General features: G+C 40.9%; 54 protein-coding genes and 1 other RNA gene (2 of these 55 only partly in view). 22 read left to right on the forward strand and 33 right to left on the reverse strand.

Going from position 1 to position 57,671, the window contains the following annotated elements; all coding sequences use genetic code 11:
• The 3 genes from NTX44_07135 to NTX44_07145 all read left to right on the forward strand — a co-directional run.
• Positions 1 to 405: the 3' portion of a glycosyltransferase family 9 protein gene (locus NTX44_07135; GenBank protein ID MCX6121380.1), read on the forward strand. 699 nt of this gene lie to the left of the window's left edge; only the last 405 of its 1,104 coding nucleotides appear in the window; the start codon falls outside the window, past its left edge; the stop codon is at positions 403 to 405.
• Positions 406 to 574: 169 nt separating this feature from the next.
• Positions 575 to 1,561, forward strand: a complete 987-nt coding sequence (locus tag NTX44_07140; GenBank protein ID MCX6121381.1) for a hypothetical protein — start codon at positions 575 to 577, stop codon at positions 1,559 to 1,561.
• 50 nt (positions 1,562 to 1,611) lie between these two features.
• Positions 1,612 to 2,838 carry an O-antigen ligase family protein gene (locus tag NTX44_07145; protein MCX6121382.1) on the forward strand — a complete coding sequence of 409 codons (1,227 nt, stop codon included), beginning with the start codon at positions 1,612 to 1,614 and terminating at the stop codon, positions 2,836 to 2,838.
• Here the strand turns inward: NTX44_07145 and NTX44_07150 are convergent.
• The 12 genes from NTX44_07150 to NTX44_07205 form a co-directional block, all read right to left on the reverse strand.
• Positions 2,828 to 3,691 carry a hypothetical protein gene (locus NTX44_07150; GenBank protein ID MCX6121383.1) on the reverse strand — a complete coding sequence of 288 codons (864 nt, stop codon included), beginning with the start codon at positions 3,689 to 3,691 and terminating at the stop codon, positions 2,828 to 2,830. The two genes, NTX44_07145 and NTX44_07150, sit on opposite strands and share 11 nt — an antisense overlap.
• Positions 3,692 to 3,704: 13 nt before the next feature.
• Positions 3,705 to 4,595, reverse strand: coding sequence for a PorV/PorQ family protein (locus tag NTX44_07155; GenBank protein ID MCX6121384.1), 891 nt, complete (start codon positions 4,593 to 4,595; stop codon positions 3,705 to 3,707).
• The gene (locus NTX44_07160; GenBank protein MCX6121385.1) at positions 4,595 to 5,566 is read right to left on the reverse strand and encodes a hypothetical protein; all 972 of its coding nucleotides are present in this window, start codon (positions 5,564 to 5,566) and stop codon (positions 4,595 to 4,597) included. Before NTX44_07160 ends, NTX44_07155 begins: the two co-directional genes overlap by 1 nt.
• Positions 5,563 to 7,146, reverse strand: coding sequence for a hypothetical protein (locus NTX44_07165; GenBank protein MCX6121386.1), 1,584 nt, complete (start codon positions 7,144 to 7,146; stop codon positions 5,563 to 5,565). The genes NTX44_07160 and NTX44_07165 overlap by 4 nt, the downstream gene beginning before the upstream one ends.
• Positions 7,143 to 7,964: a hypothetical protein gene (locus tag NTX44_07170; GenBank protein MCX6121387.1), complete on the reverse strand. Its 822-nt coding sequence runs from the start codon at positions 7,962 to 7,964 to the stop codon at positions 7,143 to 7,145. Before NTX44_07170 ends, NTX44_07165 begins: the two co-directional genes overlap by 4 nt.
• A 247-nt stretch (positions 7,965 to 8,211) precedes the next feature.
• Positions 8,212 to 9,273, reverse strand: a complete 1,062-nt coding sequence (locus tag NTX44_07175) for a site-2 protease family protein (GenBank protein MCX6121388.1) — start codon at positions 9,271 to 9,273, stop codon at positions 8,212 to 8,214.
• Between the two features lie 66 nt (positions 9,274 to 9,339).
• Complete coding sequence (locus NTX44_07180; protein ID MCX6121389.1) at positions 9,340 to 10,977, reverse strand: CehA/McbA family metallohydrolase; 1,638 nt, start codon at positions 10,975 to 10,977, stop codon at positions 9,340 to 9,342.
• The gene (locus NTX44_07185; protein MCX6121390.1) at positions 10,956 to 12,050 is read right to left on the reverse strand and encodes a glycosyltransferase; all 1,095 of its coding nucleotides are present in this window, start codon (positions 12,048 to 12,050) and stop codon (positions 10,956 to 10,958) included. Before NTX44_07185 ends, NTX44_07180 begins: the two co-directional genes overlap by 22 nt.
• Positions 12,047 to 12,667, reverse strand: a complete 621-nt coding sequence (locus NTX44_07190; GenBank protein MCX6121391.1) for a polysaccharide deacetylase family protein — start codon at positions 12,665 to 12,667, stop codon at positions 12,047 to 12,049. The genes NTX44_07185 and NTX44_07190 overlap by 4 nt, the downstream gene beginning before the upstream one ends.
• Positions 12,664 to 13,794 carry a glycosyltransferase gene (locus NTX44_07195; protein MCX6121392.1) on the reverse strand — a complete coding sequence of 377 codons (1,131 nt, stop codon included), beginning with the start codon at positions 13,792 to 13,794 and terminating at the stop codon, positions 12,664 to 12,666. Before NTX44_07195 ends, NTX44_07190 begins: the two co-directional genes overlap by 4 nt.
• Positions 13,791 to 14,795 carry a lysylphosphatidylglycerol synthase transmembrane domain-containing protein gene (locus NTX44_07200; protein ID MCX6121393.1) on the reverse strand — a complete coding sequence of 335 codons (1,005 nt, stop codon included), beginning with the start codon at positions 14,793 to 14,795 and terminating at the stop codon, positions 13,791 to 13,793. The genes NTX44_07195 and NTX44_07200 overlap by 4 nt, the downstream gene beginning before the upstream one ends.
• Positions 14,780 to 15,910 (reverse strand): glycosyltransferase, encoded by a 1,131-nt coding sequence (locus NTX44_07205; GenBank protein ID MCX6121394.1) that lies wholly within the window; start codon positions 15,908 to 15,910, stop codon positions 14,780 to 14,782. Before NTX44_07205 ends, NTX44_07200 begins: the two co-directional genes overlap by 16 nt.
• A gap of 325 nt (positions 15,911 to 16,235) precedes the next feature.
• Between NTX44_07205 and udk the strand changes: the two genes are divergently transcribed.
• From udk to NTX44_07275, 14 genes are all read left to right on the forward strand, one after another.
• Entirely contained in the window at positions 16,236 to 16,877 is a 642-nt protein-coding gene (udk, locus tag NTX44_07210; GenBank protein ID MCX6121395.1) for a uridine kinase, read from the forward strand.
• Positions 16,878 to 17,031: 154 nt separating this feature from the next.
• On the forward strand, positions 17,032 to 18,360 hold the full coding sequence (locus NTX44_07215; GenBank protein ID MCX6121396.1) for a pitrilysin family protein: 1,329 nt from the start codon (positions 17,032 to 17,034) through the stop codon (positions 18,358 to 18,360).
• Between the two features lie 222 nt (positions 18,361 to 18,582).
• Complete coding sequence (locus NTX44_07220; GenBank protein ID MCX6121397.1) at positions 18,583 to 19,815, forward strand: pyridoxal phosphate-dependent aminotransferase; 1,233 nt, start codon at positions 18,583 to 18,585, stop codon at positions 19,813 to 19,815.
• A 16-nt stretch (positions 19,816 to 19,831) separates the two neighbouring features.
• The gene (locus NTX44_07225; GenBank protein ID MCX6121398.1) at positions 19,832 to 21,508 is read left to right on the forward strand and encodes a 2Fe-2S iron-sulfur cluster-binding protein; all 1,677 of its coding nucleotides are present in this window, start codon (positions 19,832 to 19,834) and stop codon (positions 21,506 to 21,508) included.
• A gap of 16 nt (positions 21,509 to 21,524) precedes the next feature.
• The gene (nuoH, locus tag NTX44_07230; protein MCX6121399.1) at positions 21,525 to 22,571 is read left to right on the forward strand and encodes an NADH-quinone oxidoreductase subunit NuoH; all 1,047 of its coding nucleotides are present in this window, start codon (positions 21,525 to 21,527) and stop codon (positions 22,569 to 22,571) included.
• A gap of 15 nt (positions 22,572 to 22,586) precedes the next feature.
• Positions 22,587 to 23,087 carry an NADH-quinone oxidoreductase subunit I gene (locus NTX44_07235; GenBank protein ID MCX6121400.1) on the forward strand — a complete coding sequence of 167 codons (501 nt, stop codon included), beginning with the start codon at positions 22,587 to 22,589 and terminating at the stop codon, positions 23,085 to 23,087.
• Between the two features lie 213 nt (positions 23,088 to 23,300).
• Positions 23,301 to 24,842, forward strand: coding sequence for a YifB family Mg chelatase-like AAA ATPase (locus NTX44_07240; GenBank protein MCX6121401.1), 1,542 nt, complete (start codon positions 23,301 to 23,303; stop codon positions 24,840 to 24,842).
• 113 nt (positions 24,843 to 24,955) lie between these two features.
• Positions 24,956 to 28,000: a prolyl oligopeptidase family serine peptidase gene (locus tag NTX44_07245; protein MCX6121402.1), complete on the forward strand. Its 3,045-nt coding sequence runs from the start codon at positions 24,956 to 24,958 to the stop codon at positions 27,998 to 28,000.
• 106 nt (positions 28,001 to 28,106) lie between these two features.
• On the forward strand, positions 28,107 to 28,514 hold the full coding sequence (locus NTX44_07250; protein ID MCX6121403.1) for a hypothetical protein: 408 nt from the start codon (positions 28,107 to 28,109) through the stop codon (positions 28,512 to 28,514).
• A gap of 175 nt (positions 28,515 to 28,689) precedes the next feature.
• The gene (gene dusB, locus NTX44_07255; GenBank protein MCX6121404.1) at positions 28,690 to 29,700 is read left to right on the forward strand and encodes a tRNA dihydrouridine synthase DusB; all 1,011 of its coding nucleotides are present in this window, start codon (positions 28,690 to 28,692) and stop codon (positions 29,698 to 29,700) included.
• Positions 29,701 to 31,443, forward strand: a complete 1,743-nt coding sequence (polX, locus tag NTX44_07260; protein MCX6121405.1) for a DNA polymerase/3'-5' exonuclease PolX — start codon at positions 29,701 to 29,703, stop codon at positions 31,441 to 31,443.
• A gap of 11 nt (positions 31,444 to 31,454) precedes the next feature.
• On the forward strand, positions 31,455 to 32,387 hold the full coding sequence (locus tag NTX44_07265; GenBank protein ID MCX6121406.1) for a hypothetical protein: 933 nt from the start codon (positions 31,455 to 31,457) through the stop codon (positions 32,385 to 32,387).
• 6 nt (positions 32,388 to 32,393) lie between these two features.
• Positions 32,394 to 33,017, forward strand: coding sequence for an endonuclease III (gene nth, locus NTX44_07270; GenBank protein ID MCX6121407.1), 624 nt, complete (start codon positions 32,394 to 32,396; stop codon positions 33,015 to 33,017).
• A gap of 65 nt (positions 33,018 to 33,082) precedes the next feature.
• A complete protein-coding gene (locus NTX44_07275) occupies positions 33,083 to 33,637 on the forward strand; it encodes an HD domain-containing protein (protein ID MCX6121408.1) in 555 nt (184 codons plus the stop codon).
• A gap of 97 nt (positions 33,638 to 33,734) precedes the next feature.
• On the opposite strand, the gene NTX44_07280 is transcribed toward NTX44_07275, so the two are convergent.
• On the reverse strand, positions 33,735 to 35,120 hold the full coding sequence (locus NTX44_07280; GenBank protein ID MCX6121409.1) for a tyrosine phenol-lyase: 1,386 nt from the start codon (positions 35,118 to 35,120) through the stop codon (positions 33,735 to 33,737).
• A 116-nt stretch (positions 35,121 to 35,236) separates the two neighbouring features.
• On the opposite strand from NTX44_07280, the gene NTX44_07285 reads away from it, so the two are divergent.
• The 5 genes from NTX44_07285 to NTX44_07305 all read left to right on the forward strand — a co-directional run bounded on the left by NTX44_07285 (position 35,237) and on the right by NTX44_07305 (position 39,996).
• Positions 35,237 to 36,694: an FAD-binding protein gene (locus NTX44_07285; protein MCX6121410.1), complete on the forward strand. Its 1,458-nt coding sequence runs from the start codon at positions 35,237 to 35,239 to the stop codon at positions 36,692 to 36,694.
• A 13-nt stretch (positions 36,695 to 36,707) separates the two neighbouring features.
• Entirely contained in the window at positions 36,708 to 38,027 is a 1,320-nt protein-coding gene (locus NTX44_07290; GenBank protein ID MCX6121411.1) for a (Fe-S)-binding protein, read from the forward strand.
• Positions 38,017 to 38,502 (forward strand): hypothetical protein, encoded by a 486-nt coding sequence (locus NTX44_07295; protein MCX6121412.1) that lies wholly within the window; start codon positions 38,017 to 38,019, stop codon positions 38,500 to 38,502. Before NTX44_07290 ends, NTX44_07295 begins: the two co-directional genes overlap by 11 nt.
• A gap of 71 nt (positions 38,503 to 38,573) precedes the next feature.
• Positions 38,574 to 38,944, forward strand: a transfer-messenger RNA (tmRNA) gene (gene ssrA, locus NTX44_07300).
• 134 nt (positions 38,945 to 39,078) lie between these two features.
• Positions 39,079 to 39,996: a diacylglycerol kinase family lipid kinase gene (locus NTX44_07305; GenBank protein MCX6121413.1), complete on the forward strand. Its 918-nt coding sequence runs from the start codon at positions 39,079 to 39,081 to the stop codon at positions 39,994 to 39,996.
• Positions 39,997 to 40,067: 71 nt separating this feature from the next.
• Here NTX44_07305 and purL read toward each other — a convergent pair whose 3' ends face one another.
• From purL to NTX44_07405, 20 genes are all read right to left on the reverse strand, one after another.
• Entirely contained in the window at positions 40,068 to 42,341 is a 2,274-nt protein-coding gene (gene purL, locus NTX44_07310; protein MCX6121414.1) for a phosphoribosylformylglycinamidine synthase subunit PurL, read from the reverse strand.
• Between the two features lie 91 nt (positions 42,342 to 42,432).
• On the reverse strand, positions 42,433 to 44,802 hold the full coding sequence (locus NTX44_07315) for an endonuclease MutS2 (protein ID MCX6121415.1): 2,370 nt from the start codon (positions 44,800 to 44,802) through the stop codon (positions 42,433 to 42,435).
• The gene (locus NTX44_07320; protein MCX6121416.1) at positions 44,802 to 45,434 is read right to left on the reverse strand and encodes a CvpA family protein; all 633 of its coding nucleotides are present in this window, start codon (positions 45,432 to 45,434) and stop codon (positions 44,802 to 44,804) included. Before NTX44_07320 ends, NTX44_07315 begins: the two co-directional genes overlap by 1 nt.
• A gap of 4 nt (positions 45,435 to 45,438) precedes the next feature.
• Positions 45,439 to 45,888, reverse strand: a complete 450-nt coding sequence (locus tag NTX44_07325) for a GatB/YqeY domain-containing protein (GenBank protein MCX6121417.1) — start codon at positions 45,886 to 45,888, stop codon at positions 45,439 to 45,441.
• Positions 45,889 to 46,167: 279 nt separating this feature from the next.
• A complete protein-coding gene (locus NTX44_07330) occupies positions 46,168 to 46,401 on the reverse strand; it encodes a hypothetical protein (protein ID MCX6121418.1) in 234 nt (77 codons plus the stop codon).
• Positions 46,402 to 46,451: 50 nt separating this feature from the next.
• Positions 46,452 to 46,679 carry a VF530 family protein gene (locus NTX44_07335; protein ID MCX6121419.1) on the reverse strand — a complete coding sequence of 76 codons (228 nt, stop codon included), beginning with the start codon at positions 46,677 to 46,679 and terminating at the stop codon, positions 46,452 to 46,454.
• A 342-nt stretch (positions 46,680 to 47,021) separates the two neighbouring features.
• Complete coding sequence (locus NTX44_07340) at positions 47,022 to 47,330, reverse strand: RNA-binding protein (protein MCX6121420.1); 309 nt, start codon at positions 47,328 to 47,330, stop codon at positions 47,022 to 47,024.
• A gap of 213 nt (positions 47,331 to 47,543) precedes the next feature.
• A complete protein-coding gene (locus NTX44_07345) occupies positions 47,544 to 48,089 on the reverse strand; it encodes a hypothetical protein (protein ID MCX6121421.1) in 546 nt (181 codons plus the stop codon).
• Positions 48,090 to 48,566: 477 nt separating this feature from the next.
• Positions 48,567 to 48,908, reverse strand: coding sequence for a nucleotide pyrophosphohydrolase (locus NTX44_07350; protein MCX6121422.1), 342 nt, complete (start codon positions 48,906 to 48,908; stop codon positions 48,567 to 48,569).
• A 304-nt stretch (positions 48,909 to 49,212) separates the two neighbouring features.
• Entirely contained in the window at positions 49,213 to 49,935 is a 723-nt protein-coding gene (locus NTX44_07355) for an SOS response-associated peptidase (GenBank protein ID MCX6121423.1), read from the reverse strand.
• A gap of 224 nt (positions 49,936 to 50,159) precedes the next feature.
• Complete coding sequence (locus NTX44_07360; protein ID MCX6121424.1) at positions 50,160 to 50,891, reverse strand: nuclear transport factor 2 family protein; 732 nt, start codon at positions 50,889 to 50,891, stop codon at positions 50,160 to 50,162.
• A 112-nt stretch (positions 50,892 to 51,003) separates the two neighbouring features.
• Entirely contained in the window at positions 51,004 to 51,552 is a 549-nt protein-coding gene (locus NTX44_07365; GenBank protein MCX6121425.1) for a hypothetical protein, read from the reverse strand.
• A 488-nt stretch (positions 51,553 to 52,040) separates the two neighbouring features.
• Entirely contained in the window at positions 52,041 to 52,811 is a 771-nt protein-coding gene (locus NTX44_07370; protein ID MCX6121426.1) for a metal ABC transporter permease, read from the reverse strand.
• A complete protein-coding gene (locus tag NTX44_07375; protein MCX6121427.1) occupies positions 52,804 to 53,706 on the reverse strand; it encodes a zinc ABC transporter substrate-binding protein in 903 nt (300 codons plus the stop codon). Before NTX44_07375 ends, NTX44_07370 begins: the two co-directional genes overlap by 8 nt.
• Positions 53,707 to 53,741: 35 nt before the next feature.
• Complete coding sequence (locus NTX44_07380; GenBank protein ID MCX6121428.1) at positions 53,742 to 55,022, reverse strand: hypothetical protein; 1,281 nt, start codon at positions 55,020 to 55,022, stop codon at positions 53,742 to 53,744.
• A 130-nt stretch (positions 55,023 to 55,152) separates the two neighbouring features.
• Positions 55,153 to 55,482 (reverse strand): hypothetical protein, encoded by a 330-nt coding sequence (locus NTX44_07385; protein MCX6121429.1) that lies wholly within the window; start codon positions 55,480 to 55,482, stop codon positions 55,153 to 55,155.
• A 358-nt stretch (positions 55,483 to 55,840) separates the two neighbouring features.
• Complete coding sequence (locus NTX44_07390) at positions 55,841 to 56,140, reverse strand: MFS transporter (GenBank protein ID MCX6121430.1); 300 nt, start codon at positions 56,138 to 56,140, stop codon at positions 55,841 to 55,843.
• Positions 56,141 to 56,169: 29 nt separating this feature from the next.
• Positions 56,170 to 56,547, reverse strand: a complete 378-nt coding sequence (locus NTX44_07395) for a metallopeptidase family protein (GenBank protein ID MCX6121431.1) — start codon at positions 56,545 to 56,547, stop codon at positions 56,170 to 56,172.
• A gap of 22 nt (positions 56,548 to 56,569) precedes the next feature.
• On the reverse strand, positions 56,570 to 57,277 hold the full coding sequence (locus tag NTX44_07400; protein ID MCX6121432.1) for a Yip1 family protein: 708 nt from the start codon (positions 57,275 to 57,277) through the stop codon (positions 56,570 to 56,572).
• A 96-nt stretch (positions 57,278 to 57,373) separates the two neighbouring features.
• Positions 57,374 to 57,671: the 3' end of a tryptophanase gene (locus NTX44_07405; protein ID MCX6121433.1), read on the reverse strand. Its footprint extends 1,079 nt past the window's final position; the window shows 298 of its 1,377 coding nt (coding positions 1,080-1,377); its start codon lies beyond the right edge, outside the window; its stop codon occupies positions 57,374 to 57,376.

Consider the following 57,671-nt stretch of genomic DNA (forward strand, 5'->3'; position numbering starts at 1 on the left):
CGTGCGTTTCTTTCCTTTATAACAGAGAAATATCCAGACCTATTCCAAATCTTATTATATGAACCAGCCTATAAAGAAAAAGCGATGAAGATAGTGGAAGGCAATAAAAATGTGATTCTTTCACCTCTCACTCAAACATTTGATCAATTTGCGGCATTTATTAAAAGACTTTCTTTCCTAGTCTCTCCAGACACATCTGCTATTCATTTGGCCTCAGCATTTCATATTCCTTCGGTTGTGCTCTATGTCCAATCAGATAAAGCCTTGCGAATCTGGGAACCCTACGGAACAGATTATGAAGTTGTTGTTACCGATGTTGATGATCTATCAACAATTCCAATATCGTCTGTCGAATCAGCTTTAACGAAATTAATCGATCGATATCGCATAAAGACCATTGAATAAGCACAGAATATCCTCTTACAGAATGATTGAAAAGCTAGAATATTGGTGGAGGCATCGAATTGTTTATCCTGTTCTGCGATTGATATTTCATAATCCAAGAAAGGACTCGCCAATTGACATTCAGTCTATCAACAATGTACTCTTCTTGAGATACGATAGAATAGGGGATATGATTGTAACGACACCTATTTTTCGAAGCTTGAAACAAATGAACCCTGCCTTAAAAATCGGGGTGTTTGCCAGTGAGAAAAACGCTGAAATTATCCGCTTCAATCCTTATGTAGATCTGGTGTATGTACTTCATTCGAATTGGATGAAGCTCATTGTTGAAATACTGAAGGCAAGAAAAAATGAATATGAGCTCGTGGTGAATTTAATTTTCAACAGAACTACCAGCGGAGGTATATTAGCGAATATTATTTCGCCGTCGGGAATAAAAATAGGTCAGGGTGATGAAAAATACAGGTTCTATTTTAATAGAATTCTCAAAATCTCCCGAAATACAAACCATATGCTCGAAACTTTTGTATGGATCATAAAAGAAGTATTCGATATAACACTCGAACCTGACCAGTTGAAATACGATATCTTCATTGATAAAGAAACAAGAAACAGGATTAAGACTTACTTCACAAATAATAATCTTCGGTCAAGAGATAATTCAGCCGCCGATAAATCCTTTTATATTATTCTAAATCTTTCTGCGAATGATTCGGTAAGGAGAATTTCAGCTGAACAAGCTTATTCAATTGGAGAACATCTGGGTTCGAGGACAATATTTCGTACGGTTCTTCTCCATGCTCCACATGATTCTTACATGTTATCAGTCAAGCACAACCTCATGAAAAACTCGCACTGTTTATCATTCCCAGAGCAGGGTGATGCATTGTTGCTTGAACTTGCTGCAATTATTGAAGGTGCACTTGCAGTGATTACTCCTGATACATCCATCATTCATTTTGCATCAGCGACCAAGACTCCTGTTGTTGGATTTTACACTCAGATGCAGGATGTTCATGAGTGGCTGCCCCATCAAGTAAAAAATCGCGTTGTTATTTCTTCCGCAAATGAACCAACAAGCGCGATTCCTATTCCGAAAATGATTAATGCAATTGATGATTTTATTAAAGAACTTGACATAGAGTTCAATCGGTAATCAAATACATATGATACACTAAACGTTATTCTCAAGAAAGAACAGTTCATATGAAGTTAATTGACTATCGCGCAACAATCCCAACAGCAATGAGCCGTTTTGGACTTTATCTCTTTGCGTTTAGTATTCCGATTTCGTTTGTTCCGGCTGAGTTTGCTATAGGCATTGCTTTCGTAGGATGGATCTTGGAAGGTCTCTTCAATAAACAATGGCAGTATTATCCAACTAAATTATTCATTCCACTTTTATTCTACATTGGCTGGAATATAATCGCATCAAGCATTTCTCCAAGACCAGGGCATAGTCTATGGGCATTAGCGGATAATGAATGGCCTATGTTCATTATGCTCCTCATGTATTTTGTAGTCGATGATATTAAAGTATTGAAACGAATATTACAGCTTTGGCTTTTCTCGGCATCAATAGCAGCACTCTATGGTATTTGGCAGACGTTCTCAGGATATCAATTACATCGACCTGAGACACTTGCTCCAATGGGCAGCTATTTCCGCGCAGTGGGTTTTAATGGATTTTATCTCACGTTTGCAGGATTCCTTATGTCTGTTTTCCTGGTAAGCCTCTGTATGAGTTCTCAATCAGGAATGATTAAGAATCGGTGGAAGTATTTGCTTGTCGCCCTCTTAAGTTTTATGGCAGTGATAGGAACGTTTGCGAGGAGTATCTGGTTGTCGTTTGGTGTTGTTATTCCCGTCTTTGGCTTCGTGAAAGGCAAACGAATCGGCAGTATCGTGACGGGGGTCTTTCTCCTCATAGTTCTTTTCTGTGTCATCTTTATCCCAACTATTAGGGATCGCGCATATTCCAGTGTTGTCCCGTCAGAAAATCAGACGCGGTTGAATCTCTGGAAGACAAGCATCAATATATCGAAAGATTTTCCTTTGACTGGAATCGGAGAGGACAACTTTGATTATTACTTTGATCGGTATAAGGTTGCAGGATATTATGACGTGACGGGACATCCACATAATGACTATCTTACAATTCTTGTTTCCTCTGGAATTCCAGGGCTGATCGCTTTCTTGTCTCTGTGGTTTGTCCTTATACAAACTGGATTTAAAACTCAGAAATATTCTACAAATCCATTTCTTAAAGAACTTGCGCTTGGAAGCACATTAGCGGTTATCGGTTTTATGATCGGCGGGCTTTTCCAAAACTATTATGGAACATTTGCAAATTGCTGGGGATGGTGGCTCATGGCAGGGCTTGTGATGGCATCCTCTCGTCTCTCAACAAAAGAAGATAAAATTAAATCATAATATAATTTTTATATTCGCCGATTCTCCAGCCACATTGTGATTCGATAGCATCGAGAATATTTTCCTTTAGTGATTGCCGTACTTTCATCGGATTGTACTTGAATGACCAGTTCTGATTGCGAATTCGGTCGCTCATCACAGAAGGGTGTGCACCATCATAGAGTGTTAATTTGCCCCCTTGCATGTAATTGTATTGGTTTGCAACGCCGACATGCTGATCGACCCATTCGTCCGAGTGCCAGAGCCTGTTGAAAGTTTTCTGCTTCAACTGCTGAATTTCCGGCGGTTTCACCCAACCATAATGATAAATCGCAGCATTGATGAGCTTGACGTGAAGTTTTTTCCCATGGATCCGAAATCCTTGAGCATCACCCCATGACCGTACTCCGATATGTGGCCGTACGATTCGTATCTCGCGGCGATACCATCGGCGTGAGTCACCAATATAATGATAGCAGCCATAGAAGTGTTTGTAATTGAAAAGCAGTCCTTCCACTTCTCTTGTGTCTTTATAGAGCACCATTGCTTCTTGTATTACCGGATAATCTTGTTCGTGAAGTACTTCATCTGCTTGAAGATATATTGCCCAATCACCAGCCATACGGCCGAGTGCAAGGTTTGTTTGTTGGGAAAGAATTGTTCCGCCTTCGCGAATCGATTCATCCCAAACTGTTTCAAGAATTCTGATTTTAGGTGAATGGAGTGATTTAATTTTTTCTAGTGTACCGTCTTCAGATTGACCGACAGCGACGACGACTTCATCACAGAGGGGAAGGAGAGAGTTAATGGATTCTAAAAAAGGATAGTCATACTTCACACCGTTACGTACGAATGTGAATCCGGATACTTTCATCCCGCATGATCCTCTAGAGAACAAAACCAATAGAAATGAGATGAGAATCCCCTACTTGCAGGGAAAATGGAACATACGCATAATCAATCATGACAATGCTGTAACGAATTCCTAACCCTGCAGAAATGCCTCGTGTATCAATTCCAGTTTGGTAACCAAAACGCACTGTGAGTATATGCTCGTACGTGGCCTCTCCGCCAATACCGGTATGATTTATCGGAGTTCCAATTTCTGAGGAAAATGTAGTGGCGACACGAAACACCATTTCATCCAGATGCAATGAGTATGTCCCGCCAAAACGCACTTGTGACGGCAATTCTGTTCGATCGTTGCGAAATGCTGATAGCGAACCCACATTCGTTAAGGAACAACCAAGACTAAGACCCTCCACGTGCGGAAAATAAATAACACCGGCATCAAATCCATAACCGGTGGCTTCATCAACAAATATTTTTTCATAAATATATTTAGGAGCGATACCTATTCGAATATTCTGGGTTAATGCAACGCCATACGTCAACTGAAAGGAGGTGGATTGCGCATTGAATGTTCCGATCGCAGGTCCAGGAATTGTACGTAATTCGAGTCCATCGACACTTGTATTTGCGATAGAAAGGGACAAAGAACCAATGCTAAAAGGAGCGGCAATCGACAAGCATTCCATTTGAATATCTTGAATCCATTCCGTATGTGAGAACAACACCCCGTAGGCTTCGCTCGAAGCAATGTTTGCAGGATTGATAAGGCTGGATTGAAGTGCTGTTGGATCTGCAACAAAAGAGCCGCCTGTAGCAGCAACAAATGGAGTTGTTGGGAATTTTAAGCTCACAGCGCCTCGAGAACTTCCCTGCGAAAGCAGGAGTGCAGGGAAAAGAAGAAATGAAAAAATAATTTTGAGTTTCATTAGAATCTCAGTGCTAATGAGAGAATATGGATACCACTTGGACTGTACGGTTCAAATACATAGGCATAATCAAAAGAAGGAGTCCAATTTGCCACTTTGGTTTGTAAGGATATTCCTATTGCCGGTTTTGCAGGCAAGTCCGCATTCATTGCGAGCTGATCGATACCGCCTCGGATATAAACGCCGTCGTATACTTTAACCTCTGAACCAACACGAATATAGAGTGCAGAACCAATTGATTCAAATTCACCGGATACTATCAATGGATAGTCTGTGGGCATCCAGCTTACTCCGATGCGTTTTCTCAGTGGAAAATAATCTGAAGAAGAATTTCCGAGTTGTCCATACAGTTGAGAGGAATCCCATTTATACTTAGCATTAATATCCTGTACAACTGCTCCAAGCGTAACTTCTTGTGAGAGTACATAAATTACCCCTACATCAATACCGGCAGATGTACTTTTCATTCCTTCAAAAAGTGAATAGTAAAGAATTTTTGCTGTCACTCCAAAGGCAAATTTTGGAGCTGGTCTTAAACCAAAAGAAAGTGAAAAAGCATTCTCAGACGTACTATAGGTTTCAGTATGAATACCATCACGGTCGCGGCCGTCAATATTTCCAACTCCAGCATTCAAGATGGACAAAGAAAATCCTGCATCTGGTTTTAAATTCTTTGTATAGCTTAAATAGTTGAGTCTTCTATCGAGAGAAAGAACTCCATATGCTGCAATGGCAGTTGGTTCAGATTCAAATGGAACGATTGCTGGATTATAGTAGGATTGCAGATCGCCGTTAATCACTGCAGTCATTGCGTTGCCCATAGCCATTCCGCGTGCACCAAATCCCATGCGCATCGGTGCGCCGGCAAGTCCGCCTACGGAAGAGCTGCTCTGCAGCTGACTAAAAGCAAAGCTTGACATTGCACACAATAAGAGAACGATTGCACAAAGGGCACGAGAAAGAGTTTTCATCGCAGCACCATGATCTTTCCCCACAAAGGCGACTGATCACCAATTTCCACTCGATAAAAATAAATGCCATTTGCTACGATGGTATGATTGTCATCCTGGCCATTCCAAATTTCATCATATTCTTTTCCACTTGGACGCGACGCTTTCTGTATGAGAGTGCAAACAGGTAACATCGAATAATCAAAGATACGGATGGAAACGTCTTGCGTAAGTGAATTACCGGCGTTGACACTATAGTGCAGACGAACCGGTTCATTCGTAGGAGCAAAAGGATTGGGAAACGCATACGTAAAATTTTTATTTATGACTTGTTCTGCAGTGCGGAAAATATGCCACACCGAGCCGAATTGTTGGGATGGTGAATCGATAGTATAAGCAGTTCCTTCCGGCCCGCCGAACCATACGGTATCACCTTTTACACCCACGCCGTAGCATTCAGATGAAACAAAACGTTGAAGATTCGCGGGATCATAAATAGAGCCGCCCTTTATCCAGCTTTCTCCGAAGTCAGCAGATCGGAATAATCCGTTGTCTGTTGCGATATATACTACATTGCCGGAATCATTCACAGCTATATTGTGAGCCCATTCGCCGAGCAAGGTGGTTTTCCATGTCTCACCGGCATCTTCAGAATAACTCACGCCTTTGGTTTCATCAGGATCATTTGCATTGACGGTCGCCGCCCACATAATCCGACGATTATTCCATCGCTGTTCTTTTAATGCAACAACAAAGTTTCCGGAGATAGGATGAGTCTGATTTTGATGAGAATATTTGCGCCAACTCATTCCGCCATCAATAGATTTATTGATACCGCCAGCCGTTCCTGCCCAGATGATGGAATCATCGCTGCTATAAACGCTGAATAATTTATGGTTGTCGTTCTCAGCCAATGTATCTTGCTTATTGTTGAGAGTGAATATTTTTTGAACCGGTGAAAGCTCGAATGCAAAATTAAGTGGCATTGCTGCATCGATAGAATCAAGATTATCAGGCGGCAGAATAACACGTGTCCATGTAATACCAAGATCGGTCGATTTTCGAAGCCCACCGGCCCAACTTGCAATCCATATAGTATTTTTTGTAAGAGCAATATCAAAAGTAATATTCTGTTGTGGAACAGTAACCGCTAATGCGCGTATTCTGTTGCTGCCATACATTAAAGTATCTATCGTACCTTTGTCTATTGGCTGAGGAATAAAGGACCAGGTCGAACCTCGATCAGACGAACAGTGCAATCCACCGCCTGTTTGCACTGATTCTCCATTGAGCTTTGCTGTATATCCTATCGCGACACAGAGGAGGCTGTTATTGATTGCAAGTGCCGAGATACCTTTATCATCGAACGTGCTGGTGCCAGAAAAATGCGTCCAGTTTGTACCACCGTTCGTTGTCACACTCAATCCGCTTTCTGTTCCCAACCACACAGAATCTTGGCGCACTAAAATATCATTGATGGTATTCGTTCTTGGCAGTGAACTGCTCCATCCGCTGTTTAACGTATACATCTTCGGAAGTTGAGCAAAAGCGATTACCCAGCAGAAACAAATTCCAGAGAGTATAAGAAATGCTTTTTTCAATTTACAACCGCTTCATTCACTATGACAATTGTTTGTGTTAATACATTGCTTGAGTCATTTGATCGATCGACTGCACGAAAACGAAAATTATATGGCCCAAGGGGTGGAGGTGGAACAAGTGTAACAGTCTCAACATAAATACTATCGTTATAAGGAGATAAGGGAAGCACTTTGCCGCTTGGTGTAAAACGTAACATAGATTTAATATCTTCTTGACCATCAGGATCAATAAGCGTTACGCTGATGTTAAATGAAGTTGTTGCTGCAAGATTCACCGTACTAGGAGCATTAAGGTTAGAAATAACGGGTGCGTGATTCAAGCGAACAATAGATAGAGGCAGTAAAGCAGTATTGCTTACTTGACCTGTAGAATTTTCGCTCCAGAGTGATAAAACGAGTTTTCCCACGAGAACGCGTTTAATTTGGAATTGAGTATATCCTGAATAAATGTCATCATTTGCAATTCGATCTGGAAGAATTCCGTCATCATTTAAAACGCCTTCTCCTATAACAGATAGAGATTGATCCTCACGTATGGAATATTTGACCGCTGAAATTTCTTTCTTTCCTTGAGGGTGGGAGACCCGTAGTGAAGCTTCTCCATGAATTGTAAGCAGATCATCTGGCGTACGTTCGTTTCCAATATTCATCGTGTCAGTATTAATAATGGTAAGCGAAGACGAGGCGTCCATTACTACAGGCACGCTTTGAATAGGATCGATAACAGAATCAGACTTTTTTTCGCAGCCTGAAAATGAGGAGATACTGAGGATAATAACGAACAGAATTACATATTTTTTGAAAAGAAGCTGGCGCACTGATTGCTTTCGTACTATTTATTGTTTCTGACTAAAAAAAAATAGCAATCGTCTATCGGTCAGCCCTTTTTTGTGAAGTGATTTGTTCAACCACATATAAGCTATAAAAGAATTTTGAAATATTCAATAGCATTAAATAGAAATAAGATTTTATTCCTCTTCGTGATCAAAATACTGCATTCTGCTGCTCTGTGTCTCTTGTAAGAGGAGCATACCTATGAGAAGGAAAAGTAAATTCAAACATCTCTCAACCGAGTGTAAATGGATTCGGTGAGAAGGAAAGAAAGAAGATAGCTATACAGAACCACCCAACTGCCATTCGCCGACCATCTAATGGCGTCTCATCGGCAACAGGCGGATGAAATAATTTTACGACATAGAGAGCTATCATTGCCCAAAAGAACCATGCAGACCAGCTATATTGAGCGAAAGGAATAATTTGTCCTACATCATGTTTATACACAAATCCCAACAGTGTTCTGAGCAGCGCATCAGAAAGTGACGGAGCGCTGAGTGCGAGAAGAGCATAGAAAGATGTTTGAGCAATCCTTCGGTGATATTTGCCAAACATTGCATAAATTACATGTCCTCCATCAAACTGGCCCATAGGAATGAGATTCAGTGCCGTAACGAATAATCCGAACCAGCCAGTGCAAAGAAATGGATAATGGTAAATCTCGCTTAGCGGTGGAACAAATTGCACTGAAGGATGAGTGAGCAAATTCTGTAATCCTGAAAAAAGAAGTGTCTTTCCAAAAGCGAGCGGTATACCGTGAGCAGACGCTGATGCGTTCAGAGCAAAATCATAATCAGGATGAATTGCGAGTATAAACTCGGGAGATGGAAGGTGAAGAAATCCATACATGAGCACAAGAAGAGAAGCGAAAAATCCAGCAATTGGACCTGCAACTCCAATGTCAAACATAGCTTTTTTTGATGGAACAATTGATTTTGTACGGATTACTGCTCCGAAGGTGCCGAAATTTAAAAAAAGTTGAAGAAGAACTGGAACTGGTGGAAATGGGAGAAAATACGGCAATGTGGCATCCACATGGTGATAACGAGAGGCAAAATAGTGTCCGAATTCATGGCAAGCAAGAATGAACAGGATAGAAGCGGAATAAGGGATGCCAAGGTGAAAATTGCTAAGCTCAAAGGGATCTCTATTGAGCCACAAAACTCCCGCAATAGTAGTTGTGAAAAACGTCAATAAAAACAAACTTAAGTGCAATAGCCACCGAAGCACTAAAGTCAAATTCAAGCTTTTCGTTTTTACATTATTACTGGATAGATGTTGATTGAATTCCATAGTTCGCTTATTTTTATTTCTATTGTAAGATACAGAAAATTTCTATCACTTTATGATTTCAACTTATCACTCTCGCGTAAACCATATAGGATTCGTCAAGCAAAAATGTGGCTTGCCGTCACTTGAATCAAGAGAGGATGTCCAAATTTCTGCACGTATGTAACTATCACGTTCAGTCTCGAAAGAAAAATTTCGATCTAAGTCAAAGCGTTTAAGATCTTTTTCGGAAACGAGTTCTGCTTCAGTTTGGCCAATGCTACCATTGAATACCTTGAGCAATTCGATTGAACCATATTCAGTTGAAGATTGCACTTCAAGTAAAATTGTGTGCTTCGTTCCAACAAAGCTACAACCAATGGAACTCAACTGGTTGGTTGAAGAAATCACACTCAAATTAACAACCGGGCCATCGGTGATAATTGACATTCCAGCGCGAAGAGAATTTAATATATTGCCTTCGGAGAGCGAAGCAAGGAATACTCCTGTTCTCATTTTACCGAATACTTGATGCTCCATCTCATGAATCTTGAAGAATGGGATTCCAATTTGTCTAAATCTATTGAAATTGCCATGTGCGTCATTTCCTGCTAACACAAAAAGTCGCTTACCTTGTAGAAGTGCCTTGACCCATTGTCGATATCCTTCCTGAAAACCATCTGATAATTGTCCATTAGCAAATTGAATTCCCGATAATTTCGAATTTACAATGTCGCGTTCATGCCACTTGCCGCGATGCAATAACAATCGTTGGAGGAATGAAACCGGTTCGAAAGGATGAGCAGCATACGCAAGTGTAGATAATTCTTTTTCTTCAAGAACGTCACTGATAGTATATTCACTTCGCGTCTTGAGCCATTGTTCAGCTCCATCTCCTGTACCAGTAAAAAATTTCTTATTTCCTAATAGAAGCAAATGAACATTCTGATCGGCGGAATTGCGACATGTTACTTCTTCGCCTCTTATTATTGTAAAGTTTGAAAGTTTCGAATTTAACTTATCGACTTCTTGATGTAATTGCCGCCACTTGGGTAAATCGGGATCATTAATTAAATAATTATCAACTTTGTCATCCAAATCATATGAATGGTCAGTCACACAAAAGAATGATAATCCGAGCGATTTGCCTAATAGGGCTGATGCTCCCAATGGTGAACCAAACTCTACTTGATCATCGGTATAGTGCGAATGTGAATGGCATTCTCCCAAATATAGATGTTCAAATTTTGGAAGAGAGTTTCGTGAGATAAATACTTTCAATGGACGATGTGATGACGTTCTATGATTATCATTGTGGTAAAACTGCTTTTGATTGTTATCGGTAAGTCTAAATATAACATCACATTCGATGTTTCCAGTTAAACCCATAATTGGTACGTCAAAAATTTGCCACCATAACTTTTGACGTACTTCAATAGATGAATTCAAAAGCTCTTTTTCAAAAACAATAGATCCATTCGATCGAATAGTGAGATTGATTCCATCTAATTTAACAGGGAAGAGGTGAGCATCTTTGACTAAAATGAGAATTGGCAACGAAGAATTTGGCTCAAGACGATGCGGAGCATCAGCAATGAGTTCCGGTTCACGTTTACGAAGAAAACTAAAAAAATATCGGAAGCGATAATGTGTCTCTGCGTAAAGAAAAATCGGAAACAAATACCAGATGAAGGACGGAAACTGAGTCAAAACTCGCGTCCTTTCCATTTTACTTTTCCACCAAAGAAAACCAAAAAGGGTAGAAGTAAAACGTAAATCATGAAATACATTTCAAACCAATAAAACCATCGAAGATCTTCCTTCCGGTCAAGTCGGCAAAGAATTTTGTACAAGAATACATAATCAGCGATAAATTTAATCATTAACGCTGTAGCAGCTTGCACTACTCCGCCCCAAAAAAGCATGACAAAGGGAGAAAGATGCATTAAAAAACCAACAACCATTATTGCCAGGCCAGCCGGTTTCATATCAAGTCCGCCTTTGCCCCACCTGTGTTTTTGGCGGAGAATTGATTGGAAATTTGGACAAGATTTGCTTTCGACAAGATGCTTTAAATCAATAGGGTATATATAGTTCCATTTCTTAGAACCAACAATTGCTTGAACTACCGTATAATCTTCTGTCACGCTGAATTTTAATTTTCGATATCCGCCTACTTGATCGTACGCTGATCTTCGAAATGATAGATTATTTCCAATACTTCCAAGTGGATGACCTAAACCAGCAGTTGCGGCAGCCATACCAAGTATGAATGTCCAATCTAATGATTGCATTCCTTCAAACGGTGTTGTAGCTTTCTGAAGTGTGAATCCTCCTATAAGTCCGACTTCAGAATTATACCAATTTGCTGTCTGCTCCACCCATGTTCTTGGAACCGTGCAATCCGCATCAGTGATAAGTATTATTTCTCCTGAAGATGCGTCAATACCTTGCGCCAAGGCGTTTGCCTTACCACGAATAATTGTATCATCTTTAACTTGAATCGATTTGATATTCGGATACCGTTTAATGAAATCGTTGCATATTGCTTCAGTTCCATCGGTTGACCCATCATTGATAACAATAATTTCATACAATGGAGCAGGATAGTTCTGATTTGCTACCGACTCAAGACACTCCCGAAGATTAGCTTCTTCGTTTCTTGCTGCAATTATAACCGAAATAGATAAGTTTGATGAGATTTGTGATTGGTGCCGATTACGTTTCAGACCAATTAAAAATATTCCTACCTGGCAAAGATATAGGATCGTTACGATGATGAGAAAAGTTTGGAAGGTCATATTGGTAACGTCTTGAAATTAAATTCTTTACTAAGCAAAGTATCGAGAAGGACCGGAAGATATGTCTGGACTTTCGTTGAAGTTTCAATGTTGTCATGAAAGAGAAGAATAGAGCCATTCTTTGTATTTGGTATGACTCGATGTGAAATATCGGTAACGGAATTTAGTTTGTAGTCTTTACTGTCGACATCCCAGAGTGTGCAAGTCAATTCCAGTTTACGGAGCACGCTTAAAGTCGTCCAATCAAAATAGCCATAGGGTGGTCGAAAATAATGAGAATATATTCCAATAGTCTTTTCCAGTGTTTCCATAGTTCGTTGAATTTCATCTATGAGAAATGCCTTATTCTTGAAAAATAGATTAGCGTGCGTGAATGAATGATTGCCAATTTGATGTCCTTCAGCATGAATCTGTCGAACGAGATCAGGAAATTTTTGCGCATTCTGTCCAAGTAGAAAAAAAGTTGCCTGAATATTGCGTCCTTTTAATTCTTGAAGAATGAGAGGAGTTGTAATAGGGTGAGGTCCATCATCAAAAGTGAGATGTATGCTTTCATCCAGTGTTTTGAAAAGAATTGATGGAAAAAGTCTTCTAAATATCTGAAAATCCCATCTCATCGTCTAATTGTCCGCCCTTTCCATTGCATTGAACTTATTTGTCCAATTGCTGCTGCAATCACAATATACGGAACGTGCAAAACCTCTGCAATCAGAAAATGGAAAATTGGTACGTGTTGGAGAAACAATCTTGCGCCTGAGCGAAGCGTGAAGTAATCAACAATTACTTTGCCTCCAAATGCAATAATTACCGGTAGTAAGAGCTTTTGTTCTAAAGGTATTAACAGCACCATCAAAACGAGACTAAGGAAAAATAAATATAAAGAGACAAGCGTAATAAGAATTGATTTATCTTCGTAGTGACCGCGTTTGTTTGCCCAGCGGATACGCTGCTTGAGAAACGAGATCATTGTATTTGAGGACTGCGTAGTAATTACGGCATCAGATTCGGGAGCAAATGCAATTCTGCCAATTTTTCTCTGAACCATCCTATTCATCAATGATTCATCGTCATTAGAACTGCCATTGTCACCGAAACCGCCCACGGAATTAAATGCGTTTTTTCGATAGCCAAGATTCGCGCCATTGCAAATTATGGGTCTCCCTGAGCCTATTAATCCAGCCGCCGTTGTGATAAGTCCAAGAAATTCGAGTTGTTCAAGTTTAGAGAAAAAATTTGCAGAACCTTGTTCTGCGACCGGTCCGGCTACAAGCGTAATATTGTCCTCAAAATGATTAGCCATAATCTCAATCCATCGCGGCGGCACAATGCAATCAGCATCTGTGGTGAGGATGATTTCTCCTGTAGCTTGATTAATACCTTTAGCAATTGCAAATGGTTTTCGGCCAGTTCCTCGTTCTGTTCCAACCGGCAAAGAAAGAAGATGGACGTTTGAATATCGTTCCGAGAAAGATCTCACAATGGAAGCAGTGTTATCCTGAGAACCATCATCTACAATGATGATCTCATATTTATTTGTGAGATAAGTTTGTTGAACAAGCGATTGGAGACATTGACCAATAGATTTATCTTCGTCACGCGCTGCTATAATAACAGAAACCATCGGTTGGAAGCCTGTCGATGGGGCAATATGAAGAGAAAGCAAACCAAGACGAATATGCGTGATGAAATAAACATAATACATCGTAAAAATCGTGAGTAACCCAAGTGCTAAAGATTCAATCATTGGCTTGTTGTCTTTTTTTTCCAGAATTGCACAAGTTTAAATGGTGAAAGTTGTTGATGTCTTATAAAGTAAGTTCCTATAATACTCGGAATGAATACATTGATTAAAAAAAGCAACAACGAGGCATTGAGAGCTGCGGCTTGCGAAATGCTGTAGGTTGAAAAGAAAAAGATCGAACCTGCCTCTCGAATACCGAGATCGCCTATCGAAATCGGGAGCAGCGATTTCACGAACATCATTGCACTTGTCCCAATAAACGCATGCAGAAGGCTGATTTTTGAAAAACTATTGATAAGGCAGTACATTTGTAGTATGAGAACGCCATAAAAAATAAGTGTGTACAGTACGGCAGCGAACAACTGCTGGGGTTTGAGAAGATTAAATCCATCAAGAACTCGCGTGAGCCAAGATTTCTTAAAAAGGGTAGAGTTAAGACGATGACCCAGTGCCGCAAGCACTCCCAATCGCGTAATAAAAAAAACCGAAAGCAATACGATAGCTATCGTTACTATTGCAATTATCAAAGGATTGTCGAAAGCTAACGATGCAAGACTTACTAAACCGGCACAGCTTGTAACAATAAATATCTGTGCTTTATCTAGAAGTGTTAACCCAACCAGATGAGATCGTTTTGCATCGGTGATATGCAAAGCGCGACCAGCGAACTCACCTACTTCACCGGGCGTGAATGAACCGAGAGAAATTCCAAGCATGACGGAGCCAAAAGCCTCCGTATAAGTCGGCGCATCCTTGACAGTGCGAAGCATGGCGTGCCATTTGAAAGTGCGCACACCTATGTTGACGAATAAAAGTAAAGCAGCAAAAATAATAAAGCGGCCATCAGCAGACTGATACGCAATAATGACATTCTTCCATTGCACCAAGGAGATAACAAAGTACAGAACGCATGCACCGACAATAATACGAAATGCGATAGAGATTACGTTCTTCCAAACTTCTCCGTATTCGGCTGCTTCTGATTTGTTTAACTCTGTTTCCATGCAAACTTTCTGAAAAAGCCCAGTGGACCGATAAGGGAATTGTAAAGAATGTAGAGCATTTCCATCAGAATAAATGAGCGATCGAAATTATTCGCTTCAAATATCCGATGAGAATATCTGAATAAAACAATGTCGCTTAATACTTTTGAACAACATACTGCGGCCATCGCAGGCAGAGTTAAAACATTCATCAGGAACAAAAGAGGAGAGACCACGAGCAATAAATTTGATGAATGATAGCAGAAGAAAAAGAGCATCATCGGCACGGTGAAGAACTTAGCGGCCGAGAAATGCCGTTTACGCTGCTCAACAAACGACCAGAAGTTCATGGGCGGAACAGTTAGAACAAAACTTTCTCCTGTTGTTACATATTGAATCTTCCACGCTGTCTGCCTGCGTACAAGCTGCAAAAAAAGGTCATCATCACCACTGGTCGACATTTTAATTTTCTCAAATCCATTCACCGCATCATACACTTTTCGTCTGTAAGCAAGATTTCTCCCAGTGCAGAGCCAGCCGATATTCCAGCCAATTGAACCAGCCGCCCAAATTGCAGCACGGAATTCTTCGTAAGCAATGAATTTGAAGAATAACGTATTATAGAATCCAGCTTTGGAAGTCTGGCTGTTTGGAATTTGATATGGCGAATAGCCAGCCACAAGTCCCACATCTGGTTTAAATGATTTCACCAATTCTTCAATCCAGCGAGAAGTGGGAAAGCAATCTGCGTCTGTGAAGCAGAGAATCTCGCCTTTGCTTGCATCAATACCGGTTCTAAGTGCATTTTTTTTTGCTGGCATATCGCCTTGAAGGCTTGTGATGTCGATACGCGTGATGTTGGAAGAATTCTTCTGGAAGTCGGTAATCAACTCGGCTGTTTTATCGGTAGAACGATCATTGATAATAATAATTTCGTACTGTGTGTATGTTTGATGCGACAGGCACTGAAGAAGTTGACAAATATTTTTTTCTTCATTGCGAGCCGCTACGATGACGGAGACAAAAGGTTGTTCATTGCATGTCGTATCATCCAAGCGCTTTAAACCTGTTATCAAACCAAGATGAACGATCAGGTAGAACGCAGCCGCAAGTAATAGAAAAAAACCAATTATCATTGAAATCTCCATCACATGATCATAATCGGAAATAATGGGTTCTGATGCAACGTCCAATGCATGCTTAAAAAAAGTAACAACTCAGTAAATTCTTCCATAACGTAGATCAAATAAAAATCCTATAAGTATCTGTCATACCCGAATTCTTTAATCGGGTATCTTATCTATATTTCAAGCAAGATTCCCTCTTCAAACGTGAGGGAATGACGACCTATTTGAAAAATAAAGTAGTTACAAAAATCCGAATGGTTTCATCGCCGCAATTGAAAGTCGCGAATCTTCCATATATATTGTGATAAATGACTCCATAAGCATAAAGAATAAAATGAAACCACTCGTCATAGGATTAGCAGGCGGTACCGGCTCTGGAAAGACTTCGGTTGCAAATAAAATTTTAGATCGTCTCGATAGAAATCATATCGTGGTTCTCCAACATGATTCCTACTACAAAGATCTTGAAAAATTTGGAGGACTTACTCCGGATAAAATCAATTTTGATCATCCGGATTCGCTTGAAACGGATATTCTCATTCAGCACATCTGGCAGCTCTGCGAAGGGAAGACGATCTATCAGCCAATTTATAATTTTGCAACAAACCGCCGAATGGTTGAGACTCAGCAAATCGCACCAAAGGATATCATTATTGTAGATGGCATTTTGATTTTTGTTGAAAAGCGATTGCGCGAACTGATGGACATAAAAATATTTGTCGATACCGATGCTGATGAACGCTTGATTCGGAGAATTCGGCGTGATACTCTTGAGCGCGGACGTTCGGTGGAAACAGTGATGAACCAATATCTCGGCACGGTGAAACCGATGCATCTCGAATTTGTAGAACCAAGCAAGCATTGGGCAGATATTATCATTCCTCAGGGCGCAAACAATCTCGTTGCGATTGATATGGTGGTGACAAAAATAAAATCGATGATTGCTGCAAAAGCAACAATTGCCGAAAAATCATAACTGCATTCGATACGTTCTTGCTTCCCGAACGATGATTGACAAGCGCGCGTAGTGCCCTTCTTTCCATTTCTTGACTCTCCGTCAAAAATCCGATATCTTCATCATAGATATTATTTTCTATCAAATTTCTTCATTTGTTATTCATCGGGGTTCTGTGAATCAACACAAAAAGCTTAAAACCATAAGGCAGGCAGTCTTGCCCTCGTTCACTCACAAAACTGAAGCGACGTACCAAAAGACGGTTCTTGATAACGGCGTACGTATTGTGACGGAAGAAATTCCACACGTGCGTTCTTTATCGCTTGGATTTTGGATCGAGACAGGATCAAGGGATGAATTCCCGGCAAACAACGGGATATCTCATTTTATTGAACACATGGTATTCAAAGGTACGAAGAAACGAAGCGTGAAAGAAATCGCTCAAAGCATTGAATCAGTCGGTGGCTACTTAAACGCATTCACCAGTAAAGAGCACACATGTTATTATGCGCGCGTACTCGATGAACATCTCGAATTAGCAACAGATGTGTTAAGCGATATGGTATTTCAGCCGACTTTTCCACAAAAAGAATTCGAGAAGGAAAAGAATGTTATTCTCGAAGAGTTGAAACAAGCAGAAGACGATCCGGATGACATTATCCAGGATTATTTTGAAAAAGCCCTTTTCAAAACGCACCCCCTTGGAATGCCAGTCATCGGCAATGCGAAATCGATTACTTCCTTTACGCGCAAGGATCTTCTTCACTATAAAACCGAACAGTATACATCCGCCAATCTTGTTGTTGCTGCAGCCGGCAACCTTCAACATGCGGAGGTGGTGGAATTAACAAAACGCTACCTCCAAAATGCTGTGAACAGTACAAATAAACGATCAGAACGGAACCAATCCGTATTTGAGGAACCGAGTTCTGTTTTAAGCGAATACTACAAGCCGATTCAGCAAGCGCACATTTGTCTCGGGACAATCGGTTTTCATGTTCACGATGAAAGACGTTTCCCTATGCAAGTGTTGAACACACTGCTGGGAGACGGAATGAGCTCCCGATTATTCCAGAACATACGGGAAAAATACGGATTTGCGTATGCAGTGTACAGCTTCAATAATATGATGCAGGATACGGGTGCAGCCGGCGTGTACATCGGAACCGATAATTCTCATGTTCAACGATGCATCGACCTCGTGTGGAAAGAATTAAAATCATTGCGTACGAAAGGCATCACAAAAGAGGAACTTACGCGCACAAAAGCGCAATTGAAGGGAAGTATGATGCTGGGTATGGAAAATATTCCCAATAGAATGATACGGTTAGGAAGCTCGGAGTTGTATTTCGGAGAACTTATTTCATTAGACACAATTATTCATAAGATTGATGCAGTCACCCGGGAAGAGGTGCAGGAGATAGCGGAAGGACTATTTAAGGAAGATCGTTTCGCCACAGTCATCTTCCATCCGAATGGCAATCACGAGACCACAACAAAATAATAGTATCACAATTAGTAACTACTCAGCAAAGAAAATAAAAAATATTCGACCACCCCATCCCGCCACCGTAAAACGGTAGCGGGACACCCCTCCTTGTCAAGGAGGGGAAAATTTCTCCCCTTTTAAAGGGGAGATGTCCCGATGAATGACATTCATCGGGACAGAGGGGTTGTATAAAAACACAATAGCTGAATAATTACCACAATTATATGATTTTGTTTTATGAAAACATCTGACACACAATTTGCGAAAACTCCACTTTCAATTTCACGGAGAGGACGAGAGATACAAGGGTCACCTATTCGAAAACTTGCCGCTCTTGCAGAAGCGCGCAAGAAGCAGGGAATCCATGTCTACCATTTGAATATCGGTCAGCCGGATTTACCTACACCTTTGCCCGTCCTGGAAGCGGTGCATAATTTTTCGCGCCGGACAATTGAATATGCGCCATCCAACGGTTTGCCGGAATCGCTCACGGCATGGAAAAAATATTTTAATCATTCTGGAATTATCTTTGATGAAAGTGAGCTTATAGTCACAACCGGTGGATCCGAAGCAATAACCTTAGCGATGTGCGCCATCTGCGATATGGATGACGAGATCATCGTGTTCGAACCGACGTATGCAAATTATAATGGTTTTGCATGTATCGCGAATGTGAAACTCCGAGCTATTCCTACAATGATAGAAAATGGCTTTCATCTTCCGTCAGAAGAGGTGATTGAGGCCTTTGTTACGAACAGAACACGAGCGATCCTGTATTGCAGTCCATCCAATCCTACTGGAACAATTTACAGTCGAGAAGAAATTCAACGACTTGTCAATGTGGCGATAAAACATGGATTATTCATTCTTTCCGATGAAACATATCGCGAGTTTGCGTATGAGAAAAAAGCAATAAGCATTGCAGATTTTCCTCAGGTACACGATAGAGCAATTGTACTTGAAAGCTGTTCAAAAAAATTCAACGTATGCGGTGTTCGAATCGGAGTGCTTGCAAGCCACAATAAAGAGATTATTTCTACAACATTGAAGTTTTGTCAGGCGCGGCTTTCTGTCGCAACGATTGAACAATTAGCTATGGTCCCGCTTCTTGAAAATCCGGAGCCGTATACGCAGCCTCTCGTTGAAGAATTTAGAAAAAGACGCGATGTCGTATGCGAAGGATTAAAATTTATTCCTGGTATTACGTTTTACAAACCTGAGGGAGCATTCTACATCACTATCGGTTTGCCTGTCCAAGATTCCGAGTATTTTGCAAAATGGCTTATTGAAGAATATGAAGATGAGAAGGAAACCGTTCTCTTAGCTCCTGCGCAGGGATTTTATACAACACAGGGCAAGGGAATGAATGAAGTTCGTTTGGCGTTCATGTTGAATATCGATGATCTTAAGCGATCGCTTATAATACTGAAGAATGCGCTCGAAGTATATCGGCGTAAATTTCTGAAATAAAAAGATATAGAGTGTAATGATAAAGATTACGATTAATGGAAAAGAACTAGAAGTTGATCCGAAACTGACGATCATTCAGGCTGCATCTCAGAACGGAATTGAAATTCCGCATTTCTGTTGGCATCCAAAACTCTCGGTTTCCGGCAACTGTAGAATGTGTCTTGTCGAAATTGAGAAAATGCCGAAACTTGTTATTTCCTGTTCAACACAAGTTGCAGATGGCATGGTAGTCAAGACAAAGAGTGAGAAAGTTGTGAAAGCCCGCAACGCTGTCATGGAATTTTTACTCATCAATCATCCCTTAGATTGCCCGATTTGTGATGAAGCAGGCGAGTGTAAGTTGCAGGATTATACATATAAATACAGTGTTGGTTCAAGTAGATTTCAAGAAGATAAAACCCATAAACCTAAACGAGTAGAACTTGGCCCGAATGTAATGCTGGATGTTGAGCGCTGTATTATGTGTTCTCGATGCATTAGATTTTCTGAGGAAATTGCTCATCAAAAAGTACTAACATTCACTGAGCGCGGCACACACGTCATTCTTACCACATTCCCAGGTACTAAATTAGACAATCCCTATTCAATGAACGTGGTGGATATTTGCCCGGTCGGTGCACTCACAAACCGTGATTTCAGATTTAAAGCGCGTGTATGGGAAATGTCTTCAACAGAAAGTATTTGCATCGGTTGTGCTCGAGGTTGTAACACGCACGTGTGGATACGTAACAATGAAATTTTGCGCCTTACTCCACGGGATAATGAAGAAGTGAATTCTTCCTGGATGTGTGATGAAGGCAGGGTGAATTCATTCAAATTTGTATCGAGTGAGAATCGTATTAATGGACCAATGATCCGAAAAGACGGTAGAAAAGTGGAAGTCGGCTGGGATGAAGCAATTTCTAAAGTTGTTTCAGAACTGCGTACATATCGCAAACATGAAATCGCAGGCATCGGATCGGCATATTGTACAAATGAAGACAATTACATCTTTGTCCGCTTTTTTAAAGAGGTTATTGGAAGCAAAAATATTGGTTTTCTACGGCACGCAAAGCCCGGAAATGAGGACGACTTGCTGATTCGTGCCGATAAGTCGCCAAATAGTCTTGGCGCGTCTATTGTTGGAGTTACGGGAGAGACTGGTACGGATGGTATAGATCACATTATTAAAGGAATTACAAGTGGCGCTATCAAAGTGCTTTATGTACTTGAAGATAATATTGCAGCGGATCCTCGGATAGCTGAAGTTCTATCAAACCTTGAAGTGCTAATTGTTCATTCGTCCATAAAAAACGAAACGACGAAACAGGCCGATGTTATTCTGTCTGCTTCGACATTTGCAGAAAAACATGGAACATATACGAATTTCAATGGACGCGTGCAACGCGTGCAGCCCGCGGTGGCAATGATAGAACAAGAACGTGCTCCGGATGGAATGGCAATGAGCCGCTGGGATAAATTTGCAGCACGGAATGATAGCTGGGGAAAAGGAACCAAACGCGATGCACGTTCGTCTTGGAGAATAATTGCAGCAGTTGCCTCTGCCATGGGCGTGAAAATGAAGTATGCTGCGGCAGAAGAAGTATTCAAGGAAATAGCAGAACGCGTTCCGGCTTTCAAAGGATTGTCGTACTCAAAGATAGGAAGTCAAGGCGCATTCTTAAAAGAACATCTTAAAGTTAGTAAGTTATAGAAAGCATATTTGATCAATGGATCTCATCTCAATACTCATACTTCTCGCAAAGATTCTCATTATCATGTTTGGAATTTTGGTTCTAGGCGCCGCTATGGCTGTTTTAGCAGAGCGCCGCGTCAGTGCGTTTATTCAAGAGCGGTATGGTCCTAACCGTGTTGGTCCGGGCGGAATCATTCAACCGTTCGCTGATGTGGTAAAACTTGTAATGAAAGAAGATATTGTCCCTTTGCAGGCAAATCGCTTCATTCACGACCTTGCACCAATCATTTCGATCAGTGTCGCTCTCAGTACGTTTGCAATTATTCCTTTCGGCAATACCATCGAATTATTCGGACGGCAAATAAAACTCATCATTGCGGATGTTGATATCGGCATCCTGTATCTGCTTGCTCTTACATCCATCGGTGTGTATGGTGTCAGTCTTGCGGGTTGGTCATCGAACAATAAGTATTCTCTGTTGGGCGGATTACGTTCTTCAGCGCAGCTGATCAGCTACGAATTATCGATGGGATTGTCGCTCATCGGTGTACTCATGATTTCCGGCACGCTTCGCCTGGATCAAATTGTTCTCCACCAGACGGAGTACTTCTGGGGTGTTATTCCGAAATGGAATATTTTTCTTCAACCGCTTGGTTTCATAACGTTCCTCATTGCGTCATTCGCAGAGACGAATCGTCTTCCATTTGATTTACCTGAAGCAGAGCCGGAATTAGTCGGCGGCTATCACACGGAATATACCGGCATGAAGTTCGGCCTTTTTTTCCTTGCTGAATACGCAAACGTTATTACATCGAGCGCAGTAACAGTGACATTGTTTTTAGGCGGATGGCATCTGCCATTTATTGAACAGTTAGGATTATCACCGCTGGCGGTAAGTCTGCTGCAAATACTAACGTTTCTTACAAAAGTCATTCTGCTTATTTTGTTTTTTATTATTGTGCGGTGGACTATTCCGCGCTTTCGCTACGATCAACTGATGCATATCGGATGGAAAGTGATGCTGCCGATTGCGATAGCGAATTTCTTAATCACCGGTCTAGTAATGTTATTCCTTCTGTAAGAGCGAAATAGAAAAATGAGTTCATACGGTCAAATCATCCGAAAGAAAGACCTTAGTATATTGCAGAAAACGTACATTCCAGAAATCCTAAAGGGACTTCGGATGACGATCAGGCAAATGTTCAAACCGGCATTCACGTCTCAATTTCCGGAAGAACGATTTAAACCAGAATCATCGTTTCGCGGCAGACCGGTACTTGTTACGGAAAATGGAGTTGAGCGCTGCGTTGCTTGCGGGCTTTGCGCACGCGTATGCCCTTCACTGGCAATTGAAGTACAGGCGGCAGAAACAGAACTTGAGAAAGAGCGGTATCCGATCAAATTTGAAATCAACATGGTACGATGTATCTTTTGCGGCTTTTGCGAAGAAGTGTGTCCGGAAGAAGCCATTGTGATGAGTAAAGAATATCTGTTGGTATTTTCGAGTCAGGAAGAAGCTTTGTTTGGCAAAGAGAAACTACTTAAATCAACTGAGGAGTTGAAGGAACGTTTGGAGTTTCTGCGGAATAACAGATAAAAAGGGAACTTCTAAAATCCCAAATTTTAAAATCGAAATCCATAGCACAAAATATTCTTTGGAAATTGATCATTTGATTTTTGACATTTGTTTAAGATTTTCCCAAAGGGATGGCCTTTGGCAGATCCTTGAAGATTGAGTTTTGAGAGATGCTCACTTTATTCTTGAAACGTCTATACTATTAACTTTCTAGCACGGGAACTACCTATTATCATGTTTTCCCAAATCTTGAGCGCCGCGACATTTGGAGTTGATGCCTATCTTGTCAATGTAGAAACACATCTTGATCTTGGCTCTCCAAAATTCTTTATGGTCGGGTTGCCTGATAATGCGGTAAAAGAAAGTATCCATCGCGTCACCGCTGCGATCAAAAATTCCGATTTTAAATTTCCCAATCGGAAAATGACAGTGAACCTTGCTCCTGCCGATGTGAAAAAGGAAGGCTCGTCGTATGATTTACCAGTAGCGCTTGGCATTCTTACTGCATCGGGTCAACTCAAATCTGAAGTACTGGATAAGTTTGTTGTGGTAGGTGAATTAGCGCTCGATGGTACATTGCGCCCGGTGCATGGGGCCTTGGTCATAGCATTGGAAGCAAGGGCGAAAGGGAAGCGCGGTATATTGCTTCCTGAAGAAAACGCGAGAGAAGCTGCAATGGTAGAAGGCATAGAAGTCTATCCTATGAGGAGTCTGCGTGAGTCGATTGAATTCTTTGCGGGAGAACATCGTTTGCTCCAGCCTTTTCACATGGATATGCACGAAGTTTTTTCTGGAGAGCAGCATTATACCGTAGATTTTGCAGATGTAAAAGGACAAGAGAGTGTGAAACGCGCAATGGAAGTGGCAGCTGCCGGTGCGCATAACATTTTGCTCATCGGTCCGCCTGGTTCCGGAAAAACGATGCTTGCAAAACGTCTGCCGACCATTCTTCCGCCTATGACATTTGATGAAGCGTTAGAAACCACAAAGATTCATTCTGTGGCAGGAATGCTGCCGTTACATTCCGCTCTCGTTTCGGTTCGTCCTTTTAGGTCGCCACATCATACAATTTCAGATGCAGCCTTAGTAGGCGGCGGTACAATTCCGCGTCCGGGAGAAATCTCGCTCGCACACCATGGTGTCTTATTCTTAGATGAATTACCGGAATTTGCACGGAGTGTTCTTGAAGTGATGCGGCAGCCATTGGAAGACAGTCATGTGACAATCAGCCGTTCGAAAATGTCAGTAGACTTTCCGGCGAATTTTATGTTGGTATGCGCAATGAATCCATGCCCTTGCGGCAACTATGGAAATTCCACCGCTGAATGTACATGCAATCCTGTGCAAATACAGAAATATGTCGGCAAGATCTCCGGACCGCTTTTAGATCGTATTGATATTCATGTGGAAGTACCGGCTGTGAAGTACAACGAATTGGCATCAAAACGGACTGGAGAGAATTCAAGTATAATACGCAACCGCGTCATAGCGTCGCGTGCCATGCAAGCAGATAGATTCAACGGACGAAAAGGATTATTTAGTAATGCGGATATGGATTCAAAAGAAATCAAAGAATTTTGTCAGATAGATCAAGCGGGAGCGGATCTGTTGAAGATGGCAATGAGCCGTCTGGGATTTTCTGCTCGCGCATACGACCGCATTCTCAAAGTATCTCGTACAATTGCTGATCTTGATGGAAGCGTTGACATTCATCCTCACCATTTAAGCGAAGCAATTCAGTACCGAAGTCTCGATAGAAGTTTCTATGCAATCTAACTAATTTTGCAATTATTTTTTAATGGTGGAATGTTATATGCAGATTAAAGATAAATGCTTTTCATTGTACCAATAAACAAGAAAACAGAAGATAAAAAAACGGAGATGTTATTATGAGGAAATTCTTAGACTCGAAATTATTCCTATTTATCGCCTTGCTTTTTATCATGAACTTTTTTGTCAATGCGCAACAATCACTTAAAAATGAAACGCGCATTCCATGGGCAGATGCTACCGGCGGGTTCATCCGGGATTGGTTAATGATCGGTGGGTTTCCAGCTCAAGGCGGAATCGATACTGATTTTCTTCAAGAACACGGTGGGGAGCTTAATATTCAACCGGTAAATGGAATGACTCATAAGCTTCAGAATGGATCGACGATAGAATGGAAAAATTATCATTCGCCTTATAACTATATTAATTTTTTTGATGCATTGAAGGATATTAATTACAACAACATTACCGCGTATGTCTATGCAAAAGTGAATCGTCCCAAAGACGGCAAAGCAGTCCTTTCCTTTGGATGTACAGAATCTAATAAAATATGGATTAACGGAAAACTTGCATACTCTGGCAACTCCAGTGGATCAACTGCAGAAAATTACCAAATTGAAGTTGATATGCTGAAGGGGGAAAACTCAATTCTTATGAAAACGGTTCACGGAGATTGGACATGGGGTTTCACTTTTAGAATTATCGAACCGGAAAGTTTCTCAATCGTTCAAGATTTTAAATTAACTCCATCAATTGTAAAATCAGATGCACAGAATAAACTGATTATTAAAACCGATAGAACTCTCAATCCCGAAATCAAAAAAAAGGATTTGCAGATTAAAATTGTTTCCGGAGGTGGGAAAATAATAACTCAGAAAACAGTGAAGCGCGGAGAAGAATTAACTTTTAATACAAGTGATTGGCCCAACGGTGTTTTTGATGTTTGTTTTAAAAGCAACGACAGCCGCGATCAAATAATTACCGCCTATTTGTACTGGTACAAAGGAGATGCATTAAAAGAAGCGAAAGAACTTATTTCCACTATTCCTAAAAACCCAAAATCGCAGGATGAATTGGTTCATACAATGCTTGCAGATATGATTTGGGATCGGATTGGTACTGATTTAAATAAAGTTGATTCCTCTAAAATTCTATCAATTTATTCTCCATTGTTGGAATATGAAGATTTAAAACTGAACAAACCCGGTAAAATAAGTAGTATTCGTCCAAATGGATTTGTTCGTCTTGCATACCGGGATGAAATTGATAATGCACCTCAGTTTTGCCGAGCATACCTGCCGATGAATTATGATCCTCAAAAGAAGTGGCCTTTAGTAATTTATCTTCATGGATATAATCCGGCAAATCCTGTCTATGTAAAATGGTGGTCGGTTGACAGCCGGCATTCAAATGTTTCGGATAAATATCCGGTAATTTATATGGAACCACTTGGAAGAGGTAATACAAGTTATTTGGGTATCGGGGAATTGGATATATTGCGCTGTGTCGAAATGGCGAAACAGTCATTTAACGTTGATGAAGAGCGGATCTACCTCAAAGGAGAATCAATGGGCGGCGGAGGAACCTGGAATGTGGGAACGCGGCATCCGGATATTTTTGCTGCAATTGCACCGGTTTATGGTGGATGGGATTATCATGTTAATATGGATGAACAACAACTAGCTAAACTGACGGAGCGCGAACGTTTTTATCGTGAAAGAAACAGTTCCTTTGCCCAGGCAGATGCAATGCTCACTACCCCGATTTTTGTTTTTCACGGAGATGCCGATAAATCAGTAGATGTAAAAAATTCAAGATATGTTTTAAGTATGATGCAAAGATGGGGCTATGATATCCGATATCGCGAATTTCCGGGATACGGACACGAAGGAATCGATTTAATAAATGATCAACTTATACCATGGTTTTTGGAACACAAAATAAATGCAAATCCAAGTAAAGTACGCGTAAGATCTGCATATTTAAAATCTGCATCTGCTCACTGGGTAAAAGTTACACAGCGTAACAATCCATTTTCTTTTATCGAAGCGGAAGCTGAAGTACTAAACAATCACACAATCCGTCTATCAACCGAGAACGTTTTGGCGGTGGAACTTTCTCCAAAAAGTCCATTGGTTGATATTGAAAGACCTGTGAAAGTAATTTGGAATATCAGCGATATTCGCGAAGTAAAATTGGAGAATGGAAAGATTAATTTGTGGTTTCAAAATTATAGACCAGGACAACTGAATAAAAACCCTAAAAGGGAAGGGCCTATTTCAGATGTAACCGTAACTCCTTTTGCAGTTGTGATCGGTACAATTTCGAATGATTCTCTTATGGTAAAATTGTGTAATCAGAAGGCGCAAGAATTTATTAACGGATGGAAAGATTGGCAGAAATTTGAACCGCGTGTTTTTAAGGATACGGAGTTAACCGATGAGGATATGAAAAAGTATTCGTTAATTCTTTATGGCGGTGCTGATGCAAATCTTGTTACAAAAATATTGAGTAGTAAAATTCCACTGAAAATATCCTCCAATGAAATTGAAATTGCGGGCAAGATATTTCTAACGAAAGATGCGTGCGTGCAAATGGTTTATCCGCATCCACTAAACGCCGAAAGGTATGTGACCATCATAGGCGCTACTTCAATGGCGGGTATGTATTTATTTCAGCAACGTAATGAAGATTATGATTTCTTTATTCAAGATGGCTGTATTCCCAACGGTCGTTTGGGAAGGCCAATGAATAAGCTTTACATTGCAAGAGGAATTTTTGATTATAACTGGCTGATAAACGATAAGATAATAGATGTTGGGGATCCTGAATTAAGGAAGAATAGTCCAGTTCGAAAAGTATTGCCCGATCTTACAACGGTGATTGAAAATTTGCCACAGATTGATTTACACATCTACAAAATGCTTACCGGGAAATATGAAATCCAGCCCGGTGTGAATGTAATTATCTTTGTCGATCATGATAAATTAATGGCAAAAGGGCCAGATGGACAACAGGTTCAACTTATCCCAGCATCTGAAACTGAATATTTTATCGATGTTTTTGATATGCAACTCGATTTTAAAAGAAATAAAAATGGTATAGTTGATTCTATTACAATTCATGAAAATGATAGAGATACTGAAGCAAAGAAAATTGAGTGATAAATAATTATTAACTGCGCGGCTTTTTATGGATTACAGAATACTTTTGGCTAAAGAAGTTTCTATGCAATCTAACTAATCATCAACTTATCATAAGGAATAAATTATGAAGAAATCACTTATTACAATGCTTGCTGTTTTCATTGTCAGCGGATTCGCGCTGGCACAACAAAATGGAAAACAAATCACAGTTGTTGGCGAAGTTGTTGAATCTCAATGTTACATCACTGGTTTGAATGGACCGGGCAAAGGACTTTCGCACAAAGAATGTGCCCTCAAGTGCGCCAAAGGAGGAATTCCGTTAAGCATTCTCGAAGATAAAACAGGAACACTCTATTTAACGGGGCAATCGAAAAAGGCGATGGCTGGGACGAGCGAATTATTGATCCCATTTGTTGCTGAGAAAGTCAAAGTTACCGGTCGGCTGTTTGAAAAAGGCGGAATGAAAATGCTGCTCATCAGTAAAGTGGATAAGATAGGTGAAGAGAATAAGAAGCAGGAAGAAAAGAAATAAATTATTTTATTCTCACCTTAATATAATAGTTCTCAAAAAGGCGGCTTGTGCCGCCTTTTCTATTTTGTAAGCAAGTGACCGTCACTTTCTACGTTTGAGCTCAGTGAAGTGACGGTCACTTTTCATTTCATTGTAACTGCTTCATGGTTTTTGTATATTTGACCAAGTGATATTTATGCGTATCGGCACAATTGACATAGAAAAACCATTGCTTCTGGCACCCATGGAAGACGTGACAGATCAGGCGTTTCGCATCGTCTGCAAACGTCTTGGCGCGGATATCGTATTTACGGAATTCGTCAACTCTGAAGGACTTGTCCGCAATTCATTAAAGACAAAAAAGAAAATGGATTTTCGTGAAGAAGAACGTCCGTTTGGAATTCAAATTTATGGCGGTGAAGAGCCTTCTATGGAAGGCGCAGCGAGCATTGCTGAAAGCCTTCATCCTAATATCATAGACATCAACTGTGGATGCTGGGTGCGTAATGTTGTTGGATGCGGCGCTGGTTCCGGACTCTTGCGCGATATTCCCAAAATGGAACGTATCATCTCAGCTGTTATAAAGACCGTCAAATTGCCGGTGACTGTAAAAACTCGTCTCGGTTGGGATGCCGAATCAATTAAGATCGTTGAGATTGCTCGGATGGTTGAACAGACCGGTGCAGCAGCACTCACGATTCATTGCCGAACACGATCTCAAGCACACAAGGGTGATGCGGATTTTTCCTGGATTCCGAAAGTGAAGTCGGCCGTTTCAATCCCAATTATTGCGAATGGTTCGCTCGATACACCACAGAAGATCGTTCAGGCATTTCAGGAGACAGGTTGCGATGGAGTGATGATTGGGCGCGGCGCTATTGAGAATCCATGGATATATCAGCAGACAAAACATTTCCTCACTACAAATACACTTCTTCCGGCTCCAACAGTTGAAGAGCGATTCCGTGTTCTGATCGAACATCTCAAACTTTCAACTGAATGTAAAGGTGAGCGGAAGGGTGTCATTGAATTCCGAAAACACTACAGTGGTTACCTTAAAGGATTATACGGTGCATCAAAGGTGCGGCAGGAGATGATGCAGTATTTCGATCTGGAACCAGCAGTGCAGCGATTATTCCAATATAAGGAATATCTTCTCGCATACGCCGCTGTACAAACGAATTCGGGTACTATGGAAGCAGCTTGAATGGATAAAAAGCGTGTTATTGAAATATTAGACGAGATTGGAACTCTTCTTGAATTAACAGGAGAAAATCCTTTCCGGTCACGCGCATATCATAACGGCGCACAAGTTGTCAGCGGATTAACAAATGATCTTAATGAACTTATCCAGCATGGATCACTCACTTCAATCAAAGGCATTGGTCAAGGACTTGCAGATACTATTACGGAACTCATGCAAACGGGGAAGACTAAAATGCATGAAGAACTCCGTGCGAAGATTCCGTCCGGAGTGCTGGAGATGCTTCGCATACAAGGTTTAGGCCCAAAGAAGATAAAAATTCTATACGAAAAATTAAATATCAAATCCATTGCTGAATTACGAGAGGCCTGCAATCAACAGCGGCTTCGTTCTGTAGAAGGATTCGGCGCAAAGACAGAAGAGAATATTCTTAAAAATATCGATCATTTTGAACGAAGCAGCGACAAACATTTATATCCTCAAGCGTTTGAATCCGCAGAACGGATAATCTCGCTGCTGAAAAAAATAAAGGGAGTGAAGCAATGCAACTATGCTGGCAGTCTCCGACGGCGGAAAGAAATAATTGGAGATATTGATATTCTCGTAAGTGCTCCGGATAAAGCACGCGGAGCAATTATGTCGGCATTTACGAAGCAGGAAGATGTTGACGCAATCGTTGCAACTGGTGACACAAAAGCCACCGTTATCCTGAAGAATGGAATACAATGCGATCTTCGGATTGTATCAGATAAAGAATATCCATTTGCGTTGAACTATTTCACTGGAAGCAAGGAACATAATGTGGAAATGCGGTCACTGGCACGCAAGCAAGGTTTGAGTCTTAATGAATACAGTTTTACACGAATTGAAGAGTCCAAAACAGGAAAAGCGGGCAAACAGATTCCTTCATGTATTACGGAAGCAGAAATCTACAAAACTTTGGGACTTCATTACATCCCGCCGGAACTTCGAGAAAATACTGGCGAGATAGAATTCGCAAAAAAACATGTCATTCCGAAACTCATTGATCTTAACGATCTTCGAGGAACATTTCATTGTCATACGACCGATAGTGATGGGTTGAATACGCTTGAGCAAATGGTTGAAGCGGCAAAGAAGTTTGGTTGGGAATATCTTGGAATCGCAGATCATAGTCAGGCAGCAGCGTATGCGGGTGGTCTTTCTCCAGAGAAAGTCCATAAGCAGATGAAACAAATTGATCGGATGAACGAGAAGTATCCAAACTTTCGGATATTCAAAGGGACGGAATGCGACATTCTTTCTGACGGTTCCATGGATTACAATGATAAATTGCTTTCAGAATTCGACTATGTCGTTGCATCCATCCATAACAAGTTCAAAATGACTGAAGAAGAAGCGACAAAACGAGTTATTAAAGCTCTCAAGAATAAATATGTGACAATGCTCGGGCATCCAACAGGCAGACTTTTACTCCAGCGTGAAGGATATCCTATAAACATGCCGGAAATTATTGCCGCCGCTGCTGATTATGGTAAGGCAATTGAAATCAATGCGCACCCAATGCGTCTTGATCTGGATTGGCGTTTTCTGAAGTACGCAAAAGAAAAAGGAGTTCCCATTTTCATCAATCCAGATGCCCACAATGTTGAGGGGCTTCAAGACGTCCGGTACGGCGTGGGAATTGCTCGTAAGGGTTGGCTTGAGCCAAAAGATGTGGTAAATTCATGGAGTCTTCATCAAGTATCCAATTATCTTAAAAGATAGGGAGAAGAACAATGAGCATATACGAAGTGCTTTCTCTTGATATTCCGATTCTTTCTTATTCGGTACTTCATCAACCCCGTAAGACTGTAACCGTAAAAGAATACGCGAAATCATTGCTGGGATTTCGCACAGAATTAAAGGAAGAATCGGAAAAAATTCAAACGACCTGGCAGAATTATTTATTCGAATTGACAGCAAAGACTGTCCAGACTACAAGAGGAAATTTATCACAATTTTTATCTACACCGATCCAATCGGATACTGGTGACATTCAACACATTATTGGCGATCAATTTGTTCAAACAACGGAACAACTTTTACCGAAAATAAATTATGGTTTGATGGAAGGATATGACGGCAGGTTTCTCATCGAAGCGCCGCAAGTAGAGATTCCAAAAGCGAGAGCACTTGGAGGAAGATCATTCTTCCAAAACATTGGATTTAAAATTGGCAGAAACAACTCTGCGGTCTTTGAATCCCTGTATTTCATACACGGAGGCTCTAATCTCGACATCCTTGAGCATCTGGTCCGCAAGAGTATAGGTGTTTATAATTCTTCACATGGGACAAAGGTCAACCAATCAGCCGTATTGGCCTGTTCTGTGTACAATCTTTTATTTCTGGATGGCAGCTTTGAGCGAAACATAGATCGTTTTGAGCTTCAAGTGAGATGTGCTAAAGGGAAGGAATCTTATGAATCATTCAATAAGGAATTAATTGAAGCAATGAAGATTTTTCGTCTGGAGGTACACGATTTAAACGTCTCTGTCTGGCAGAAAAAGCTTGGACTAGGAATAGGAGAGGAGTATATTCTTCGCATCAGAACGAAAGATCGTTCAACTCTGCGTACGGCTATTACTGTCCTTCAAAAACTTGTTAAAGGAAAAGGCCTTATAGCCAATTCACTCGGAGCAGGAATCTGGTTAGCGAAAGAAATTTTCTGAGGATTGATGAAAGCAAGAACAAATATACTAATTGCACGCCTTAAAAAAGAATTTCCACAAGCTCGAACAGCTCTGGAATATTCTAATCCGCTGCAGCTGCTCATTTCTACTATTTTGTCGGCACAATGCACAGATGTTCGTGTTAATATAATTACTCCGGCTCTCTTTGCTAAATATCGCTCAGTAAATGATTTTGCAAAAGCTGATAGAAGTGAATTAGAGACGGAAATTAAATCGACAGGCTTTTATCGGATGAAAGCAAAACATATTATTGATGCGAGTAATGCAATTATTGAACAATTTGGAGGTCAAGTTCCTAAGACGATGGATGAGATACTATCTCTTCCCGGAGTAGGAAGGAAGACAGCAAATTGTGTTCTTGGCGGCGCATATGGCATTCAAAGCGGAATTGTAGTCGATACACATGTTATTCGATTAGCAAATCGACTTGGTTTAACAAAAAATGATGCTCCAGAAAAAATTGAACAAGACTTGATGAAACTTATACCAAAGAGAGAATGGTACCGGTTCAGCAATTTACTCATTCTCCATGGTCGTAAGACATGTAAAGCAAGAAAACCACTGTGCGAAAGATGCGTTCTCTCTAACATTTGTCCATCGAGTAAGTGACCGTCACTTACAATTGATCAGCTATGTAAAGTGATGGTCATTTTGCACTAATTAAAGGAAACCAAATGAATTACAATGATGCATTCAATCTAATGCACGAATACACAAAGAGCGATGCACTCCGAAAACATATGTATGCCGTTGAAGCGGCAATGCGAACCTATGCACGAAAATTTGGAGAAGACGAAGAAACGTGGGCGATAGTCGGTGTTCTCCATGATTTTGACTATGAGAAATATCCTATTATTCCGGAGCATCCATTTAAAGGATCTGAAATTCTAAAGGAAAAGGGATATTCTGAAGATGTTCGAAATGCGATACTCGGCCATGCGAGTTTTACAAATGTACACCGTGACTCACAGATGGCAAAGGTTCTCTACGCGTGCGACGAGCTCTGCGGTTTCATCGCTGCTGTAGCTGTTATACGACCAAACAAGATTGCAGATTTGGAAGTATCTTCCGTAAAGAAAAAACTCAAAGATAAATCCTTTGCAAAAAATGTAAGCAGGGAGGATATCGATTTAGGTATCAAGGAGTTAGGTATTCCACTTGAAGAACATATAAAGTTTGTTATTGAAGCAATGAAGGCAGATGCAGAAAAACTTGGACTAAAACCATAACTAAATTGTTTTCAATAATCTTCAGTAGTCGAATGCTTTAGCATTCGGAATTTAGATTTATCCTCGTCACGCGATCTGAAGATCGCGACTTTCATAACTACAGCTTCTCAAACCTCGCTTGAAAAAACCGCAGATACTTTGGTTCATACACCATCTTCATCCCGGATATGGAATTTTTTCGTTCAAATACTTCGTTCACTGCTTCAACTGTTACATCACAATGAGCTTGCGTATAGACGCGCCGTGGAAAGGTTAAGCGAACGAGTTCAAGCTTTGGATAGAAGTGATCGCCGGTTTCTGCATTCCGTCCTGCTGAAACAATACCCCGTTCCATTGTTCGAATTCCTGATTCGAGATAAAGTTCGGCCGCAAGTGTTTGAGCAGGAAATTCGATCTGCTTGAGATGAGGAAGAAATGCTTTCGCATCTAAAAAAACAGCATGTCCTCCAACAGGGAGCACAATCGGGATGCCAAGAGTAGTCAACTTTTCACCAACATATTCCACCTGACCAATTCTAGCTCGAATATGGTCCCATTGGACAGACTCTACAATCCCCCGCGCCATCGCTTCCATATCACGACCTGCAAGTCCGCCATAAGTATGAAGACCTTCATAGACGACAACCATATTGCGTGCTTCTTCAAAAACATCCCATTCATTCAGCGCCAAAAATCCGCCGATATTTGTAAGGCAATCTTTTTTGCCACTCATTGTACAAGCATCGGAATAAGAACACATCTCGTGAAGAATTTCTGCGATGGAATTATTTTCGTACCCTTTTTCCCGCACTTTAATGAAGTAGGCATTTTCAACTGCCCTCGTTGCATCCAACACAACGCGAATACCTTGCTTCAAACAATAAGCACGAACTTCCTTTAAATTTGCCATTGCAACTGGTTGCCCACCAGCCATGTTAACTGTTACACCTATAGTAATATATGGAATCTTATCAGCGCCAACTTTCTTTACTAGCGCATCAAGTTTGTTAAGGTCGACATTTCCTTTGAAAGGATGGAGGCTTGCAGGATTATGCGCGTCATCGATTATAACATCTACAAATTTTCCACCTGCAAGTTCTTGATGAAGACGTGTTGTTGTGAAGTACATATTTCCAGGCACAAATGTTCCAGGTTTGATAAGAATCTTTGAAATAATGTGTTCTGCTCCGCGCCCCTGATGGGTTGGCACTAAATATTTGTAGCCATAATATTTTCGCACCGCTTCTTCGAGATGATAGAAATTTTTACTACCTGCGTACGCCTCGTCGCCAAGCATCATACCTGCCCATTGGTTGTCGCTCATTGCGTTCGTACCGCTGTCTGTAAGTAAATCAATGTAGACGTCGTCCGATTTTAAAAGAAATGTGTTAAAACCTGCTTCTTCGAGCGCTCTTTTCCTTTCTTCCCGGGTCGTCATCTTTAATGGTTCAACAACTTTTATCTTATAAGGTTCTGCCCATGAACGTTTCTTATATTTTTCCATACTAACCTCGAAAGAGTTTTTAAAGTTTTTATGTGATAATGTAGCCGATTTTCAAATTATATCCAAGCAGATGTAATCTTGCATTTCTATGCTTGTTCACCTATCTTCAGACAAGCATGATCACAGCAAAGACATTAGACAAAATCAGGTCGCTTGCCGGCAAAGAGAATTTCTTTGATTCTCCTGAACACAAGAGAGTCTATTCCTATGATGGAACGCCGCTGGTGAGTCAATTACCGACTGCAATCGTACGGCCGCAAACAAAAGAGCAGCTCTCCGCCCTCGTCCAGCTGGCAAATAACGAACAATTCGCTTTGGTACCGCGTGGATCGGGCACAGGCCTGAGCGGTGGTTCAATTCCCACGGAAGATTCCATTGTAGTTCTGACAAATCATTGGAATAGCATTATCGAAATTGATGAGAAAAATCTTGCAACTTGGGTCGAACCAGGTGTTTTGACCGCACAACTACAAACAGCGGTTGAATCAATTGGTTTGTTCTATCCGCCAGATCCGGGAAGTGCTGCGATCTCAACGATCGGCGGTAATGTTGCAGAGAATGCCGGCGGATTGCGCGGTTTGAAATATGGTGTAACAAAGAATTACGTGCTTGGGATGGAAGTTGTTTTACCAAATGGGCAAATACTGCAGCTCGGAGGAAAATCTGTCAAAGATGTTGCCGGATACAATTTGAAAGATTTCTTGATTGGTTCAGAAGGCACTCTCGGGATTTTTACGAGAATTCTTTTGAAACTTATTCCCAAACCCGAGACCTCGAGTACGATGCTTGTTTTTTTTGATAAACTTGCTGATGCCGGAGAAACTGTCGCTGATATCATCGCTTCTCGTATCAGTCCGGCTACGCTGGAATTCTTGGATAACACAACAATCAATTGTGTTGAGAAGTATGCTCATTTGAATCTTCCGACAAACATCGAAGCCTTGTTGTTGATCGAACTCGATGGACATCCCGTCGTCGTTCAAGAGGATACAGAAAAGATTTCTATCTTGTGCAGGAAACATAAGGCCAGTGAGTTTAAGATTGCACAGAATGCTGAAGAAGCCATGAAACTCCGAAGTGCGCGCAAAGTTGCATTTTCCGCCCTTGCTCGGGTCAAGCCAACGACCATTTTGGAAGATGCCACTGTTCCAAGAAGTGAAATGGTAGTGATGCTGGATCGAATACAATCAATTGTCCGGAAATATGGATTGCTGTTTGGTAATTTTGGTCATGCTGGTGATGGGAATTTACACCCGACCTGTTTAACAGACGAGCGAGATTCTTCAGAAATACGCCGTGCCGAAAATGCATTCAATGAGATCTTTACTGAAGCAGTAAAGCTTGGAGGGACGATCAGCGGAGAGCATGGAATCGGTCTGGCGAAACGGCAATTTCTGGAGAAATTGACTCCGCCTCCAGCCATTGAAATGATGCGGCGTATCAAAAAATCTATCGACCCGAATTCTGTACTAAATCCCGGAAAGATATTTTCGCTCAAACCTCATTGTGAAGGTCCTATGCCGAAGAACGCGGCACAAATCAAACAATATCTTGACGCGGGAGCATTCACGTAAATAGCATAGATGTATGATGGAAACAGGGGAGAGCAATATATTTCGCGGTATCAATGTTCCCAGTAACGAGATCTTGAATAACTGCATTCATTGCGGATTGTGCCTTCCAACTTGTCCTACGTACGCACTCACCAACCTTGAACGATCATCACCACGAGGCCGCATTAGGCTCATTAAGTCTGTTGTAGAGGGGAAACTATCCATCTCCAAGGAATTTATTTATGAGATGGACTTCTGTCTGGATTGTCAAGCATGTGAGACAGCTTGTCCGGCAGGAATCAAATACGGATCACTGGTTGAAGCCGCTCGTGCGCAGATCTACCAAGGGCAATATGGAGGTAAAATCGAATGGCTCTTAAAAAAAATTATGTTGAGCTGGATATTTGCCCGACATGAAAGATTAAAATTCATAGCCCGCATTCTGCGATTGTACCAAAGGAGCGGGTTACAAACAATTATCGAAAATTATGGATTATTGAAAGCAATTTCAAAAAAACTATATGCCTTGCAATCACTTGCGCCAAAGATATCTAATACATTCTCATCAGAAGTCTTAGCAGAAATCATCTTACCTAAAACTAAGGTACAACATTCGGTTATTTTTCTTTCCGGATGTATCATGGATGTTGCGTATTCAGATATCAACGACGATACAATCCAGCTGCTTTTGCAGCATGGCTGTAAAGTAATAATCCCAAAAGGGCAGAGGTGCTGCGGTTCTCTGCAAGCCCATAATGGAGATATTGATGGAGCAAGAGAATCGGCCAGGTATAACATTGAACTATTCTCTCAGTTTGACTCAGACTACCTTGTGATGAACTCTGCAGGTTGCGGAGCCTTTATGAAGGAATATAGTGAACTATTCGCCGACGATTCTATCATGAAAGAAAAAGCGAAGTTTATCTCAAAACGCACACGCGACATAACAGAATTTCTTACATCGATTGGTTTTACACAGGCAGGAATAAAATTTTCAACGCGATATGCAGGTAAACGAATTACATATCACGATGCATGCCATCTTGTTCATTCACAAAAGATTAGCGAGCAGCCAAGAGAGCTTATTCGAAGTGTACCAGGAATAGAATTTGTTGAACTGCCTGAAGCGGCATGGTGTTGCGGCAGTGCCGGAATTTATAACATCATGCATTTTGATCCCTCAATGCAATTCTTAAAAAGAAAGATCGAGAACATCCGGAAAGTAGATCCTGATATCATCGTCATGGGAAATCCTGGATGCATGCTCCAACTGCAGTATGGTCTTCATAATGAAGGATTAGAAGTCGAATTATTACATACAGCTACATTTTTAAGGAGGGCTTGTGAAGCATAAGCGATTAAAAGTATATTTATCTGGGGGTATGGAATACGCAAAAAATGAAGGTGTGGATTGGCGATCTGATTTGGACGAATGGATAAAACAAAACCTCAAGCATTCCGTTTTTAATCCGAATGTTGAAAGTGATAAATACCTTCGCAAAATCATGTCAAACAATGAGTTCAGATGTTCCAAGGAAAGTGATATAAAGGCTTATACTAAAATTGTAAAACATTTTGTTGACCAGGATTCAAATGAAATTGCATTGCGCTCAGACTATGTGATCTGTTTGTGGGATGCAAGTGCACAACGAGGCGCCGGAACAAAAGGCGAACTAACGATTGCCCGATATTTTAAGAAACCGGTGTATATGGTTACTCGAATTCCCAAAACGAAGATACCGGGCTGGGTATTAGGCTGTGTAAATGAATTTTTCCCGTCATTTGACGAGTTAAAAGCGTATCTATACCAAAAATATGCATCTCAATGATCCTAGAATGGCACTATTTGGATTTTCCTTCGGCAATGCATATATTATATGTATCGTATAATCAACCTGTTGGGGGTGAAATGGCTTCGACGGGGACGAGGAAGCTTAAGACGGCGTGCCGTGGTCACCGTGTCCACGATAAAAAGCGGTAAACTATAAGTGCAAATTACGATTACGCACTGGCTGCCTAATATAATTAGGTGACCCGTTCACTCTGGTATTTCCCACGATGCTTGGGCTGAACGTCGACTAAAGTGGGATAGTTCTTTTTCGTACTCAAGGAGAGAGAGCGAATCCGTTGAAAAACGGATCACTTGAGCTGGTGCGAGGTAAATCCTGCCTGCTGGAGTTCCCTTGCACGAGATTCAAAAACAGGATACGCGCGTAGAAGTTTTAGGAGTCTTCTCTTCGGACCGGGGTTCGACTCCCCGCACCTCCACAATATTTACACCTAATATTAACGAACCCTCCATAATATATTTCCAATTCACTGATTAGAGTGATGTATGAATAAAACAATTGAATATAATGAAACCACAATGATAAACCGTTTTATAAACAGTTTGGATGAATGTAATGTCTGATCTGCCCAAATTAGGAATTGTTCTTAATCCGAAAGCCGGAAGAGGACGCGGCCTCAACATTGAAAAATCGTTAGTTGAATATTTACGCCGGCGAAATATTGTTTTTCAACTTGAAAAAACCAAGGGACCGATGCACGCTATTGATATTTCAAGGCAACTGAGCAAGGAGTTCGATGTTATTGTTGCTATGGGAGGCGATGGAACAGTGAATGAAACTGCAGCAGGAGTTTTAGGGAGCACAGCATCGCTTGCGATTTTTCCAATTGGCTCTGGTAATGACTTTAACAAACTCATTAGAATTCCAAATAAAGTAAATCTTGCAATTGATACAATAGTTTCAGGAACTAAAAAATTATTCGATCTTGGGAGAGTATCAATACGAAATTCTACGGGCATGTCTCAAATAAAAATTTTTGTGAATACTTTAGGAATTGGAATTGATGCTCAGATTGCGAAAGAGGCGAAACGAATTAATTATTTACGTGGATTGCCTTTATATGTCCTTGCAGCTATTAAAGCATTAAGCATTTATTCACCCAACGAATATACTATTTCTGATAATAGTACGACAAGAAAAGAAAAAGCTTATCTCTTGTGTATTGGAAATGGAATCTACGAGGGAGGTGGATTTAAGATGCTGCCAGAGGCTAATCCAAGTGATTCAAAATTGAATATATGTCTCATTCGAAAAATGTCAGTATGGAATGCGATTCCATTAGTGCCAAAGATCATTCATGGAACCCATGGAGAGCATAATATGGTGACTTTGTGGGACACAAAGATACTCAGAGTTTCGTCTGACCAGCCATTTATACTTCATGGAGATGGTGAAATATTTGAAGAGAATGCAATTGATGTAACAATAGATTTAATGCCAAAAGCGATTAGTATGATTATCCCCAAGAATTGAAGTATTGTGCTATAATGTATATTATGCAGAATAGCAAATTCCCTTCTCGATTTATTGATATCATTTATTATTTAATTCTGTTCGATCGGCATTCTTTTTTCAATGGATTTATTGTAGCAGTTAATCGCTTCCATTGCATTAAGATCAATGAAGGAATCTATCTTCAATCTTCCATCTCCTGTAACTTTGCCTATCTGAGTCGCATCTATTTTATTTTGACTAGAGATTGCTAAGACCTGTGGTAATTTGTTTTTATTGCACGATACTATTACCCTTGATTGTGATTCTCCAAAGTATATAAAATCTTTCCTGAATTGTTTTACTCCATTCTCAATCAATTCTATGTGGCAACCCAACTCGTTTTTATCATTTAGACATTCAACAAGTGTTACTGCTAAGCCACCATCTGAAATATCGTGCATTGAGTTAACAATATTTTTTGCTGCGAACTCTTGACAGACGTTGTGAAGTCGCGCTTCATAATCTAAATCAATGCTGGGAGCATCACCAAGAATATCATTCAGACTCATAGATTGATATTCCGATCCACCAATTTCTCCATAATTCACGCCTAACTCTACGATAATATCATCAACTTGAGTAAAATGTGACCCTACAATATGATCTACGTCGTTTAACAGACCTAGCATACCAATGACCGGAGTTGGAATGATTGCTCCACTCGGTCCTTCGTTATAAAAACTAACGTTTCCACCAGTAACTGGAGTTGCGAATGCGATGCATGCCTCTCTCATACCAGCAATCGCTTCTGTGAATTGCCAATAGATTTCAGGATCGTATGGATTTCCGAAATTTAAGCAATTAGTTATGGCAATTGGCTTTGCCCCTACACACGCGACGTTTCTTGCAGCTTCAGCTACAGCTATCTGTGTGCCTCTTCTTGGGTTCAAGTATACAAATTTAGCATTACAATCTGTTTTAAGAGCAAGTCCCTTACGTGATTCTTTTAAACGAATTACAGCCGCATCTCCATCTGCTAGTAGAACACTGTTTGTTCGCACCATAGAATCATACTGTTCATATACCCATCTTTTACTTGCTATCGATGGTCGTTCGAGTAAATTAAGTAAGCATTTGTTCATATCTTTCGGTGCTGGTAAAGATTGTGGCTCAAATTTTCTACATTGATCTACATATTTTGGTCTTTGTATTTCACGCTTGTAGACTGGTGCGCCACTTCCACCTAATACGAGAGGTTCTGCGGGAAGATTTGCTATGATCTCTTTATTCAAACGAATAATTATGTTCGGAGTATCTTCAACAACTCCAATAGTCTTTGCTTCTATATCCCACTTTTTAAAGAGATTAGCTACTTCCTCTTCGTGTCCTTTTTGTATGATGAACAACATTCTTTCTTGCGATTCAGATAATAGGATTTCATAAGGAGTCATCTCTTTTTCACGTAACGGAATTTCTTCAAGATCAATCATCATTCCTGAATTGCCTCTTGCACTCATCTCTGATGTTGAGCATGTGATTCCAGCCGCTCCCATATCTTGAACACCAATGACAAATCCGCTTGCAATAACTTCTAAGGTAGCTTCTAATAATATTTTGCCAGCAAATGGATCACCAACCTGAACAGAAGACTTCTTTGCTTCAGATTTTTCCGAAATTTCTTCTGAAGCGAATGTTGCACCATGAATTCCATCTCGGCCGGTCTTTGATCCGACTATCATTACAATATTTCCCTTACCTTTTGCAATTGCTTTCGCAATTTTGCCATGCTCCACAACTCCAACTGCCATGGCATTCAACAAAGGATTATCTTGATATGAATCGTCGAAATAGACTTCTCCTGCTACTGTTGGTACACCAAAACTGTTTCCATAATCCGCTATACCTTTTACGACTCTTCTGAACAGATGACTTATTTTTGGATCAGCTAAACGGCCAAACCTTAAAGAATTTAAAACAGCAATCGGCCGGGCACCCATTGAAAAAATATCTCGTAAAATACCGCCAACTCCTGTTGCTGCACCCTGATAAGGCTCTACAGCTGAAGGATGATTGTGGCTTTCAATTTTAAATGCTACTGCAAGCCCATCGCCGATATCCACAAGTCCCGCATTTTCTTCTCCGGCTTCTACCAATAAGTGCGGACCTTTACGCGGTAATGTTTTCAACTGTGCAATAGAATTCTTATAGCTGCAATGTTCACTCCACATAACACTAAAAATACCTAATTCTGTAAAAGTTGGTACCCGGCCTAATATTTTTAATATACGATCATATTCTTCTTTCGAAAGACCGTGATCTTTTACGAGCTCAATTGTTATTTCTGGATCGATTCCTTTAACAGGTAGATTTTTCAATTTCTTCATTTTAATACAAACCTTAAGTAATATTTATTAGTTCATCGATACAAAAGTAAAACATTTTACATCAGTATCTTATCAGTTGTTTCATGATAAATCAATTCAACTCAACGACTGTTACACCTGTACCACCCTCATTCCATTCACCCAAGCGAAAGGCTTTTACATGCGGGTACATTTTCACGAAATCACTAATCCTTTTTCGTAGTGCCCCTGTACCCTTTCCATGGATAATATCAACGCGATGTAATCCTGCAGCATAAGCATTATCTAGGAACGTCTGGACTTGTGCAATAGCTTCATCACCAAAAAGCCCTCTTAGATCGATTTCATTTGCTGCTTCGGGAGCAGGAGTGGTTGATGAAGAGCTAGAATATTGTTTCGGTTGCTTTTGTTCTTTGTGCAAATCGGTCAATGTAATTCGAAGCCTTGCATCACCGCAAAGGACGATGGCATGTTTTCCGTGAATTTCTATTACTTCTCCCTTTTCATGTCCATCACGAATTCGAACGATATCGCCTTTTTCAATTAATTCAGTGTTCGGAGGAGTTGTTTGTTCTTCAAGCGTGAATTTTTCTAGATCTTCGCCAAGTTTTTTGAGCACTTGGTGCGATGAGCGGACAATTTCTCGCTGAGCGCCGCTCTCGCGAATTTCCTTTACTGAACGCTCAACTTTTAACTGAGCTTGCTGAACAATTTCTTTTGCTTCCTCAATTGCTTTTTTCCTAATTGTTCCTAATTCACGTTTTAATTGCGTTGTCTTTTGTTCGTAAGATAAAATCATCGATTCTAAATGCTCTTTTTCTTTTGCTGTTTGACGCAATTGATGTTGATATTCTTGACCTTGACGTTCAAGTTCCAGAATAAGCGATTCAAGCTTCGTTTTTTCATCTCCCATTTGAGTGCGTGCCCGATTCAAGAGAGTATGCGATATTCCTAACCGTTCAGCAAGCTCGAATGCGTAACTGCTTCCTGGAATTCCGCTTCTGAAACGATAGGTTGGCGATAAGGACTCTTGGTCAAACTCCATAGAAGCGTTGTCCATGCCTAGCGTTTCATGAGCAAATACTTTCAATATACCGTGATGCGTTGTCGCTATAGTGATCGCTTGCCGGGCAGTAAGGTCTTGCAGCACCACAGCCGCCAAGGCACCTCCTTCAGATGGATCTGTTCCTGTGCCAATTTCATCAATCAATACCAACGATAATGCATCTGCTTCTTCAAGAATATTATGGAGTGAATGAAGATGTGAACTAAAAGAGCTCAGATCATTTTCAATAGACTGGTCGTCGCCTATATCGACAAATATTTTTTGAAATGGAAATAGTTCTGATTCAGAATCCGCGGGAATATGAATGCCTGCCTGTGCACATAATGCCAGGAGGCCGACTGTTTTCATCGTCACAGTTTTACCGCCGGCATTTGGACCGGTGATGATAAGCGTTTGAGTCTCCCCGCCAAGTTCTATCGAAAGCGGGACAGTTTTTTCTCTTTTAAGATGCTGAAGAAGAATTGGGTGCCGAGCATTGAATAATTTAATGCATGGGACAGCAGAAATCACAGGCGGATTTCCGCATAATTCAATCGAATACTTTCCACGTGCGAAGATAACGTCAAGTTCTGTAAGAGCAGAATAACTTACGGCGAGTGGTTCGCGTATTTCGCTGACCTGTTTTGTGAGATCGGCGAGAATACGATGAATTTCTCGCTGCTCACGGAGTTGAAGCTCTCGTAAGGCATTATTGAGCTCAAGTGATTCTGCCGGTTCAATAAACACAGTAGCACCGCTTGAAGAAGAAGAATGAATGAATCCTGGTACACTGTGCTTGTATTCTGATTTAATAGGAATCACAAATCGACCATCACGGGTCGTGATAATATCATCTTGGAGAAATTCCTGCTGAGCGACGTTCCGGAGTATAGATTCAAGCCGCTTCCGCAATGCATCACTCGCCCCTATCATCGAGCGCCGAATATCACGCAATTCTCGGCTCGCTGAATCTTTGACAAATCCCCGCTCATCCAGCGCTTCATCAATGTGATGTTCAATTATTTTATCAGCAAACAATTGCTGGTGATAGATGCCTATCGCTGGATATTGTGAAGCACGTTTTACCAGAAATACTTTAAGTGAACGAGAAACGCGAATGGTCGCTGCAATTTCTAATAATTCAACAAGAGAAAGAACCTGGTTTTCGACCGTTGTCTTCTTCAATGCAGCGACGATATTTTTAAATCCATCTAATGGAATTGCTGTTTCGGCAATAAGAAGCTCTTTGGCTTCTGAAACTTTACGAAGTTCTTGCTCAATGATAGTGCGGTCGATTTGTGGTGTAAGGCGGAGAGTTTGCTGTCTTCCAGATTCTGAAAATGCAAGTTTGCTAATCCGTTCAACTACTTTATCATATTCCAGCTTGCGCTGTGCATCAACGAAATAAGGTGGAAGATGTATGGACGGCTGAGTCACTATGGATTTTGCTTCCGAGCTGTTTCACGAGCCTCGTTTATTTTTTCCAACTGTTTTCTTTTGTCCAATACGGCAGAGCTATCGACGGATCCGTGAATGCCTTTTACTTTTGTTTTTCCATCAATTGCACCAGGATTACTCATTTCTTTAAGCTTTTCAAAAGAATCAGTGCCAAGCGATGATGTTAAATCCAATATTTGAGGTGCGATATTTACTATGGGTTTATAGAACCGTGCATCACGTTTTGTTTCATGAGAAGGAAATCCCGTGAGTGCAAAAATAAAGAGCAGAGAACTAATAAACAAAGCACCTTCAATGCAACCAAGAGCCATTCCGCCAATTCGGTCTGCCAAACCTCCAATTTTATAACCGCCAGTAAGAATTTTGTACAGCAGCCCTTGTAGTATCGCCATTCCTAAGAAAATAAATAAGAATCCGTACATCGAAGCATCGGTGGACTGAATCCATCCGTTTTCTGATAAAAATTGACCGAGATCATGCATATAAATCTGCCCAAGAAAGAGGCCGGCAATGAGAGCGACAATTGCAACGAGTTTGCGGACAGCACCATCGCGCAATCCGAGCAGAATAAAAACGAGCATTGGTATGCCGATAAGAATGTCGAGCATCATGGCATTATTCTCCTAATTGCTGTTTCACTACTTCTTGTACAACTTTTCCGTCAATCTTGCCTTTTAATTCTTTCATTGCAGCAGGCATGACCTTTCCGAAATCTTTTGCAGAGACTGCCCCAACTTCCTGGATTATTTTTTTTACAATATCCACGGCTTCTTCCCTGCTCATTTGCTTTGGCAAATATTCATGAATGATTTCGAGCTCACGTTGTTCTTGATCTGCAAGGTCTGTCCTCCCTGCTTTCTGGTACATCTCTAGTGCTTCCTTCCGCTTCTTCGTCTCAGACAAGAGAATTGTCAATTCATCCTCGGTTGTAATGCCTGAACCAGCACCACGTTTAGAAAGTTCTATAATTCGTGACCGAATAGATCGAATCGTGTTCAACTTAATGCTGTCGCCGGATTTCATTGCGGCTTTAAGATCATCGTTAATCTTTTCGGAGAGTGCCATTATTCTTGCCCTTCATTGAGTTAGCACATGAAGAATGATCGGTCATTCTTGCTGCATAGTACGTGTCATTCACTTATCATGCCATTTTTACTTACATAAATAAAAATACAAAATAAATGCTTTACCTGCCAATGACGTATGTCTCAATTTAATATTAAAGGGTAGGCGAGGATTACTTGCGCATTGTCTTTTTGGCAAGGGGCAGGAACGTCAATCTATCTTTCCTTCCACAAACGCACTATGCGAATACACAATCGTTTCATCCTGAATGGATGAGTCTTATTTGATAACCCGCTCAGCTTTTTTCACAGCTTTTTCGACCGGCTCGATAGTCGAAGTGACTGACTTACCTGTATAATAAATATATGCAAGAAATGCGATCAGTATGATAACGGCATATATGAATAATTTTATCGTCTTTTTTATGACAAAAAACACTATGACACTTACTAGACATAGCGCGAGAATCATGTAAAACTTATTTGATAAAATAATATCGACAAAATCACTCATTTCTCTAGTCCGTTACAAAAAAAACCTCTAACCGAGGTTGCTGACATTGTCTAGATATAATTTCTTATACTTTCAAGATACATCTTTTCCACTTTTATTCGTGCCCAAGGAGTTTTACGCAGGAATTTTAAACTCGATTGAATACTTGGATTGTCATTGAAGCATTTGATCTTAATCCGTGCTCCCATCTGTTCCCACCCATAGTGAGCTACCAAATGCTGCAAGATAGTTTCCAAAGTCTTTCCGTGCAATGGATTATTCGGCTGTTCCGATTTCATACAAATCCGGCAATCTCCATTCTTCATTGGCTAAGATCGTTGTAGCTGATTTGTTGTAGTGTTCAGCCCATATTTTTTGACCACCCCTAAAAAATCTTTATCTTTTTATTTTCATTTGTCATTCCACCGTATTTCTGTAGAATCCGGTCACTGACCGGATCACTCATCCACAATTGTCCGATGTGATCATCGCCTGCCTGCCGCAGGCAGGGACTCTACTACTGACCTCGGCTGATTTCAAAACCGCGAACATCCGCCAAACACCGCTTAGGGTAAACCGGTCGCATCTCTTCCTACCGCATCTCCCTCGGATGTTCAGAAAAAACGAGATAAAAAAAATGGCTAGTACCTAGAACGGTTTCCACCGCCGCCAGAACTGCCGCGTCCACGGCCGCCAGGCTTTCGGTCGGTCATCGGGCGAGCTTCGTTTACCACAATTTTACGTCCTTTGAGCTCTTTATCATTCAATCCGGCAATAGCTGCCTCTGCTTCCGCTTGTACCGGCATCTCCACAAATCCGAATCCCTTCGCTGTTCCAGTAAATTTGTCTTTTATGAGAGCAACAGAATCGACAGCCCCAAATGCTGCAAATTCCTTTTTTAATTCGTCTTCCGAAATATCGCGTGACAGATTACCGACATACATTTTCATGATGTTTCTCCTTTGAGCAATTTGTTATTATGCACTGTTGTTTATTTCGCGACGTATACAAGTGATTTTCTCTAGGGTGTTATTTTGAGTTTTTATCTGGCAGGGTCCATTGAATATTTTTATAGCCTTTGGAGTATCTCTCTACACACAGGGTACGACAAATTTTCATCACTTCCAACACCACAATAGTGTCTTAGAAGAATAAACGCGCTATTACTGCACCCACAACTCATCCGGAAAATCAAAGGAAGAAGAAGCGCCGTTACGTGTAACTTTGACTTCCACCTTCATAATTTTTACCGGATCATAAAATAGTTCGTAGATATTTTGATTCTCTATGATCCTGACCTTATCATTATTTATTTCCACTTTCGTATCAGGGGAGGCTTCAAGTATTAAATTGCCGACTTTGCCTTCCAAAAAAGATTTTGAATTTACAGCAACTGCAAACGGTTCGTCATTCTTCAATGCTATGCTGTACGCAACCATTGCATCAACATCGATACTATCAGGATTTAAGTCGGCTTTATGGTACATCATTCCTTCGATCTCATGTCTAAGTGCTTCGTCTTCCATGTTTTTAAGTCGTACACCATAGATTTCCCTCGCATACCCATGACATTTAGCACAACTACTCTTAAAAGTCCAAACGGGAGGAAACGAAATATCTGAAATTACCTTCACTCGTGATTTTTTATAAAAACAAGAATTAACCGACATGACCAATATCAAAGAGGCAAGAAATAAAATCTTTTTCATTAATTATTCTTATTTATCTTTTTATTTGTAGAATCCGGTCAATGACCGGATCATTCACTTCTTTCCGTCCGATGTGATCATCGGACTCTACGCTCTCCTCTACACAATCTTTCTCTCTTCCTTTTATCTGTTATTCCAGAATATTTCTGTAACCGACGTCGATCAGCGATCGCGGCTACAATGCTTATTTTATTTGTAGAATCCGATCACAGGTCGGATCGTTCTCCCTTTAACGCCCGGTGTGATTATCGCCCGCCCGCTATGTGCATTAATTTAGTGGAAATACTTTTAAGAATGTAGCCAAACCTCGCTTTGTTTGCAACGGCTTTTACAGCCCCACAACAAAACAGGCGATGTGTTGCCACACCACTCGTGCAATTAAAGTACGAAACCGACAATCTCTCAAACCTCTCCGATCGCTTTAAGCGGTCGGAGAGGTAAAACATCATTGGTCGGAGACAGTCACAGTCATTTAACTCAAACCTCGTTATATTTTTTCGCTGATCCTTTTGATTTCTTGATTGGATAACGTTTTTTGTTTTTCTCGATTTTGGAATTGATTATCTTCGCCACATCCAGATTTGCCTCATGTGCCAAAAGAAGCGAATAGGTAAGCACATCTGCCAATTCTTCGGCGAGTCGCTTTTTATCATATTCATCGTGGTGTTTCCAAAGAAAAAGCTCATTCAGTTCTGAGGCTTCTATTGATATTGCAAGCGCAAGATCTTTGGGATTGTGAAACTGTTTCCAGTTCCTTTGATCGCGGAACTTGATAATAGTCTTTGTCAATTTTGATATAATATCATTTTTAGATTTCATGAATGGCTTCCTTTTGTTTGAATACCAATATTAGTAACTACGTAACGATTTAAGGTGAGAACATAAATACTTCTTCTCCTATCAACAATGTAGCCATACCTCTTCTTGTTTACAATGGAGTTAAAATCCTCGTTAGTATGTGACCGTCACCCGACCGATCTTTTATGATAGGTCACGGTCACATCTATCCAAATAAAAAAGGGCGCATAGCGATGCACCCCTATGATATTACTTGGCGTAATTATACGGTACTACCGGCAATGTTTGAATTTCCTATGAGTCTGCCAACGTTGGATATAATTGATCAGATTTTCTTTTCGCGGTTCATACAATCAGGTCCCTCGTGCTGTGAATTGCTCACATAAGTCGAGACCGGATAAGCATCCATTTTAGCTGCCGAATAGGGCTTCAATAGTGTTTTAAGCTTCGCGATATCGTTGTAATCACGATCCAACCATTGATCGAATTGTTTTTCAGAAAGTATGACAGGCATGCGGGTGTGAATGTCTTCTATGAGCTTATTAGGTTCTGTCGTAAGAATGGTGAAACTTGGAAATTTCTCTCCCTTCTCGTTCTTCCAGACAGAGAACAACCCGGCAAACATAAATGTTTTTTCATCCTTCATACGGATACACATCGGCTGCTTTGACAAGATTTTTTTTGTCTTCCCATTTACCTCTATAACGGTAGTCATTTTCTGCCATTCATAAAAAGCATCTGCGGGGACGAGGCACCGGCTCGATTTAAAATATGGAGCAAAGAGCTTGCTCTGATCTAAAGTCTCTGATTTGGCATTGAATGTCGATGCCTGTATTTTCCCGTCTTTTGACCAATGAGGGATAAGCCACCACTGCATTTTTCTTATGACGATATTTCCATTTTGAATTGCTAATACCGGCATCTGCTGCATGGGTGATGCATTGTATCGAGGAAGATCGTCTAATGCATCTTTTCTGTTGCCAAGGATGTCTCGCCCGACAAGCTCAAAGACCATTTTGCCATTTATGAAAGCATATCTGCCGCACATAAAGATTTCCTTAGGATGTTTTCGATATAATAATAATAATTTTGAAAACAAAAATCCTGCATGTGACCGTCACCTGCCCCGCTTTTTCATGATAGGTGACGGTCACACCCTTCCGAATAAAAAAAAAGGCAAACGTGTTGTGCCCCTACGATATTACCTTCATGGTTGGTGACGGTTACACTCAATTAAATAAAAAGGGCGCATAGCGATACGCCCCTGCATATTCAATCTTTTCCTTTGCTCAGGCTTTGAATGGCCGTAATTGCAAGCAGAATTATATCTTTGGATAGTACTATCATCAGCACAACAATCATTAATAAAACAAAACTAAAATTTAAATCGAATTGAAATTGCAGTTGCTGAAATTTCCAAACGTGGTTTTCTTTAACCATAACTCCTGATAGTCGCAATGGTAGGATTAAGAACCTGCATAAATCAAACTTTACAAAACCTATTGTGGAGAACCAGGCCACATCTTTGAAGGTCGAGATGTTTGCGTTATCTACAAGGAAACGGCAATCTCCCCAGGAAGCCCAATCACTGCGAATGACCCTGGCAGCTTCATTGTAACCACTAAATATCTCATTGGGCATTGTCGCAAGAATAACAATGTTTTGCTGAGAAAATAATCGTTTCATAAAATATTCTACCTGAGATGTGTCACGCTTAACATACCCCGCTTGTAACATTTGTAATTGTTGGATGATTTCTGACCTTATTTCCTGAGGGGCATTTCCTTTGGAGAAAACAAAAGAATCTTTGGAATTATAAGTTTCTTTATGCGGAATTTTGAACACACTGACAAGTAAATAAAGTAATAGGAAATTCAATAAGATCATGAGAATACGTTTTACAAATTTCATCTCAAATCCTTTCATTTTATCCTGATTAATTTGCTGGTGCAAATTTAAACTACTTCTCCAAACCACAACCTCACCCGCGCCTACCGCAAGCATATCTCGCGTGCGGCGGGCAGGCTACCCCTTCCCTGTGGAGGAGGAAAAAGGGAGGGATTTGTTTTACTTCGCCAGTACTGAATTGGAACACTTGGGAATCATGGACTTGCAGTTAATTCACGTACATCCACAGCCGTGAGTCTTTTTTGAAATCACGGATATAGAGCACACCTCCTTGTTCAAGTGCAGATTCGATTTTTTCCATGTCGTCGTCTAAATCTATTGATCCGATCATCGCGAATAACATGGCTAATGATTGTATTGATTTTACACGCAATTTGGAAACTGTCGGCTCCTCTCCGTTATCCGAGTTTTCAATGATGAGACGATTGTTCCTTTCTGAACTTTCTTTCATTTTCTGATCAAACTTTCCACTATATACCTTCGTCTCGCCGTTTTCGGTGCTGTCCTTTATTCGTACAACTGAACCACTTTTATATGCCTGAATGAGTGTTCTATATTTTAATTTCACGCCGTTAATGTTGAAATCTCCATCCATATCAGCGAGGAGCTTTGCTAGGGGAAGCGAAATGCCGATCTTCTGTAGTTCTGTACCATTGTTTGATTTGACGATCCAAATACATTTTGTTTGAGCCGCAGCCTGATTGGTTATTGCAACCATAAGCAGGATACTCATAAGTATGAGAATTATTTGTTTCACGAAGACGCCTCCTTAATTAAATTTCTTCATTTTTATTGGATTCACCGAAGAATTCACATCAAGCTTACGAAGCGGATAAGAGGAAAGTTTCAACGCCGATTTTGAACGTATTGAAGGGACGTTCAATTGAAAGTCCCTACGTATGAATCTATTAAGCATGTAACCGTCACTTGCCGGCTTTTTTATGAAAGGTGACGATCACACCCTTCCGAATAAAAAAGGGCACAACGTGTCGTGCCCCTACGATAGTATCTCGTTTACTTTGTTGGTGTTTTCTGTTGCGTCAGTGTCTGCGATAGAATCGTCCCTATGTTTGAATCCGGCTTACTTTGCTGGTACAAATTTAAACCACCACCTCTGCGCTAATCAAACCTCTCCGATCGCTTTGAGCGTTCGGAGAGGTAATGTGTCATAGATCGGTCACGGTCATACTTACCTAATTAATTAAAAAGAGCGCATAGCGATGCGTCTCTACGTTATTAACTTGCTTATTTTGCCGGCACTTCCTCTTGTTCCTTCTTTTTTCTCACCGGAAATAAAATCGATACGCTCAACGCCAGCAATGCGTGAAAAAACACAAGCGTATATCCTGTTGGCAGATCCAGATTGTAGGAAACGAGAATCGATATTAAATTAACTCCCGTTCCGATGATCCATGCAGTGAGAAGCAATTTCCCTTTATTGATCCTCAGTGCTATATATGCAGGCGCAACAAGGAGCGAAAAGACAATAAGCACTCCAGCCAAGCGCACAGAACTGGTCACCGTCGCTGCAAACGATACAAAGAAGAGCGCATCTTTCCAGAATCCTTTCATGCGTGGATAGACAAAGACGAGCAGCAGACCGAGCAAGGTATAAATGACCGCCGTTTCGATAATATCCGACCATGGCGTAAAGAGAATATCAGATGCCATCAGCTTATCGAACATCTCCATTCCGTGCGCCGACTTGGAAAGGATAATAAACACGCCCGAAATTCCAAATGCGTACAGGAGTCCAATGAATGCTTCGTGCGAGAGGGTTCGCTTGGATGCGATTGCAATGGCAAGTCCAGCAAGTAAAGCAAAAGCAAGTGAAAGCGGATAGATATAGAGACCATCGAAGAAAAGAATGGAAAGCGCCGCTCCAAATGCCGACATCTGCCCTATTGCAAGGTCCGTAAAAATAATTCCTCGCCTGATGATTTCCAGTCCGAAGAAGGAATGAATGCCGAGCAGTACGACAGAAAGAATGAATGCGGAAAGAAGAATATCAGCCATTGGTCAGTCTCCTTACGATCTCGTTGAATACATTGAACACATTATCGGCTTCTTTTACTGCGCCGACATCATGCGGCATAACAATAAGTTTTACGTTAAGCCGTTTCGATAAATACGTAGAGGCATCCTGCGGATTGTACACATCCTGCAGTATAAACTTCACCTGTTCCCTCTGAATCAATTTCTCGACATCGGCAATGTGTTTTGTTGTAGGCGGAATTCCAGGAAGCGGCTCAATGGTGCCGACAATCGTAAACCCGAACCGGTGCAGGAAGTAATCGAAGATTCTGTGATATTCAAGAATTTTTTCTCCTTTGAACGGTTTCAATTTCTCTTCCCACGTTTTCATGTTTTGCTGCCAGAGTGCGTACAATTCTTTATTATTCGCTTCGTAAAACGCTTGATTATCCGGATCGAGTTCGCTGAGTCTTTCAGTGATGGACTTTGCTATGACTGGGATATTATCGGGATCGAGGAAATAATGCGGATTGCCTTCAGGATGTACATCGCCGAGCTCACGGGAAACGCTCGTCGGCACATCGATCAGATGCACATGCATCGAAAGATCGAGAAATCCCCTCTCACCCGGTTGCACGGCCCCGTTGCTCGCCTGCTTAATAATTTGCGGCAGCCAGCCAATTTCTAACTGTCCCCCATTAATGATAAGAAGATCGGCCCTTCGCAATTTGGCAATGAAGGACGGTTTGGGAATAATCACATGTGGGTTATAATCTCCCCTTGCAAGAGAGATGACCTCAACACGATCCTTGCCGATGCGCTGAACGATGTCGCTGATGTACCCGTAGGTTGTGACAACCTGCAGCTGACCCGTGAATGCTGTTTGCACACACAGCAGTAAGAGCAGCAACAGCGGAATTATTTTCGATACTTTCATACGATTCTCCATGATGAGACGTGAATTTATTTTCTTTAGAATGCATGGGCGCCATGAGCGCCTATTGTCAAATTAGCTTGTAAAATAACTTGTGTATACGGCTGCTGCGACCATCCTCCAGAGTACTGCACATAACGACTCAAATCTCTATCGATTTGAAGACGAAGCCGAGAGAATTCCGTAGGGCTGTATTCGATCATTGCAGAATAACGCGGAAGATTTGATGGCATGTGTTGGTCCGCTCCAGCGAGTGAGACATCGTTCTGCATCAGCAGATCATACCGCACACCAACTCTCCATAACTGATCCAGCTTTGCTACAACCTGTGCATAAAAACCGGAATGATACTTATCAAGGCTTGATGACGAGACGGCATTCAAAGAATCGCGCACATATTCCGTTCCATTCATCACGCGATACATATATTCACTCTGAAAAGAAAGATAACGGATAGCGTCGAGAGAATATTTCACGGTGAGGTCACCGCCGACAATATCGGTGTTCGCATTGACAGCTTCTCCTGCACCTCCTGAAGAAGAAAAGTCCTGATCGGTCCTTGTCGTCCCTATCGCATTGGAGATGCCGAATAAGATTGAGGCATCATCAATATCGAATGACGAACGGATATATCCAATAAAAAGATTCGGCCCCTGCGCAGCATCGATAGCAACGCTGCTTTTCGGATCGCTGAAACCTGCGGTACCGAAGCTCTGTTCGTTTGCTCCGTTCAACACCTCTACACCAAGCACGAGATAAAATGATGTCGGTGCAACCCAGGTTGCCTGGGCACCGATTTCTTTCAATCCATCCTCGCCGAATAATGCCGTGGCTACAAGCGGCCGGTTGGCAAAATCCCAGTAATGCTCATGCTGCTCGTTGATCCTCCCGAAGCTTGCAAGAAATTTTCCCGCCTTTAACTGAAAGCCGTACGGAAGCTTACGCGTCGTGAAATATGCTTCTTCAAGGCCAGCGCCGTCCGGCGAAAGGCCAATGACTGCAAAGAGATCGAAATACGGATCTACAACAGAATACAGCGACATCTCGCCATAATTGAAATTCATACCGCGATGCGCATTTAAACCGGAAGAAACCGTTTGGTTCAGAAACGGATAGCTCAAGCCGGGAATTGTTAAAGAGAAATATTTTTGATCAGCAATATTACGCGCAACGCCGGAGACATCGAGAATAAATGCGATATCGGGAACAAATTTGGACTGATCGAAGGCAGATCCTTCTCTCGACTGAGCCCGGAGCGATCCGAACAGCGCCAGAATTAAAAGAATTACTGTCGAAGTATTTAATTTATTCAACTTCATATAAACTCCTCACTTTTATGACACTACAAACAACAACAAAAGTACTGCTGGATATGGTACGACAACAAAGGAAACAACATCCACCGCATTTTAATGCAGCAATGGATGCAGCTATTTTTTTAATATTGGATTAACTAAATTGCGGAGGAGCGTGAGAAGGAAAAACTGTTGTATGGAACGGTGTTGCGATTCTTTCGGGAAGAGCGACTAAGGAAAGAATTACTGGTTCATCATAAGGATCGGCACTTGGAGCTGTATCGAAAGATACTACAGAACTGGAAACCTGGAAAGTGCAAATTGCGCAGTTATCTGGATTTCCACAATCACGGTGATTGTGGAATGCACTGACACTTATACTTGTCAGAAGCAGCATCAGCATCAATGCAGGTACAACAATACGTAAAATACTGCGATAGTGCAGAGAGAGAGACTTCGTTCTATTTATTAGCAAATATCGCATTAATTATCATATTTTCAGACGGCGAAGTAATAAATAATTCTGTCCAATGTAATTTGAAAAATCATTAACCAGCTTCTTATTCATGAACGATAATAACGGGTGGATTGTTCCCTTCGTAGCGATGAAAAAAGAAACAACATGGTAAGGACGTTCAGATTCTTTTCAATCTGAACAGAGGTGGTTACTTTATTATATAATAAAAAAGGGCACAACGTATTGTGCCCCTACGATATAACCTTGTTTATTACGTGCGGTTACCCGCTATCAGTGTGCATGCAATTTATGTTGTGGGTTTTGGATATGCTCCTACGATATCACATCTTGAGAATGCGCTGCACGAATGGAACGGCATTATTCATCACGCAACTTCCACAAGCGTTGCGTACCGAGCTTTCCCTTCTTTCAAGTAAGTTTCAAGGCGATTCACCAACTCTTCGCCGCTCTCCGTCATTCCATCTTCGAGTGCTTCATATTCTTCTACCGAATTGCAGACAAATTCTTCTACAAAAAAGTTCTTCTTCCCCTTTTGTTCGAAGATAGCATAATTCTTCTTCTGTTCGCCGGCAAAGTGATTTTTCAGTTCTTTTGCAAGAGCAAGATAGTCCTCGCGTTTTTCCGGCTTTATTTCATATGAAATTTGTAAAATGACTTTCGACATAGGTTTCTTTCTTGAAATAATGAATTGAATTATTTAAAATTTTTCATTGCGTTTCGAATTTCCAACTCACTCATCCCGAAATAATGCCCTAGTTCATGAAGCAATACTTCTTGAATACGGTCGGACACTTCCTCATCGTTTCTGCAAACAGATTCAATGTTTACCTGATACAAAGAAATCTTATCGGGAGTTGTCGGATTTGTTCCGTACCATGTTCCCCGATGTGTTAACGGTATTCCTTGATACAAGCCCAAGAGAGATGTTTTGCCGACATGCATGTTGTGCATGACATCTTCCGAAGGATAATCCTCCACAATGATGTGAACATTATCAATCTTGTCGCCGAATATTCTTGGCAAACCTTCAAATACTTCTTCAGCTATGTCCTCAAATTTTTCTCGTGTCATTGCTTCCTGCGGATTCGTTACTCTAAAATATTTTCAGCACATATCCGCCGCCAGCCACTAATCCAATCACAAGAAGTCCATACACAACCGAACTCATCACTATTGATTTCCATAAAGAGATTTGATTGCCTACATTCGTTCCAATGATTAAAAGCACCCATGCCCACACCGCCAAAGAAAAATCAAGTCCGATCAGCAGTATATAGAGTATCGGTTTGATTGTTATCGGAGGCGGATTAAATGTGAAGAAGTACATACCAAAAGTCAATAATTCAAGCGGTAATACTAAGAATAACGATAGTACGATCGGAGTTAATGAATAACTTGTAATGCCCAATGAGGTACGGAATGATACTTTATTACCCAATATTTTCGATATGCCCCAATGAAGCGAAGAAGCAATGGGACAAAGCACGATGCCTAAAGGGATGCCAATCAGAATTGCTAAAAAAATGAGTACGAGAATATTCTCGAATCGATCTCCAATCTTGAAATGCCAAAATCCTGCGAATGTGACGGCAATCCCAGACAACGTATAGAGGAACACTGCATAATTTTTATGTTCTGCACGCATAATCAATCGAAAAGCATCTCGAGGGTTTTCGATGATTTTCCATAGCACATCAAACAAGTCCAAATTAGGAACCCGATTTTGCAAAAAACTACCGCACTTTTTGCAGATTGTCGCGTATTGGTCGTTTTCTGTCTGACAAACCGAACATTTGATCATAGAATTTTGTATTTCTTGAGTTATCAAGCTAAACGAAGTTAGGAAGATTGTGCTACGGAAGCAACGCTTTTTTGAAAAGGATTAGAAGAAATCCCATCACGTCAAACGTTTAAATTTTGCGGTAAAGTGCCGAAGTGTTGGTGCTTCTTCGATAATTTTGAAACCTTTTAATTTAGTGCGATTCTTAAATACTTCTTCTGCTACTTCGACCACGTAATCCATATGGCTTTGCGTATAGACTCGTCGCGGAATAGCAAGGCGCACCAGTTCCATCGGTGGAGAAATAAGTGCGCCGCTCTTTGAATCATACTTACCAAACATTACGCTTCCTATTTCTACACTTCGTACTCCGCCGACACGAAAGAACTCGCTTACCACTGCTTGTCCTGGATAT

It is taken from the genome of Ignavibacteriales bacterium (genome assembly GCA_026390575.1).
Classification (GTDB): Bacteria; Bacteroidota; Ignavibacteria; order UBA10030; family UBA10030; genus Fen-1298.

What these genes read in the sequence shown, in the direction of transcription:
- NTX44_07140 (MCX6121381.1), top strand. Translation starts at nt 575, where the DNA reads ATGATTGTAACGACACCTATTTTTCGAAGCTTGAAACAAATGAACCCT.
- NTX44_07145 (MCX6121382.1), top strand. Translation starts at nt 1,612, where the DNA reads ATGAAGTTAATTGACTATCGCGCAACAATCCCAACAGCAATGAGCCGT.
- NTX44_07150 (MCX6121383.1), bottom strand. Translation starts at nt 3,691, where the DNA reads ATGAAAGTATCCGGATTCACATTCGTACGTAACGGTGTGAAGTATGAC.
- NTX44_07155 (MCX6121384.1), bottom strand. Translation starts at nt 4,595, where the DNA reads ATGAAACTCAAAATTATTTTTTCATTTCTTCTTTTCCCTGCACTCCTG.
- NTX44_07160 (MCX6121385.1), bottom strand. Translation starts at nt 5,566, where the DNA reads ATGAAAACTCTTTCTCGTGCCCTTTGTGCAATCGTTCTCTTATTGTGT.
- NTX44_07175 (MCX6121388.1), bottom strand. Translation starts at nt 9,273, where the DNA reads ATGGAATTCAATCAACATCTATCCAGTAATAATGTAAAAACGAAAAGC.
- NTX44_07180 (MCX6121389.1), bottom strand. Translation starts at nt 10,977, where the DNA reads ATGGAAAGGACGCGAGTTTTGACTCAGTTTCCGTCCTTCATCTGGTAT.
- NTX44_07185 (MCX6121390.1), bottom strand. Translation starts at nt 12,050, where the DNA reads ATGACCTTCCAAACTTTTCTCATCATCGTAACGATCCTATATCTTTGC.
- NTX44_07190 (MCX6121391.1), bottom strand. Translation starts at nt 12,667, where the DNA reads ATGAGATGGGATTTTCAGATATTTAGAAGACTTTTTCCATCAATTCTT.
- NTX44_07195 (MCX6121392.1), bottom strand. Translation starts at nt 13,794, where the DNA reads ATGATTGAATCTTTAGCACTTGGGTTACTCACGATTTTTACGATGTAT.
- NTX44_07200 (MCX6121393.1), bottom strand. Translation starts at nt 14,795, where the DNA reads ATGGAAACAGAGTTAAACAAATCAGAAGCAGCCGAATACGGAGAAGTT.
- NTX44_07205 (MCX6121394.1), bottom strand. Translation starts at nt 15,910, where the DNA reads ATGATAATTGGTTTTTTTCTATTACTTGCGGCTGCGTTCTACCTGATC.
- udk (MCX6121395.1), top strand. Translation starts at nt 16,236, where the DNA reads ATGAAACCACTCGTCATAGGATTAGCAGGCGGTACCGGCTCTGGAAAG.
- NTX44_07220 (MCX6121397.1), top strand. Translation starts at nt 18,583, where the DNA reads ATGAAAACATCTGACACACAATTTGCGAAAACTCCACTTTCAATTTCA.
- NTX44_07225 (MCX6121398.1), top strand. Translation starts at nt 19,832, where the DNA reads ATGATAAAGATTACGATTAATGGAAAAGAACTAGAAGTTGATCCGAAA.
- nuoH (MCX6121399.1), top strand. Translation starts at nt 21,525, where the DNA reads ATGGATCTCATCTCAATACTCATACTTCTCGCAAAGATTCTCATTATC.
- NTX44_07235 (MCX6121400.1), top strand. Translation starts at nt 22,587, where the DNA reads ATGAGTTCATACGGTCAAATCATCCGAAAGAAAGACCTTAGTATATTG.
- NTX44_07240 (MCX6121401.1), top strand. Translation starts at nt 23,301, where the DNA reads ATGTTTTCCCAAATCTTGAGCGCCGCGACATTTGGAGTTGATGCCTAT.
- NTX44_07245 (MCX6121402.1), top strand. Translation starts at nt 24,956, where the DNA reads ATGAGGAAATTCTTAGACTCGAAATTATTCCTATTTATCGCCTTGCTT.
- NTX44_07250 (MCX6121403.1), top strand. Translation starts at nt 28,107, where the DNA reads ATGAAGAAATCACTTATTACAATGCTTGCTGTTTTCATTGTCAGCGGA.
- dusB (MCX6121404.1), top strand. Translation starts at nt 28,690, where the DNA reads ATGCGTATCGGCACAATTGACATAGAAAAACCATTGCTTCTGGCACCC.
- polX (MCX6121405.1), top strand. Translation starts at nt 29,701, where the DNA reads ATGGATAAAAAGCGTGTTATTGAAATATTAGACGAGATTGGAACTCTT.
- NTX44_07265 (MCX6121406.1), top strand. Translation starts at nt 31,455, where the DNA reads ATGAGCATATACGAAGTGCTTTCTCTTGATATTCCGATTCTTTCTTAT.
- nth (MCX6121407.1), top strand. Translation starts at nt 32,394, where the DNA reads ATGAAAGCAAGAACAAATATACTAATTGCACGCCTTAAAAAAGAATTT.
- NTX44_07275 (MCX6121408.1), top strand. Translation starts at nt 33,083, where the DNA reads ATGAATTACAATGATGCATTCAATCTAATGCACGAATACACAAAGAGC.
- NTX44_07280 (MCX6121409.1), bottom strand. Translation starts at nt 35,120, where the DNA reads ATGGAAAAATATAAGAAACGTTCATGGGCAGAACCTTATAAGATAAAA.
- NTX44_07285 (MCX6121410.1), top strand. Translation starts at nt 35,237, where the DNA reads ATGATCACAGCAAAGACATTAGACAAAATCAGGTCGCTTGCCGGCAAA.
- NTX44_07290 (MCX6121411.1), top strand. Translation starts at nt 36,708, where the DNA reads ATGATGGAAACAGGGGAGAGCAATATATTTCGCGGTATCAATGTTCCC.
- NTX44_07305 (MCX6121413.1), top strand. Translation starts at nt 39,079, where the DNA reads ATGTCTGATCTGCCCAAATTAGGAATTGTTCTTAATCCGAAAGCCGGA.
- purL (MCX6121414.1), bottom strand. Translation starts at nt 42,341, where the DNA reads ATGAAGAAATTGAAAAATCTACCTGTTAAAGGAATCGATCCAGAAATA.
- NTX44_07320 (MCX6121416.1), bottom strand. Translation starts at nt 45,434, where the DNA reads ATGATGCTCGACATTCTTATCGGCATACCAATGCTCGTTTTTATTCTG.
- NTX44_07325 (MCX6121417.1), bottom strand. Translation starts at nt 45,888, where the DNA reads ATGGCACTCTCCGAAAAGATTAACGATGATCTTAAAGCCGCAATGAAA.
- NTX44_07330 (MCX6121418.1), bottom strand. Translation starts at nt 46,401, where the DNA reads ATGAGTGATTTTGTCGATATTATTTTATCAAATAAGTTTTACATGATT.
- NTX44_07335 (MCX6121419.1), bottom strand. Translation starts at nt 46,679, where the DNA reads ATGAAATCGGAACAGCCGAATAATCCATTGCACGGAAAGACTTTGGAA.
- NTX44_07340 (MCX6121420.1), bottom strand. Translation starts at nt 47,330, where the DNA reads ATGAAAATGTATGTCGGTAATCTGTCACGCGATATTTCGGAAGACGAA.
- NTX44_07345 (MCX6121421.1), bottom strand. Translation starts at nt 48,089, where the DNA reads ATGAAAAAGATTTTATTTCTTGCCTCTTTGATATTGGTCATGTCGGTT.
- NTX44_07350 (MCX6121422.1), bottom strand. Translation starts at nt 48,908, where the DNA reads ATGAAATCTAAAAATGATATTATATCAAAATTGACAAAGACTATTATC.
- NTX44_07355 (MCX6121423.1), bottom strand. Translation starts at nt 49,935, where the DNA reads ATGTGCGGCAGATATGCTTTCATAAATGGCAAAATGGTCTTTGAGCTT.
- NTX44_07360 (MCX6121424.1), bottom strand. Translation starts at nt 50,891, where the DNA reads ATGCTTGCGGTAGGCGCGGGTGAGGTTGTGGTTTGGAGAAGTAGTTTA.
- NTX44_07370 (MCX6121426.1), bottom strand. Translation starts at nt 52,811, where the DNA reads ATGGCTGATATTCTTCTTTCCGCATTCATTCTTTCTGTCGTACTGCTC.
- NTX44_07375 (MCX6121427.1), bottom strand. Translation starts at nt 53,706, where the DNA reads ATGAAAGTATCGAAAATAATTCCGCTGTTGCTGCTCTTACTGCTGTGT.
- NTX44_07380 (MCX6121428.1), bottom strand. Translation starts at nt 55,022, where the DNA reads ATGAAGTTGAATAAATTAAATACTTCGACAGTAATTCTTTTAATTCTG.
- NTX44_07385 (MCX6121429.1), bottom strand. Translation starts at nt 55,482, where the DNA reads ATGCGATATTTGCTAATAAATAGAACGAAGTCTCTCTCTCTGCACTAT.
- NTX44_07390 (MCX6121430.1), bottom strand. Translation starts at nt 56,140, where the DNA reads ATGTCGAAAGTCATTTTACAAATTTCATATGAAATAAAGCCGGAAAAA.
- NTX44_07395 (MCX6121431.1), bottom strand. Translation starts at nt 56,547, where the DNA reads ATGACACGAGAAAAATTTGAGGACATAGCTGAAGAAGTATTTGAAGGT.
- NTX44_07400 (MCX6121432.1), bottom strand. Translation starts at nt 57,277, where the DNA reads ATGATCAAATGTTCGGTTTGTCAGACAGAAAACGACCAATACGCGACA.